Genomic DNA, 56,605 nt, shown 5'->3' with positions numbered 1-56,605 from the left:
TCAAGCCGGACAAGAACAGCCTGGAATACAAGGCCATGGACGCCGCCTGCACCGCGCTGGGAATGACCCCGATGCGGCTGATGGTGGCCGCCGGCGGCGTCGCCAGTGCGCGCGCGCTGCATGAGGCCAAGTTCCTGGCCGAGTGCTTCCCGAAGGGAACGGGCTTTCCGGAAACCGACGTGCCCGAGCCGCCCGCCGACCTGCCGGTGGCCGACGTGGAGGCATTCTCGATCGACGACGTCACCACCACCGAGATCGACGATGCGCTGTCCGTGACCAAGCTGCCCGACGGCAAGCTGCGCATCGGCATCCATATCGCCGCGCCCGCGCTGGGCATCCGCCGCAGCGAACCGCTCGATGCAGTCGCGCGCCAGCGGCTGTCCACGGTCTATTTCCCGGGCGACAAGATCACCATGCTGCCCGACGCCGTGGTGGAGCGCTACACGCTGCAGGAAGGGCGCACGTGCCCGGCGCTGTCGCTGTATGTGACGGTGGACCCGACCGTGTGGCTGATCACCGGCAGCGAGACCCGCGCCGAGATGGTGCCGATCGCCGCCAACCTGCGCCACAACCTGCTCGACGATGTCATCACCGAGGCTGCGCTTGCCGCGGGCACCGGCGACTACCCGTTCCGCGACGCGCTGACGCAGCTGTGGCACTTTGCCGGCTACCTGTACGACGAGCGCCAGAAGGCGCGCCTGGCCAGCGGCCTGCGCCCCGAGACCCACAACCGCGCCGACTTCAATTTCTACCTGGACGACCAGGCCGACGGCAGCCAGCGCGTGCGCATCGAACAGCGCAAGCGCGGCTCGCCGCTGGACAAGATCGTTGCCGAGCTGATGATCCTGGCCAACAGCACCTGGGGCAAGCTGCTGGCCGACAACGGCGTGCCGGGCATCTACCGCACGCAGAAGGCGTGGGGCATGCACCGCACCCGCATGCAGACCTACCCGGCACCGCACGAGGGCCTGGGCGTGGCGCAGTACGCTTGGAGCACCTCGCCGCTGCGCCGCTATGTCGACCTGGTCAACCAGTGGCAGATCCTGGCGGTGGCCCAGCACGGCGTGACCGCCAAGCTGGTGGCGCCGTTCAAGCCCAAGGACGCCGACCTGCTGGCCGCGGTGGCGGACTTCGAAGGCACTTACGCCGCCTACGCCGACCACCAGTCGACCATGGAGCGCTACTGGTGCCTGCGCTGGCTCAAGCAGGAAAAGCGCGAGCGCATGGTGGCCTCGGTGCTCAAGGAAGGCGCGGTGCGCTTTACCGAGATCCCGCTGGTCACGCGCGTGCCCGAACTGGTGCAGGCGCAGCGCGGCACGCAGGTGCTGCTGGAGATCGGCGAGACCGACGAGATCACGCTGGAAGTGTCGTGCCGGGTGCTGGAGATCTTCGCCGGTGAAGGCGAAGTGCCCGAGGAAGAGCTGGAAAGCGACGAGGAAGCCGCAGAGCTGTCCGCCGAAGCCGCTGCCGATGCAGCCGCCGAGGAAGCGGCCGAGCAGGCCGCCGGGGTCTCGGACGAAGCCCCGGCCGAAGCGGGCGGCGACGATGCCGGCGCGGCGTCGGGCGAGCGCGACACCGGCACCCCGGCCGCCGGCTGAAGCCTTCGGAAATCGGCGGCGCTCACTTACAATGCCTGTCTGATCCGGGGCCCGCGGCCCCGGTCTTGCCAGGCCGCCGGCCCGGACCGGTTCGGGCCGCCGCCCGCCCTTCAGCCACCCTCCATCCATCGTGAACGCCACACTCGCCGCTCCCCGCCACTGGTGGCATGCCAGGTGGCACAACAGCAGTACGCTGGCCAAGGCGCTGGCCATTTCCGTGGCCGTGCACGTGCTGCTGCTGATGGTGCGGGTGGCTGCGCCCGAGGTGTTCGAGATCAAGCGCAGCGATGCCGCGCTGGACGTGGTGCTGGTCAATGCCAAGTCGGCGCAGAAGCCGCGCAACCCGACCGCGCTGGCGCAAGCCAACCTGGACGGCGGCGGCGACCATGACCTGCAGCGCGCTACCACGCCGCTGCCCGCGCAGACCCAGACGCAGGAAGGCGACCTGGTGCGCCAGGTGCAGCGCCGCGTCGAGCAGCTGGAACAGGAGCAGCAACGCCTGCTGACCCAGTCGCGCGAGGCCGCGCCGTCGGTGCGCAACCAGCCGCTCAAGCCCGGCGAGAAGCGCCAGGACACCCCGCAGCGCGGCCAGGACGAGCGCACCTCGACCGACGAGATGGCCAGGCTGGAGGCCGAGATCGGCCGCAACCTGGACCACTACGCCAAGCGGCCCAAGCGCTTCCAGCTGACCGCCACCAGCGCCCAGGCGGTCGACTACGCGCAGTACTATGACCGCCTGCGCCACAAGATCGAGGCGCGCGGCACCACTGACTTCCCGCAACGCAACGGCAAGCCGCTGTACGGCCAGCTGATCCTGGTGATCAACGTCAACCGGCTCGGCAAGCTCGGCTACAACCGCGACGGCTACAACGTCGATGCCATCGACGTGGTCAAGAGCTCGGGCGATCCCGCGCTGGACCGCCAGGCCGTGGCGATCGTGCGCGCGGCCGCGCCGTTCGGCCCCTTTACTGCCGAGATGGCGTCGCGCCAGGACATCCTCGAAGTCATTTCCACTTTCAAGTTTTCGCGCAACGGGCTGGAAACCCGCTTGCAGGCACGCTGATGACATCCACTGATTCTTCCCAAGCCACTTCCGACCGCTATGTGGTGATCGGCAACCCGGTTGCGCACAGCCGTTCGCCGGCGATCCACGCGGCCTTTGCGCGCCAGACCGGCGAGGCCGTGCAATACGACCGCCTGGAGGCGCCGCTGGACGGGTTTGCCGATGCCGTGCGCCAGTTCTTTGCCGAGGGCGGCTACGGCTGCAATGTCACCGTGCCGTTCAAGCTCGAAGCCTATGACCTGGCCGACCGCCTGACCGAGCGCGCCGAGGCCGCCGGCGCGGTCAACACGCTGTGGATCGAAGAGGGCATGATCCATGGCGACAACACCGACGGCATCGGCCTGGTGCGCGATATCCAGGACAACCTCGACACCCTGATCGAAGGCAAGCGCGTGCTGCTGCTGGGCGCCGGCGGCGCCGCCATGGGCGCGATGCTGCCGCTGATCGAATGCCGGCCGTCGCGCATCGTGGTGGCCAACCGCACCGCCTCGCGCGCGAGCGACATGCTGGAAGAGTTTGTCGAAGCCGCCGACCAGTACGGCGTGGAGCTGTGGGGCGGCGGGCTCGATGCGCTCGACGGGCTGTCCGAGGACGAAGCCGTGGACGTGGTCATCAATGCTTCGTCCAGCAGCCTGCATGGCGAAGTGCCGCCGGTGCCCGAGTTCCTGCTGGGCGAAGGCGTGCTGGCCTACGACATGATGTACGGCGCCGAGCCCACGGTGTTCCTGCAGTTCGCCGCGCGCTGTGGCGCGCGCACCAGCGACGGCCTGGGCATGCTGGTCGAACAGGCGGCTGAAGCGTTCTACAGCTGGCGCGGCGTGCGCCCCCGCACCGCCCCCGTGCTGGCCGAGCTGCGCGCCGCGCTGCAGGCCGAACGCAAGGGCTGACCGGGGCGCCGCCAGCCGTGGCCAACCGCAACCGCGCAGCCAGCGCCAGCCGCGGCGCAGCCCCCGCACGCACGGTGTTCAACCCGGTCCGCTGGCTCGGCTACCTGCTGGGCTGCGTGGCGGCGGGCGTGGTGGCGATGCAGCTGTACTTCTTCGTGCAGATCGCAAGCTGGCAATACATCAATCCTTCGACGACCACGTTCATGCGCGCCGAGCGCTGGCGCCTGTGCGGCATCAACCTCTGGAACTGCGGCATCGACCGGCAATGGGTACCGTACGACCGCATCTCGCGCAACCTCAAGCGCGCGGTGATCGCCAGCGAGGACGCCGACTTCGTCAACCATCCGGGCTATGAGCTGGATGCCATGCTCGATGCCTGGGAGCGCAACAAGAAGCGCGGGCGCATCGTGCGCGGCGGTTCCACCATCACGCAGCAGCTGGCCAAGAACCTGTTCCTGTCGTCCGAGCAGCAATACCTGCGCAAGGGCCAGGAGCTGGCCATCACGTGGATGCTCGAGTTCTGGCTGGACAAGCAGCGCATCTACGAGATCTACCTGAATTCGGTGGAGTGGGGCGAGGGCGTGTTCGGCGCGCAGGCCGCGGCGCAGCACTACTTCCGCACCAGCGCCGACAAGCTCAGCGTGGGCCAGTCCGCGCGCCTGGCCGCGGCGCTGCCGGCACCCAAGTGCTTCGACAAGAAGGAATACTGCGCCAACGTGCGCGTGAATTTCCGCGCCAAGGCAAGCACCATCGCGCGGCGGATGGGGGCAGCCACGCTGCCCGACTGAGCCCCGCGGGGCTCAGCTCAGCCAGCCCTTCCTGCGGAAATACACCAGCGGGATCGCCGCCGACACCGCCATCAGCGCAATCGCCCACGGATAGCCCGCGCCCCAGTCCAGCTCCGGCATGAACTTGAAGTTCATGCCGTAGATGCTGGCGATCAGCGTGGGCGGCATCAGCGCCACCGACACCACCGAGAACAGTTTGATGATCTTGTTCTGGTTGATGTTGATGAAACCGACGGTCGCGTCCATCAGGAAGTTGATCTTGTCGAACAGGAACGCGGTGTGGTTCTCGATCGAGTCGATGTCGCGCAGGATCTGGCGGGCCTCGTCCTGCTGCTCGGCCGACAGCAGCTGGCTGCGCATCAGGAAGGACACCGCGCGGCGCGTGTCCATCACGTTGCGGCGGATGCGCCCGTTCAAGTCTTCCTCGCGGGCGATGGTTTCCAGCACGTCGGCCGCGGCGGCATCGGTCACGTTCTCGGCCAGCACGCGGCGGCTCGCTTCTTCGAGCCGCTCGTAGATTTCCTCGATCGAGTCGGCGGAATACTCGGCGTCGGTCGCGTACAGGTCCATCAGCACGTCCTTGGCATTGCGCACCGAGCCCGGGCGCATGCGTGCGCGCAGCCGCACCAGCCGGAACACCGGCAGGTCTTCGTCGTGGATGGAGAACAGTACGTCGCGCGTCAGCACGAAAGCCACGCGCACGTTGCGCGACAAGGCCTCTTCCTCGTCCAGCAGGAAGTCGGTGCGGATATGGATATTCTCGTCCTCGCCCTCGAAATATCGCGCGGACGCTTCCAGGTCGCCCAGGTCTTCCAGTTCGGGAAGGGCGACGCCATAGGCTTCCTTGATCCAGTTCAGTTCCTCGTCGTCGGGATTGACGACATCGATCCAGATCGGCTTGTGCTGCAGCAGCTCATTGCGCTCGTCGACCTGCTCCTGGGCAAGCCGGCCTTTCTGCAGGACGAACAGGTTGATCATCCCCGGGATTCCTTATTGCTGATTGCGACGAAAAACAAAGACAAGCGCGAAGACAAGCGCAGGCGGCTCGCCGCATTCCCAGGTAGTCCGTCATGCCCTGCATGGCCTGGCGAGACGCCGGAAGGCGCCCTGCCAGGGCCGGGCCACGGGCAAGCGTGATCGCGCTGTACCGCGGCTGCCGGACGCAACGGACTCGGCGGGCGGTACAAGGCGATGGCGTTTGCCTGGGTTGGCTGGCTAGCCGGGAGAGGGAAAATCCGCACGCGGTGCGGCGCGCATGGATGGCGCCGCCGGTGGCACGGAAAGACACTCGCCCGCAGTGTTCTGCTGCGGGCGAGGCCGACGAGGCGCGGAGCCGGGTGCTCCGGGCGGGTCGTCGTTACGCAGCCCGCAGTGACATGGCATTCGCAGAGGTCGCAGCGCTGCTGCGGCAACTCGAACACCCGATGCTACTGCCCACGTAATTTCTCCGGGATTGTGATGGCCGCGAGTGTAGCCCAACGTAGGGTGGATTGTTAAGTGAAATCTCCGCGCACGCGGCCCGCTGTTGCCCGCTCACGACCGGCGGCGCGCCCACCTGGCGATCAGCCCAGCGCGCCCTGCAGCCGGCGCCACAGCAGCGGCGCCAGCATCACCGAGGACAGCGCCAGGAACATCAGCACGATCGCCGCGTAGTCCTGCCAGTGCGGCTGCTCGCCCAGCATCCACATGCCCGAGAACACGCCGACTACCGGAATGAACATGATCGACAGGCTCGACACCACCGGCGGCAGGCTGCGCGCCAGCCCGAACCAGACCAGGTGGCAGAAGGCGAAGACCACCACCGCGTTGTAGGCGATGGCGCCCCATTCGACGGCGGTGGGCATGCGCCAGCCGTCTTCCAGCAGCAGCGAGCCGACCGCCAGGAAGGGCAGGGTCACGGCCAGCATCCAGAACGTCATGGCGCCGATGGGCACGTCGGTCGGGGTGCGTTTTATCAATTGGGTGCCGAAGCCCCAGCCGGCCGCGGCCAGCAGCATCAGCAGCGTGCCGGCCGGGCTGCCGGTCAGCGCGGCGAGCTCGCCGGAAAGCAGCAGCACCGTTCCGGCCAGCGCGCAGCCGATGCCCAGCCAGGCCCAGGCGCCGATGCGCTCGCGGAAGAACACCAGGCCCCAGACCACTGCCCAGATCGGCATGGTGTAGCCCAGGATGGCGGCCCGGCCCGAGGACAGCATCTTGACCGCGCAGATCGCAAACAGGTGCCAGACCACCATGTTGGGAATGGCCAGGCGGACCACCGTGCCCCATTCGCGCCGCGGCACGGCCAGCGAATCGCCGCGCAGTCGCAACGCCAGCCCCAGCGCCACCAGCCCGCCCGCCATGCACAGCAGGCGGAAGCCCATCGCCGGAAAGTGCGCTACGCCAACCTTCATGATGGGCCAGTTGATGCCCCAGGCAAGGGTGAGCACGACAAGCAGGAAGATACCGCGGCGATCGAGAGACATGACGGGACGCGGCTGTGCGTCATGCCGCGCTTTGTTTTGAGAGGAAGCGCAAAACCATAGCACGCAGCGGGTAAAATTGCCGGAAGCGACATATGCTGCAGGGATGAAAGGTTTTCACGCCGCTGCGGCCAACCGCGCCGGCCGGGCCAATGGGGCGCCGGCGCCACCAGGATATTCCGAGTACCCATGACTTTCACCGAGCAGCTTGCTGCCGCCTGGCAGCGCAACGATTCCCTCCTGTGCGTCGGGCTCGATCCTGACCCGCAGAAGCTGCCGCTGTCCCTGACCGGGGCGGGCGGCGCCATCTTTTCGTTCTGCCGCGAGATCGTTGACGCCACCGCCGACCTGGTCTGCGCCTTCAAGCCGCAGATTGCGTACTTCCACTCGCAGCGCGCGGAAGACCAGCTCGAGCAGCTGATCCACTATATCCACGACGCCCACCCCGGCATCCCGGTGATCCTGGACGCCAAGCGCGGCGACATCGGCTCGACCGCCGAGCACTACGCGCTGGAGGCCTTCGAGCGCTACCGCGCCGACGCGGTCACGGTCAGCCCGTACATGGGCTTCGATTCGATGCAGCCGTACCTGGCTTATCCCGACCGCGGCGTGATCGTGCTGTGCCGCACCTCCAACCCGGGCGGCTCGGACGTGCAGTTCCTGCAGGTCGACGGCAAGCCGCTGTACCAGCTGGTGGCCGAGGCCGCGCGCGAGCGCTGGAACACCACCGGCCAGATGGGCCTGGTGGTCGGCGCGACCTTCCCCAACGAGATCGCGCGGGTGCGCCAGATCGTCGGCGACATGCCACTGCTGATCCCGGGCATCGGCGCCCAGGGTGGCGACATCGAGGCCACGGTCAAGGCGGGGCGCACCGCGGACGGCACCGGCATGATGATCAACTCGTCGCGCGCCATCCTCTACGCCAGCCGCGAGAAGGATTTTGCGGCGGCGGCGCGCAATGTCGCGCTGCAGACGCGGGAGACCATCAATCGCTATCGCCACGGCTGAAACCGGGCGTAGACAATAAAAAACCGCGCCGGAGACGGCGCGGTTTTTTATTGGGCGCAGATTGCCGGGCGCCGGCCTCAGGCCTCGTTCCGGATCAGCTCCAGCAGCCCCCGCATGGCATGCTCGGCCGCCTGCCGGCGGATCTGGCCGCGGTCGCCGCGAAAGCGCTGAGTCTCGGTATTGGTGGTAATGCGGTTGCTCCAGCCGAAGCAGACCATGCCCACCGGCTTTTCCGGGGTGCCGCCGTTGGGCCCGGCCACGCCGGTGATCGATAGCGCCACCTGGGCGCGGCTGTTGAGCAGCGCGCCTTCGGCCATGGCGCGCGCCACTTCCTCGCTGACCGCGCCGTGGTCGCGGATCAGCTTGGCCGGCACGCCCAGCATGGTGGACTTGGCCTCATTGGAATAGGTGACGAAGCCGCGCTCGAACCAGCCGGACGAGCCGGATACGTCGGTAATGGCGGCAGCCACCAGCCCGCCGGTGCAGGATTCGGCAGTGGCCAGCATCAGGGATTTGTCGGCAAGGGCGACGCCGGCCTGGATGGCGAGCTGGTCGAGCAGGCGGCTGACAGACATGGTGGATACAGGTAGTTTTGAGGGGAATCAGCTTGCAATGGCTGGCGATGCGGGGCTCAGAACGAGCGCCACAGCGCAAACACCAGCAGCGTGTAGAAGGCCGCGAAGATGTCGTCGAACATCACGCCAAAGCCGCCGCGCAGGCCCGGACCCTTGAGCGTGCGGTCATAGTGGCCGATCGGCGCCGGCTTGGCGATGTCGAACAGCCGGAACCACAGGAAGGCGGCGAACTGCCCCCAGAAGCCGGTCGGCATGACAAAGGCCAGCACCAGCCAGAAGGCGACGATCTCGTCCCAGACCATGCTGCCATGGTCGTGCACGCCCATGTCGCGCGCGGTGCGCGCGCACGCCCACAGGCCGACCAGGAAGCCGCCGGCGATGATCCACAGCCAGGTGGTGGGCTCGATCCACAGCGAAATCACTACGAACGACAGCCAGGCGTAGAGCGTGCCGACCGTGCCCGGCGCAACGGGCGACAGGCCCGAGCCGAAGCCGAAGGCGATCAGGTGGGCCGGATGGGACAGCATGAAGCGCGCGCTCGGGCGCGTGACCTTGACGGTCTGGCCGGCTTCCAGGGTCAGGGCGGGGTCGCGCGGCGCGGCCCCGGGAGGCAAGGTGGACATCAAAATTGGCTCGTGTGATGCAGATACTGCTTATGGTTATGGCCGGCTTGCGCTGCCATGCTTGCGGGACTCCCGTGCCCGCGCAGCGCGCCGATGCCGGCATCATGACATGCCCGCGACCCGGTGTCAGGGGGCAGCGAAGTGGTCGAAGCTGGCGCCTTGGTACCGGGTCGGGTTGCCGGTACTGTCGACCAGCCGCAGGCCGGGCTCGGGCGTGATCGCGCCGACACGTGCGAGCGGCAGCGCCAGCCGTTCGCTGATCGCCGCAATGGCGTCGCGACTGCCGGCGGGCGCGGTGAAGCACAGTTCGTAGTCGTCGCCGCCGGCCAGCACGCATTCGCGCTGGATGGCATCGGGCTGGCTGGCCAGTACCGCCGAGCGCGGCAGCGCATCGACGTCGACCAGCGCGCCGACCTGCGAGCGTTCCAGGATATGGCCCAGGTCGCCGACCAGTCCGTCGGAAATGTCGAGTGCGGCATGCGCCACACCGCGCAGGGCCTTGCCCAGCGCCACGCGCGGCGTGGGCGTGTCCATGCGCGGGCGCACCTGGCTGAACTCGGGCTCAGGCAGCAGCCATTCGCCGCGGCAGTCGCCCAGCGCCAGGCGGGCGTCGCCAAGCGTGCCGGAAATCCAGATATCGTCGCCGGGCCGCGCGGCGTCGCGGCGCAGCGCGGCGCGCAGCGGCACGTCGCCGAATACCGTCAGCGAAAGCGTCAGCGGGCCGCGCGTGGTGTCGCCGCCGACCAGTTCGCAGCCGTGGGCGTCAGCCAGCGCCAGCATGCCATCGGCCAGCTCGGCCAGCCAGGCGGGGTCGGCCTCGGGCAGGGCCAGTGCCAGGGTGAACGCGCGCGGCTCGGCGCCCATGGCGGCCAGGTCGGACAAGTTCACGGCCAGGGCCTTGTGGCCGAGTGCGCGCGGCGCCACGTCCGGGAAGAAATGCCGGCCGCTCACCAGCATGTCGGTGCTGATGGCCAGGTGGTGGCCGGGGCGGCCCTCGATCAGCGCGCAGTCATCGCCCACGCCGAGCGCGGCCTTGCGCACCGGCCGCGTGAAAAAGCGGCGGATCAGGTCGAACTCGGAAAGCGGGGCTGGCTGGGCGTGGGACATCGTCGTCGGGAAGATTCGCCCGCCGGGTGGGACGGGATCGGGGGCTGCGCGTTGCGCGAAGATGAATGGCGATCCGGTGCAATCCCGCGGCGCCTGCGCAGCGCGTCAGGATGGGGCGCGTCCGGCATTTCAGCAAGATACTGCCGCGCACGACAGCCATGACCATCGCGCGGTACGCCGCTTCTGCCGGCAGGCGCTACGCTTGCTGGTATTGCCCGGGGGGATGGGGCATATTGTACCGAATCGCAAAGGTGCCCCAAGTAAAAGGCTTATTGTGAAATAGTATTTCACAATATAAAATGCTGGGTTCCAAAGGAAGAGAAGGGCGGACACGTGGAGCCGGTCCGCCGATCGTCCCCCGCCTCGTCAATGACGGCTCCACCGATTGGAAGATGCGCCGATGACCAGCCCTCAGCAGTCCCCGTCCCAAGACGATCTGAAACAGCAGCAGCGTGAGGCGCTGCGCAAAGCGGCGCTCGAGTACCACGAGTTTCCCACCCCCGGCAAGATCTCGGTCACGCCGACCAAGCCGCTGTCGAACCAGCGCGACCTGGCCCTGGCCTATTCGCCGGGCGTGGCCGCCGCTTGTGAAGAGATCGTTTCCGATCCGGCCAATTCCTTCCGCTACACCGCCCGCGGCAACCTGGTCGCGGTGATCACCAACGGCACCGCCGTGCTGGGCCTGGGCGACATTGGCGCCGCGGCTTCCAAGCCGGTGATGGAAGGCAAGGCTGGCCTGTTCAAGAAGTTTGCCGGTATCGACGTGTTCGATATCGAAGTCGACGAGAAGGACCCGGAAAAGCTGGTCCAGATCATCGCCGCGCTGGAGCCCACCTTCGGCGGCATCAACCTCGAAGACATCAAGGCACCGGAGTGCTTCTACGTCGAGCGCAAGCTGCGCGAGAAGATGAAGATTCCCGTCTTCCACGATGACCAGCACGGCACCGCCATCGTGGTGTCCGCGGCCATCATCAACGGCCTGAAGGTGGTCGGCAAGGACATCAAGAAGGTCAAGCTGGTGGCCTCGGGCGCCGGCGCGGCCGCGCTGGCCTGCCTGGACCTGCTGGTCGACATCGGCCTGCCGATCGAGAACATCTGGGTGACGGACCTGGCCGGCGTGGTCTACGAAGGCCGTACCGAGCTGATGGACCCGGAAAAGGCGCGCTTCTCGCAAAAGACCGACAAGCGCAAGCTGGCCGAAGTGATCGACGGCGCCGACATCTTCCTGGGCCTGTCAGCCGCGGGCGTGCTCAAGCAGGACATGGTCCAGCGCATGGCCGACAAGCCGCTGGTGCTGGCACTGGCCAACCCCAACCCGGAAATCGCGCCGGAGCTGGTCAAGGAAGTGCGCCCCGACGCCGTGATGGCCACCGGCCGCACCGACTACCCGAACCAGGTCAACAACGTCCTGTGCTTCCCGTTCATCTTCCGCGGGGCGCTGGATTGCGGCGCCACCACCATCACGCGCGAGATGGAAATCGCCGCGGCCAATGCCCTGGCCGAACTGGCACGCCAGGAGCAGAGCGACATCGTCGCCACTGCCTATGGCATCCAGGACCTGTCGTTCGGCCCCGAGTACCTGATTCCGAAGCCGTTCGACCCGCGCCTGATCGTCAAGGTGGCGCCGGCCGTGGCCGAGGCCGCGATGAAATCCGGCGTGGCCGCCCGTCCGATCGAGGACATGGACGCCTACCGCCTGCAGCTGCAGCAGTTCGTGTACCACTCGGGCACGCTGATGAAGCCGATCTACGCCGCCGCGCGCAAGGTCGAGATGGATAAGAAGCGCATCGTCTTCGCCGAAGGCGAGCAAGAGCGCGTGCTGCGTGCGGTGCAGGTGATCGTCGACGAAAAGCTGGCCAACCCGATCCTGATCGGCCGCCCGGCCGTGCTGCAGCACCGCATCGAGCGCTTCGGCCTGCGCCTGCGCGCCGGCGTGGACTTCACCGTGGTCAACCCCGAGCACGATGAGCGTTTCCGCGACTATTCCGACGCCTATTACCGCATGATGGCGCGCGAGGGCATCACGCCCGAGTACGCCAAGCTGGAGCTGCGCCGCCGCACCACGCTGATCGGCGCAATGCTGGTCAAGAAGGGCGAGGCCGACGGCATGATCTGCGGCACCGTCAGCAATACCGCTGCGCACCTGCGCTATATCGACCAGGTGCTGGGCGGCACCAGCAAGGTCTACGCGGCGATGAACGGCCTGGTGCTGCCGGGCCGCCAGATCTTCCTGGTGGATACGCACGTCAACGTCGACCCGAGCGCCGAAGAGCTGGCACAGATCACGCTGATGGCCGCCGAGGAACTGAAGCGCTTTGGCATCGAGCCCAAGATCGCGCTGCTGTCGCATTCGAACTTCGGCTCGTCCGAAGCGCCTTCGGCCCGCAAGATGCGCGAAACCCTCGCCATCCTGCGCGATCGCGCCCCGGACCTGGAGATCGACGGCGAAATGCACGGCGACAGCGCGCTCGACCAGAAGCTACGCGACCAGCTGGTGCCGGACGGCGCGCTCAAGGGCGAAGCCAACCTGCTGGTGTGCCCGAACATCGACGCGGCCAATATCTCGTACAACCTGCTCAAGGTTGCCGCGGGCAACAACGTCGCGATCGGGCCGATCTTGCTGGGCGTGAAGGCGCCGGTGCACATCCTGACGCCGTCGGCCACGGTGCGGCGCATCGTCAACATGACCTCGCTGGTCGTGGTGGACGCCGCTGCCAAGCGCTAAACCGCTGGTAGCGCCGGTTGCATGGCCGGTAACAGGCCAATGCGATGAAAAGCCGGGCTCGCCCGGCTTTTTTTACGTCCATATGTGCATGGTTAGTATGCGCACACATACGCTTAACATATTGAAACAATTGAAGAATTACCGCTGCCGCTGGGCCGGGATTGATTAATTGCGTGCATGCGCGTAACCTTACGCCTTTGATACAGGCGCTCGCCATGAGCGCCCCGGTGCGGCCGGCATCCATCGCGCTCCTCTACGGGTGGCGCAGGGCGCTGGCCAGGGTGGCCCGGACAGATCGTCTACCCAACCAGCGGCAGGCTCGATTTCCGGTTCAACCAAGACAAGCAACGTGGGTTTCCAAGTTTCTCTGATGCGGCACGCAACGCGCATGCTGGCCCGGTCCATGACCGGCGCGGCGCTGGTGCTGGCCCTGGCGCAGCCGACGCTGGCGCGGCAGGCGCAGACCGAAGGGATGGGAACCATTGCAGTGCAGCAGTTGCCCAACGATGCACGGCAGACCTTGGAGCGCATCGAAGCCGGCGGCCCGTTCCTGTATGAAAAGGACGGATCGAGATTCGGCAACTACGAACGCATCCTGCCTCAACGTGAACGCGGGTATTACCGCGAATACACGGTCAAGAGCGCCAGGAGCCGGAACCGGGGAGCCAAGCGGATCGTCTGCGGCGGGGAACAACGCGCTGCCAACGATTGTTACTACACGGAAGATCACTACAACAGCTTCAAACGGATACTCAAATGATGACTGACATTTTCGGATTGGGCGACGCCCTTGCCGCCCGCGAAGAGCGCGGCGCCGGAGATGGCTGGCAGCGGGCTCAGCAGCAGGCCCAGAACCTATACGACAACGTGCTGATGATGCCGAGCCAGGAGCTCATGCAAAAACTCCCGCCCGCGACCGCGCCCGTGGCCATGCCCGCTGGTCCCGGTTGGAACGACGGCACCAGCGAGGGGGCCATGAACCTGTTCAAGACGGTGCGTCCGAACATCGTCCAGTCGATCCGCGCCTTCCGCGTGCCTGAGCTGGCCCAGGCGGCCGCCGATCTCGGGCAGCATTTCCTCTATGCCAATTGCGCCCATTGCGCGAGCAAGGCGGAGGTCCTGGAAACCATCGCCACGTCGTTCACCTTTCCGAAGCACTTCGGCAAGAACTTCGACGCGCTGGCTGACTGCCTGACCGACATGATCTACAAGGCCGGCCCGCAGCCGGGCTTTGTGATCGTGCTGGAAGGACTGCCGATTGCGCAGAAGTTCGACAAGGAAGGGCGCGAGGTGCTGCTCGACGTATTCCGCGACGCCGCCGAGTTCTGGGGCGAGCGCAAGGTGCAGTTCCGGGTGTTTTATTCGTTCGCCTGAGCGCACTGCCTGAGCCCTTGCAAGGCGAATCAAGCAAAAAGCCCGCAATTGCGGGCTTTTTGCTTTCCGGCGAGGTGCTGGTCTTATGCCTGCGCCGGCAGATGGCCATGGGGCGTGAGGCGGTCGATCAGCTCCGGCAGCCCTTCGCTCAGTTGCGCGGCCACGTCGTCCTGCGACATGCCGGTGGTCTGTGCCAGCGATTCGAGCGCGCCGGTGTCGCCCAGCGCGCTGCTCAGCGCCGACGGCGTGACCGGCTGGTTGGCGCCGCTGCCGATCCACGAGTTCACCTGTTCGCCCAGCCCGGCCTGCGCCAGGATCTGCTGCAGCGCGCCGATGCCGCCGGCGGCCGCGCCCAGTGCCTGGCTGTTGGCCGGCGCGCCACCCTGGCCGCCAAGCAGGCCGCCGAGCAGCGAGCCAAGGTCCAGGCCGCCGGTGGCGCCGCCGGGCGCAGCGCCGGCACCGCCGCCGCCGAGCATGCCGCCCAGCAGCCCGCCGAGGCTGCCCAGTCCGCCCAGGCCATCATCGACAGGCGCCGCATCGCCGGCTTGCCCGCGGCCGCGCATGGCCAGCGTTGCCAGCAGACCAAGCGCCATCATCAGCTTGGGGTCGAGCCCTCCGGTACTGCCTGCCTCGCCACGCGCGCCGCCGAGTTGTCCGAGCACACCGCCCAGCACGCTATCGAGTAGTCCCATGGTCGACTCCTTTCAGTCAGGGTTGCAAGGTTGACGCGATGACCGGATGGCCGCCGTCGTCAGAATCCGCCAAGCAAGGCGTTAAGGGTTGCCAGGCATGCCAGCCCGGCGGTTTCAGTGCGCAGGATGCGGGGGCCGAGCGACACGCCGGTGAAACCCGCCTGTCTTGCCGCCTGCTCTTCCTCGGGCGCCAGGCCGCCTTCGGGGCCGATCAGCAGCGTGACGCCGCCGGCCAGCAAGGTTTCGCGCTGTTCGGCGATGAACGCTGGCAGCGAGTGCGTGGCGCGCGGCGATACCAGCAGCCTGGCACCGCCAGCCGCGGACTGCGCCAGCCATGTCTCAAAGTTAGCGACCGGCGCAACCTCCGGCAAGCGATTGCGGCCGCATTGCTCGCAGGCGGCCTGCACCAGCGCCTGCCAGTGCGCGTGGCGCTTGTGCGCGCGCTCGCCCGACAGGCGCACCACCGAGCGGCTGGCCTGCAGCGGCTGGATTGCCGTGACGCCCAGTTCGACTGCCTTTTCGATCAGCCAGTCCATCTTGTCGCCGCCGGCCAGGCCCTGGGCCAGCGTGACACGGAAGGGCGGCTCGGCTTCGGCCGCGTCATGCGCGCCGATGCGCGCCAGCGCGTGGCGCTTGCCCAGCTCGACCAGCGTGGCCGCGTGGCTGCCGCCGCGGCCGTCGAACAGCGTCATGGCGTCGCCCGGCGCCAGGCGCAGCACCTGCGCGTGGCGTACCACCGGCTCGGGCAGCGGGAAATCGGATTCGGCGGCCAGGACGGTATCGGTGCCGCCGACGAAGAAGCGTGGTGCCATCAGCTTGCCTGGCCTGCTGCCTGTTCCAGCGGCTTGCCGAAGCCCCAGCGGTAGCCGTCGGGATCTTCGACCATGCAGTAGCGGTCGCCCCAGAACTGGTCGGCCGGCGCCATCAGGCTGACCGCGCCGGCGTCGACCGCGCGCTGGTGCATGGCGTCGACATCGTCGCAATAGACATAGAAGGTCTGCGGGCACTCGACGCCCAGCGAGCGCGGCGTGCGCGCGGTGCTGCCCCAGGCGCCCTCGGGCGCGAACATCACCACCAGTTGGCCCTGGTAATGCATCTCGGCATGGGTCGGCACGCCGTTTTCGTCGACCACGTTGCCGGCGGTGAAGCCGAAGGCGCGGCTGTAGAAGTCCAGTGCGGCGCGCCCGTTGGCGACGGTCAGGTAGGGGGTGAGCCAGGGGGTGTTGGCCGGTCTGGTCATGATCGTCTCCTGAGTGCGGGAAACCCGGCGCGGCTGGCGTGCCGCGCGGTGCGATAGTGCATCTTACGCGTGCCGCGCTACGCTGTCGAAGTGCGGCGCAGCGGCGAAGCTGGCGCTGTCGGGGTGAAGCATCAGGCATGTCAGGGCCTGGATAGTTCCGGTGCCGGGGGCGGGGCCGTGCCAGGCGGCCTGCGGTGATCGCGCGGACTGCGCCGCGGGGGCTGTCCGGGAGTCCGGAAAACCCCCTAGCTTCTGCTAAAATTGCGGTTTTCCTGCCGTCACCGTCAGGCTCACGCCCGCTCACGTCCAAGACCGCCCGCATGTCCGCCCTTGCCCATCCCGCCACAAGCCCTTTTGCTTCCCAGCCCGCCAAGCTGATGGCCGACGCCATCCGCGTGCTTGCCATGGACGCCGTCCAGCAGGCCAATTCCGGCCACCCCGGTGCACCGATGGGCATGGCAGACATCGCCGTGGCGCTGTGGGGCCGGCACCTGAAGCACAACCCGATCAACCCCCAGTGGGCCGACCGCGACCGCTTTGTGCTGTCCAACGGCCACGGCTCGATGCTGATCTATTCGCTCTTGCACCTGACCGGCTATGAGCTGCCGGTGGAAGAACTGAAGAATTTCCGCCAGCTGCACAGCAAGACCGCCGGCCACCCGGAATACGGCATCACCCCGGGCGTGGAAACCACCACCGGCCCGCTCGGCCAGGGCATCACCAATGCAGTCGGCATGGCGCTGGCCGAACGCCTGCTGGGTGAAGAATTCAACCGCCCCGGCTACGACATCGTCAATCACCACACCTATGTGTTCCTGGGCGATGGCTGCCTGATGGAAGGCATCAGCCACGAGGCCTGCTCGCTGGCCGGCACGCTGAAGCTGAACAAGCTGATCGCACTGTGGGACGACAACGGCATCTCGATTGACGGCGACGTGGTGCACTGGTTCAACGACGATACCCCGAAGCGTTTCGAAGCCTACGGCTGGAACGTGATCCGCGGCATCGACGGCCATGACGTGACCGCCGTCGACATGGCGATCTCGCAGGCCAAGGCCAGCGACAAGCCGACCCTGATCTGCTGCCGCACCAAGATCGGCAAGGGCGCCCCGAACAAGGAAGGCGGCCACGACGTGCACGGCGCCCCGCTGGGCGGCGCCGAAGTGCTGGCCACGCGCGAGGCGCTGGGCTGGGCCCACGCCCCGTTCGAAGTGCCGGCCGAGGTCTACGACGCCTGGGACGCCAAGGCCAACGGCCAGGCGCTGGAGCGTGCCTGGAACGCGCTATTCGATTCGTACGCCGAGCGCCACCCGTATGAGGCCGGCGAGTTCCGCCGCCGCATGAAGGGCGAGCTGCCGGGTTCCTTCGACGCCGCCGTTGAAGCCTTTATCGCCAAGTGCGAGGAAAAGGCAGAGACCATCGCCACCCGCAAGGCCAGCCAGAACACCATCGAGGCCTTCGGCCCGGTGCTGCCCGAGTTCCTCGGCGGCTCGGCCGACCTGACCGGCTCGAACCTGACCAACTGGTCGGGCAGCCAGGCCGTGCGCGTGGATGCCTGGGGCAACCATATCAACTACGGCGTGCGCGAGTTCGGCATGAGCGCCGTCATGAACGGCATCACGCTGCATGGCGGCTACATCCCCTACGGCGCCACCTTCCTGACCTTCTCGGACTACAGCCGCAATGCGCTGCGCATGGCGGCGCTGATGAAGATCCGCTCGCTGTTCGTGTTCACCCATGACTCGATCGGCCTGGGCGAAGACGGCCCGACCCACCAGTCGATCGAGCACGTCGCCAGCCTGCGCCTGATCCCGAACATGGATGTCTGGCGCACCGCCGACACCACCGAGACCGCCGTGGCCTGGGCCGAGTCGATCCGCCGCGAGAACGGCCCGAGCTGCCTGATCTTCAGCCGCCAGAACCTGCCGTTCCAGCGCCGCGACGACGTCACCCGTGCCAATATCGCGCGCGGCGGCTACGTGCTGCGCGACAGCGTCAACCCGAAGACCAACCGTCCGGACGCCGTGATCCTGGCTACCGGCTCGGAAGTCGGCCTGGCCGTCGGCGCCGCCGATGCACTGGCCGCCGAAGGCGTGCACGTGCGCGTGGTCTCGATCCCTGCGACCACCGTGTTCGACAAGCAGGACACCGCCTACAAGGCCAGCGTGCTGCCGGCCGGCGTGCCGCGCGTGGCGGTCGAGGCGGGTGTGACGGACTTCTGGTGGAAGTACCAGGTCCAGGCGGTGGTGGGCATCGACACCTTCGGTGAATCGGCCCCGGCCGGCGTGCTGTTCAAGCACTTCGGCTTTACCGTCGACAACGTTGTCCGAACGGTAAAGGACACCCTTATCTAAGCATCCGGGCGCTGGAGCCGCGTGGTGCGCCGCGCGGCCGGTGCGGCGCCCACCGGTTTCAATCGATCCTCAGGAGAGACAGTCATGACCATCAAGATCGGCATCAACGGCTTCGGCCGCATCGGACGCATGGTGTTCCGCGCCGCAGTCGCCAACTTCAAGGACATCGAAGTCGTTGGCATCAACGACCTGCTGGAGCCCGACTACCTGGCGTACATGCTGAAGTACGACTCGGTGCATGGCCGCTTCGACGGCGAAGTGTCGGTCGACGGCAACACCCTGGTCGTCAACGGCAAGAAGATCCGCCTGACCGCGGTCAAGGATCCGGCCGAGCTGAAGTGGGGCGAGATCGGCGCCGACGTGGTGGTCGAGTCGACCGGCATCTTCCTGACCAAGGAAGGCGCGCAGAAGCACCTCGACGCGGGCGCGAAGAAGGTGATCATGTCGGCTCCGTCCAAGGACGACACCCCGATGTTCGTGTACGGCGTGAACCACGAATCGTACAAGGGCGAGGCGATCATCTCCAACGCCAGCTGCACCACCAACTGCCTGGCACCGGTGGCCAAGGTGCTGAACGACAAGTGGGGCATCAAGCGCGGCCTGATGACCACCGTGCACGCTGCCACCGCCACCCAGAAGACCGTTGACGGGCCGTCCAACAAGGACTGGCGCGGCGGCCGCGGCATCCTGGAAAACATCATCCCGTCGTCGACCGGCGCCGCCAAGGCCGTGGGCGTGGTGATTCCGCAGCTGAACAAGAAGCTGACCGGCATGTCGTTCCGCGTGCCGACCTCGGACGTGTCCGTGGTCGACCTGACCGTCGAACTGGAAAAGCCGGCGACGTACGAAGAAATCTGCGCCGAGATGAAGGCCCAGAGCCAGGGTGCGCTCAAGGGCGTGCTGGGCTACACCGAAGACAAGGTCGTCGCCACCGACTTCCGCGGCGACGCCCGCACCTCGATCTTCGACGCCGAAGCCGGCATCGCGCTGGACGGCACCTTCATCAAGGTCGTGAGCTGGTACGACAACGAGTGGGGCTACTCGAACAAGGTGCTGGAAATGGTCCGCGTCGCGGCCAAGTAATCCGGCAGCTTCCGCGGTAATGAAAAACGCGCCTTCGGGCGCGTTTTTCATTTTCCGGCGCTGTGATATTCAGCCAGCCGGGCGGGGCGCCAGCGGGCGCGCGTCGATTGCGTCGCCGTCCACCAGGAAATGGCCGCCAGCCACGTGGTGGATGGTGCGCAGCGCATCATGGCCGTTGAAATGCCAGCGCCCGTTGCTGAACACGCGCGAGTCCGCCTGCGCGGCCACGACTTCGCCAAGGAACAGGTCGTAGGTCTGCTGCGTGGCCGGCTCCGGCAGCAGCCGGCATTCCAGCCAGGCCGCGCAGCCCTCCAGCAGCGGCGCGCCCACTGCCGTGCCGGCAAAGGTGTCGAGGCCGTAGGCGTCGAACTTGTCGGTGCCTTCCTGCTCCATCAGTGCCAGGCCCGAGCTCGAGCCCAGCGCCTCGGTCAGGTCGACCTGGCTGACGGTAGGGACCTGCAGTACGAACTCGCCGCTGTCTTCCAGCAGGCGCCGGGTCCAGGTGCTCTTGTCCAGCACCACTGCCACCTTGGGCGGAGCGAAGTCGAGCGGCATGGCCCAGGCGGCGGCCATGATATTGCGCTTGCCGCCGGCGGCGGCGCTGACCAGCACGGTGGGGCCGTGGTTCAGCAAGCGGTAGGCTTTCGGGAGTGGTACGGGCAGGCGGAAATGTTCAGGCATGATGGCCGGGATCGAGCCGTCAGAAAAGAATGATAAAAATGGGAACGGCGGATCCACTATACCCCGATGCACGAGTGCATGTTGCGGCGCGGGAAATGTTCACATATGCGGTCAATAGTGGAAAAAGAGCGCAATTTTTCAGAAATATGGCGTAGACGGCCATTTCAGAAATGCCGAATTTGCTTTCCGAGCTTGTTTTTTCCTCTTACACTATTAAGACGCCGTTGAAATCTGATGTGCAGCCAGTGCAAGTGGTGGGGCCATCTAGCTAAGAATAATCCGACCGAGGCCTGATCATGGTGAACGTAGACACGAAGCTTTTAGTGATCTTCACCGAACTACTGAGCAAGCGAAACGCAACTTATGTAGCGGAAAAGATGCATATGACCGCACCGGCCGTATCGCACTCGCTGGGCAGGCTGCGTGAAATCTTTGACGATCCGCTCTTCATTCGCGTCCCGCATGGCCTGACGCCAACGCCGCGTGCGCTGGAACTGGGGCCGAAGATCCGCGACATGCTGGACTTGTGGTCGTCGATCAACGAGGGCGATGCCGACAATTTTGATCCGGCCACTGCCACCGGCACGCTGAGCATCGGCTTTGCCGCCGAGCTGGGCGACACGGTATTCAACCGTTTTGTGCTGCGTATCAAGCAGCTGGCGCCGGACCTGCATATCAAGCTGGTCGAATCCCATTCATGGGAAACGGACGTCGCCTCGATGCGCGCCAACGAACTTGACCTGGCCTTTTCGCCGTTCCCGACCCGCCACCCGGAAATCGTCGAGGAAATGGTGACGTCTCTGAACCTGTGGGTTTGCGCGCGCAAGAGCCATCCGGTGCTCAAGAACCACTGCTCGCTGGAGCAATACCTGGATTGCGGCCATATTTTCATGGCGCATTCCGGCGGCTCCGGCCGCCCGGCGCCGTCGCTGATTCCGCTCGACTACGCGCTGCAGCAGCGCGGGCTCAAGCGCAATGCGACGCTGACGGTACATTCATGGCGTGCCCAGGCCGAACTGGCCTCGCAGACCGACATGATCTTCACCGTCAATGCGCTGACCAAGGACATGGCCTGCGAGACCTATGGCCTGAAGGCCTTCCCGCTGCCGTCGGAACTGAACACCACGCTCGGCCTGAACATGTTCTGGCACCGCAGCCGCAACACCCATCCGATGCTGGTGTGGGCGCGCAACCTGTTCCGCCAGGTAGTGGGCGAGTTTGTCGGACTGCCGCCGGCACGCCCGGCACGGGTGGTCACCGAACAGGACCTGCAGGACCTGCAGGCGCCCTGAGCAGCATCCTGCGGCGAGCAGTCGAAACAAAAAACCGGCGCCTGGCGCCGGTTTTTTGTTGCCCGTCTGCGCTCCGCGCTGGAGCGTGCAGGCTTATCGTTTGGGTCTGTGGGGACAGTCTGTTTTGGTGCAGTTGCCGTACAGCGACAGTGCATGTTCCTGCAGCGTAAAGCCGCGCTCGCGCGCAATGCTTTGCTGGCGGTGCTCGATTTCAGAGTCGAAGAACTCCTCGACGCGGCCGCAGTCGAGGCACACCAGGTGGTCATGGTGCTTGCCTTCGTTGAGTTCGAAAATCGCCTTGCCGGATTCAAAGTTGTTGCGCGAGAGCAGGCCTGCCTGCTCGAACTGGGTCAGCACGCGGTAGACGGTGGCCAGGCCGATATCCATATGCTCGTTCAGCAGGATACGGTAGACGTCTTCCGCGCTCAGGTGCCGCTGTTCACTGGTCTGAAAAATTTCAAGAATCTTCAGCCTGGGCACGGTCGCCTTCAGGCCGATGTTCTTGAGGTCCGCCGGACTCGGCATGTGGGTGACTCCCTAGAGTACAATGACTGGATAGTTGAATCATAAGGGTTTTGGCAGCAAAAGTCGCTCGCGGTAGTGATGTCCCAGGTCGACGTCACGCGCCCGGCACGGTTGCCGTCCCATGTGGTTGTCGCGGCAGGCGCAACAGGCGTGTGTGGTGCAATCGGCGCATATTGCGCCGTTTTTGTGCCCGCTTTGCAGTACCTTGCCGCGGTACTTTTCTTTCCCTCCCGGAAGCGAGATACATGCGTTCTATCCGTTCGTCCGCCATGCGCCCGACGCTGGTTGTCTCCCTGCTGGCCGCGGCCCTGCTGGCCGGCGCCTGCTCAGCCTACGATTCCACCTCGCGCAAGGTAGCCAACGCCATCACGCCGTACCGGATCAACATCGTGCAGGGCAATTTCGTCTCGCGCGAGGCCGTATCGCAACTGCGCGAAGGCATGACGCGCGACCAGGTCAAGTTCCTGCTCGGCACGCCGCTGCTGAATGACGTGTTCCACGCCGACCGCTGGGACTATGTGTTCTCGTTCCGCCGCGGCAACACCCCCGTGGTGCAGCAGCGCCGCTATACGGTGTTTTTCGAAGGCGACCGGCTGGTCAAGTTCGGCGGCGATGAACTGCCGTCCGAGTATGAGCTGATTGCCGAGATCGACGGCATGAAAAAGGCGCTGAAGGACCAGACGCCGGGCAAGATCTCCACCGGCGCGGCAGCCGCCGCGGCCGCCCCGGCCGAAGCGCAGACCACGGTAGAGAACTTTGTGCCGCGGCAGGCGCAGCAGCCGGAAGCGGCACCCGCCGCTGCGGCATCGCCGGCCGCTCCCGCCGAGGCAGCGGCGCCGGCCCAGGCCCCCGCGCCGGCCGAAGCCCCCAAACCGGCCGCCAACTGATCGGCCGCACGGCGCGCCGGCGGCGGCGCGCCATCAGTTTTCCGGGCCGGTCAGGCATGGCCGGCTCGATCACTTTCCGCGCATTGCGCATATTCCGCTGAGCCAGACACCATGAACATCGCCACTGCAGGCGCATCGGGCCGCATGGGCCGCATGCTGATCGAACAAGTGCTGAACACCGAGGGCGTGAGCCTGGCGGGCGCGCTCGACGTGCCGGGCTCGCCGGCGCTAGGACAGGATGCGGGCCTGCTGCTGGGCCGGCAGACCGGCGTGGCGATCAGTTCCGATGTGGAAGCGGTGCTGGCCGGCGCGGACTGCCTGATCGACTTCACCCGCCCCGAAGGCACGCTGGCCCACGTGGCCGCGGCGAAGAAGCTGGGCGTGAAAATGGTGATCGGCACCACCGGCTTCGACGAGGCCGGCAAGGCCGCGCTGGCCGAGGCCGCCAGGTCGATCGGCATCGTCTTCGCCGCCAACTTCAGCGTCGGCGTCAACGCCACCTTCAAGCTGCTGGAAGTGGCCGCCAGGCTGCTGTCGACCGGCTATGACATCGAAGTGATCGAGGCGCACCACCGCTTCAAGGTCGACGCCCCGTCGGGCACCGCGCTGAAGATGGGTGAAGTGATTGCCGATGCGCTTGGCCGCGACCTCAAGACCTGTGCCGTCTATGCCCGCGAAGGCCACACCGGCGAGCGCGATCCCAACTCGATCGGTTTTGCCACCGTGCGCGGCGGCGATATCGTCGGCGACCACACCGTGATGTTCGCCGGCATCGGCGAGCGCATCGAGATCAGCCACAAGTCGTCCAGCCGCCAGTCGTATGCCGACGGTGCCGTGCGCGCCGCCCGTTTCCTCGCCGACAAGCCCAACGGCCTGTTCGACATGCAGGACGTGCTGGGCCTGAAGTAAGGCGCCGCGGGGCGCGCAGGGCCGAAACTGGCCTGCCGCCACGGTTATAATCGTCTTCTTTCGCATTGCACGCCCGGCGGGCGCCGCGCAAGCGGCGCGCCCGCTGCTCTCATTCCAACGATTCCCCCGGATGCCGGCAGGCCAGTTGCCGCGCAAACGTTGTCCTGACTGCTGTCCCGACCATGCAAGACAAATACCTTCCTTCCGCCGTTGAACAAGCCGCCCAGCAGCACTGGCAAGCCATCGACGCCTATCGCGTGTCGGAGCATGCGGCCGGGGCCGACGGCAAGGAAAAGCCCAAGTTCTACGCCTGCTCGATGCTGCCGTATCCGTCGGGCAAGCTGCACATGGGCCACGTGCGCAACTACACCATCAACGACGTGATGGCGCGCTACCTGCGCATGAACGGCAACAACGTGCTGATGCCGATGGGCTGGGACGCCTTCGGCATGCCGGCCGAGAACGCCGCGCTGAACAACGGCGTGGCGCCGGCGGCCTGGACCTACGACAACATCGCTTACATGAAGAAGCAGATGCAGTCGATGGGCCTGGCGATCGACTGGTCGCGCGAAGTCGCCACCTGCAGCCCGGACTACTACCGCTGGAACCAGTGGCTGTTCCTGAAGATGCTGGAAAAGGGCATCGCCTACCGCAAGACCGGCACCGTCAACTGGGACCCGGTCGACCAGACCGTGCTGGCCAACGAGCAGGTCATCGACGGCCGCGGCTGGCGCTCCGGCGCGGTGGTGGAAAAGCGCGAGATCCCGATGTACTACCTGCGCATCACCGAATATGCGGAGGAACTGCTGGGCGACCTGGACCAGCTGGGCTGGCCCGAGCGCGTCAAGGTGATGCAGCAGAACTGGATCGGCAAGAGCGTGGGCGTGCGCTTTGCGTTCCCGCACGACATCCCGGGCGAGGACGGCAAGCCGATCAATGACGGCAAGCTGTACGTGTTCACCACGCGCGCCGACACCATCATGGGCGTGACCTTCTGCGCGGTCGCCGCCGAGCACCCGCTGGCCACCCACGCCGCGCTGAACAACCCCGAACTGGCTGCCTTCATCGACGAATGCAAGCACGGCTCGGTCATGGAAGCCGACATGGCGACCATGGAGAAGAAGGGCATGCCGACCGGCCTGCAAGTGGTGCACCCGCTGACCGGCGAGAAGGTCGACGTGTGGGTCGGCAACTACGTGCTGATGAGCTACGGCGACGGCGCCGTGATGGGCGTGCCCGCGCACGACGAGCGCGACTTCGCCTTCGCGCTCAAGTACAAGCTGCCGATCAAGCAAGTCATCGACGTGAAGGGCCAGCCGTACTCGACCGAAGCCTGGCAGGAATGGTACGGCGACAAGGAAAACGGCACCTGCATCCACAGCGGCAAGTACGACGGCCTCGGCTACCCGGCCGCGGTCGAAGCCATTGCCGCCGACCTGGGCGCCAAGGGCCTGGGTGAGAAGAAGGTGACCTGGCGCCTGCGCGACTGGGGCATCTCGCGCCAGCGCTACTGGGGTACGCCGATCCCGCTGATCCACTGCGACAGCTGCGGCGTGGTGCCGGTCCCTGAGAAAGACCTGCCGGTGGTGCTGCCCGAAGACCTGGTTCCGGACGGCACCGGCAACCCGCTGGCCAAGGATGCGCGCTTCCTGCAGTGCACCTGCCCGTCGTGCGGCAAGCCGGCGCGCCGCGAGACCGACACGATGGATACCTTCATCGACTCGTGCTGGTACTACATGCGCTATACCTGCCCGGATGCGGCCACCATGGTCGATGCGCGCAACGATTACTGGATGCCGATGGACCAGTACATCGGCGGCATCGAGCACGCGATCCTGCACCTGCTGTACGCACGCTTCTGGACCAAGGTCATGCGCGACCTGGGCCTGGTCAAGTTCGACGAGCCCTTCACCAACCTGCTGACGCAGGGCATGGTGCTCAACGAGACCTACTACCGTGAAGACGCGTCGGGCAAGAAGCACTGGTACAACCCGGCCGAGGTCGACCTGCGCACCGACGAGCGCGGCCGCCCGGTGGGCGCCACGCTGATCGCCGACGGCCAGCCGGTGGTGATCGGCGGCGTCGAGAAGATGTCGAAGTCCAAGAACAACGGCATCGATCCGCAGGCGCTGATCGACCAGTACGGCGCCGACACCGCGCGCCTGTTCGTGATGTTCGCCGCGCCGCCGGAGCAGCAGCTGGAATGGAGCGGCTCGGGCGTCGAGGGCGCCTCGCGCTTCCTGCGCCGCGTGTGGAACTACGGCTATGCCAATGCCGCGGCCATCCGCGACGGCGCCGGCGGCAAGCCGACTGCCGATGACGCCGACCTGCGCCGCGAGATCCACGGCGTGCTCAAGCAGGCCAACTACGACTACCAGCGCATTCAGTACAACACCGTGGTGTCCGCCACGATGAAGATGCTGAACGCGCTGGACGACGCCAAGACCGCTTCGCCGGCTGCGCGCCGCGAGTGCTTCGGCATCCTGCTGCGCGTGCTGTACCCGGTGGTGCCGCACGTCACCCACGGCCTGTGGGACCAGCTGGGCTACGCCGCCGAAGCCGGCGACCTGCTCGACGCGCCGTGGCCGCAGGTCGATGAAGCCGCGCTGGTGCGCAGCGAGATCGAACTGGTGCTGCAGATCAACGGCAAGGTGCGCGGCAGCATCACCGTGCCCGCCGAAGCCGACCGCGCCGCGATCGAGGCAACCGCCGCCGCCAGCGAGACCGTGGCCAAGTTTGCCGAGGGCAAGGCGCCGAAGAAGATCGTGGTGGTCCCCGGCCGCCTGGTCAACGTGGTGTTGTAAGCTGGCCCCGGAACCTGACAAGGAATCGCCAAGAATGAAGCGACTGAACATGGGGCGCCGCAAGGTGCTCGCGGCAATGCTGGCAGTGCCGGCAACGGGCCTGCTGGCCGGTTGCGGCTTCCACATGCGCGGCAACGCGGATTTCGCCTTCAAGCGGCTCTATATCGGGATTCCGGCCAATTCGCTGATGGGCGCGGACCTGCGCCGCGCCATCCGCGGCGGCTCCGACACCCAGGTCGTCGCCGACCAGAAAGAGGCCGACGCCCTGCTGGACGTGCTGCAGGACACCCGCACCAAGTCGATCCTGTCGATCACGACCGAGGGCGTGGTGCGTGAATACCGCCTGACGCAGCGCTTCACCTTCCGCCTGCGCGACCCCGCCGGCAAGGAACTGATCGCGCCGTCGCAGCTGGTGCTGACGCGCGACCTGACCTACAACGAAGCCAACACGCTGGCCAAGGACTACGAAGAGCAGCAGCTGTACCGCGACATGCAGCGCGATATCGTGCAGCAGCTGATGCGCCGGCTGGCCGCCGTCAAGGCCATCTGATCACGGCATGCAGCTCAAGCTCGACGGGCTCGACGCGCACCTGAGGCAGGCCAAGGCCAAGGGCCTGGCACCGCTGTACGTGGTGCACGGCGACGAACACCTGCTGGTGCTGGAAACCGTCGACCGCCTGCGCGCCGCGGCGCGCGAAGCCGGCTTCTCCGAGCGCGACGTGCTGGTGGCCGAGCGCGGCTTCCACTGGGGCCAGCTGGTCGAGGCGCAGCAGTCGATGTCGCTCTTTGGCGACCGCAAGATCGTTGAACTCCGCATCCCGTCGGGCAAGCCCGGCAAGGACGGCGGCGAGGCGCTGCGCGCCGTGGCCGCCCAGCCGTCGCCCGACGTGGTGCTGCTGGTGACGCTGCCGCGGCTGGATTTTGCCGCGTCCAAGTCGGCCTGGTTCCAGGCGCTGGAAGGCGCCGGCGTGTCGATCAAGGTCGACACCGTGGACCGCACCCGGCTGCCGGCCTGGGTCGGCGAGCGGCTGTCGCTGCAGCAGCAGCGCGTCGAAGGCGGCGAGCCGGGCCGGCGTGCGCTGCAGTTCATCGCCGACAAGGTCGAGGGCAACCTGCTGGCGGCGCACCAGGAAATCCAGAAGCTGGGGCTGCTGTACCCGCCCGGCGAACTCACCTTCGACCAGGTGCACGATGCGGTGCTGAATGTGGCCCGCTATGACGTGTTCAAGCTGTCTGAATCGATGCTCTCTGGCGACGTGCCGCGGCTGGTGCGCATGCTCGAAGGGCTGCGCGGCGAGGGCGAGGCCACGGTGCTGGTGCTGTGGGCGCTGACCGAGGAAATTCGCGTATTATCCAAGGTCCGGCAAGGGCTGGCGGCCGGCAAGCCGGCGGGTGTGCTGATGCGCGAGCTGCGCGTCTGGGGCCCGCGCGAGCGGCTGGTGCCGCAGGCCGCGCAGCGCCTGGCGCAGCCAAGGCTGGAAGCGGCGCTGGCGCTGGCGGCGCGGCTGGACCGCCAGGTCAAGGGCCTGTCGGACCTGCCGCCACCGGGCGGCAGCCCGCTGCCGGCGGAACCATGGGACGGGCTGCAGCAGCTTGCCCTGATGATCGCGCGCTGAACGCGCAACTCTACAGGTTTGCTTCCCCCGCCGCGTGCGGCGGGGGGACGGAAAACACACTGACGGCCACCACCCCAGGGCCACTGACATGAACGAGCTCGACCTCAACCAATACATGGACCGCGTCGGCCGCCAGGCCCGCGCCGCGTCGCGCGCCATGGCGCGTGCCTCCACGGCCGACAAGAACCGTGCGCTGCTGACCATTGCCGCGGCCATCCGCCGCGATGCGGACAAGCTCAAGGCGGTCAACGCGCGTGACCTTGAACGCGCCCGCGCCAACGGCCAGGACGCCGCCTTCATCGACCGCCTGACGCTGTCGGACAAGGCCATCTCCACCATGGCCGCGGGCCTGGAGCAGATCGCCGCGCTGGCCGACCCGATCGGCGAGATCTCGAACATGAAGTTCCGCCCGACCGGCATCCAGGTCGGCCAGATGCGGGTGCCGCTGGGCGTGATCGGCATCATCTACGAGTCGCGCCCCAACGTGACCATCGACGCCGCGGCGCTGTGCCTGAAGTCGGGCAACGCCACCATCCTGCGCGGCGGTTCCGAGGCGATCGAATCGAACACTGCGCTGGCCGCGCTGGTGGCCGAAGGCCTGGCCGAAGCCGGCCTGCCGTCCGAGGCCGTGCAGGTGATCGAGACTACCGATCGCGCCGCCGTGGGCCGTCTCATCACCATGACCGAATACGTCGACGTGATCGTGCCGCGCGGCGGCAAGAGCCTGATCACGCGGCTGATGGAAGAAGCGCGCGTGCCGATGATCAAGCACCTGGACGGCATCTGCCACGTCTATATCGACGCCGATGCCGACCTGGACAAGGCCGTGCGCGTCTGCGACAACGCCAAGACGCAGCGCTATGCGCCGTGCAACACCATGGAGACGCTGCTGGTGTCGCAGGACATCGCCGCCGCCGCGCTGCCGCCGCTGTGCCGCATCTACCAGGAGAAGGGCGTCGAGCTGCGCGTGTGCCCGGCCACCCGCGCCACGCTGGAAGCCGCCGGCTTCGCCGGCCTGGTCGATGCCGCCGAGGAGGACTGGCGCCTGGAATACCTGGCGCCGATCCTCGCCATCAAGACCGTGGCCGGACTCGACGAGGCCGTCGCCCATATCAACGAATACGGTTCGCACCATACCGATTCGATCATCACCGAGAACTACTCGGCGGGCATGCGCTTTATCCGCGAGGTCGATTCGGCCAGCGTGATGATCAATGCCTCGACCCGCTTTGCCGATGGCTTCGAGTATGGCCTGGGCGCGGAGATCGGCATCTCCAACGACAAGCTGCATGCACGCGGCCCGGTCGGGCTGGAAGGGCTGACCTCGCTGAAGTACGTGGTCTTTGGGCACGGCGAGATCCGCACCTGACGCTCGCGCGCCAACAACAATAACAATCGTTCTCGAACGTCTCTCTGCCGATGCTCTGGGTCAAAGCGCTGCATATCGTCTTCGTGGTCTCGTGGTTCGCCGGCCTGTTCTACCTGCCGCGCATCTTCGTCAATCTGGCGCTGGAAACCGACGCCGCCAGCACGCAGCGCCTGTTGCTGATGGCGCGCAAGCTGTTCCGCTTCATGACCATGCTGGCGGTGCCGGCGGTGGTGTTCGGGCTGTGGCTGTACCTGGGCTACGGCATCGGCCGCGGCGCGGGGCAGGGCTGGATGCACGCCAAGCTGGCGCTGGTGCTGGTGCTGATCGGCTACCACCACGGCTGCGGCGTGCTGCTGCGCAGGTTCGAGGCGGGGCGCAATACGCGCGCGCACAAGTTTTATCGCTGGTTCAATGAGCTGCCGGTGCTGGTGCTGCTGGCGGTGGTGATCCTGGTGGTCGTCAAGCCGTTCTGAGCCTGGCGCCCGGTCTGTTGTTGCCAATCCTGTTGCGGAACCGAAATGAGCAAGCTGGTTGACTATTACCTGACGCCGCAGTCGCCGTACGTCTACCTGGGCCATGCGCGCTTTGCCGCCATCGCCGAGCGCCATGGCGCACAGGTGAACCTGAAGCCGTGCGACCTGGGCAAGGTGTTTTCCGTCTCCGGCGGGCTGCCGCTGTCGCAGCGCCCGCCCCAGCGCCAGGCCTACCGCCTGGTGGAGCTGGCGCGCTGGAGCGAATTCCTGGGCCTGCCGCTGCATCCGCAGCCGACGTTCTTCCCGGTATCGGGCGACGCGGCCAGCAAGCTGATCATCGCGGCGCAGCTGGCGCACGGCACCGCCCGCGCGATGCAGCTGACCGGCGCCATCGGCGCGGCAGTGTGGGCGCAGCAGCGCAATATCGCCGATGCCGCCACGCTGGCGCAGATCGCCGACGAGGCCGGCCTGGACGGCGCCAGCCTGCTCAAGGCCAGCGAGGCGCAGTCGGTGCAGGCCGCCTATGCGCAGAACACCCAGGACGCGATTTCGGCCGGCGTGTTCGGCGCGCCGTGGTACGTCCATGACGGCCAGCCCTTCTGGGGCCAGGACCGGCTGGATTTCCTCGAGCGCGCCCTGGCGGCGGCTTGAGCTAAGCTTCGGATAGATCCCCGTCCGCTACGGCGGACGTTTTTGTTTGCAGGAAACCCAACACATGACCCAAGCCTTCTTTGCCCCTTGCCCGCGCGGCCTGGAGAGCGCGCTCGCCGAAGAACTGCGCGAGATCGCCGCGATGCCGGGCATGGCCGCGCTGGCGCCGTTCACGGTGCACCAGGAGGTGCCGGGCGGCGTCAATTTCTCGGGCGAGATGGCCGCCGCCTATGCGGTCAACCTGCATTCGCGCATTGCCAGCCGGGTGCTGATGCGCGTGGCCGCGCGCGGCTACCGGCATGAGGACGACATCTATACGCTGGCACGCGGCGTGCGCTGGGAGCAGTGGTTTTCGCCCGATGAATCGCTGCGCGTGGACATCACCTCGCACAAGTCGCCGCTGCGCAGCCTGAATTTCACCGCGCTGCGCGTCAAGGACGGGGTCTGCGATGCCCTGCGCGAGCGCGTGGGTGCGCGCCCGAGCGTCGATACCGCCAGCCCGGATGTGCGTATCTATGCCCACCTGACCGAGCGTGACTGCACGCTGTACCTCGACACCACCGGCGAGCCCCTGTTCAAGCGCGGCTGGCGCACCGAGAAGGGCGAGGCGCCGCTGAAGGAAAACCTGGCCGCCGGCATTCTGCGCCTGGCGGGCTGGGTGCCGGGCCAGACCTTCCGGCCCTTCTACGACCCGATGTGCGGCAGCGGCACCTTCCTGATCGAGGCCGCGCAGGTAGCGCTGGGCATCGCGCCGGGCGGCAGCCGCAGCTTTGCCTTCGAATGGCTCAAGGGCATGGACACCAAGGCCTGGCAGAAGCTGAAGTCGGACGCGCAGCGCGCCCGCATGCTGGCCTCGGCCGATGAGCTGCAGGTGGTGGGTTCGGACATCTCCACCGACATGCTGGCCATCACGCGCGCCAACTGGGAGCGTGCCGGCCTGCCGGGCGAGGCGCGCACCAAGCAGGTGGATGCGCGCTTCGTGCAGCCGCCTTTTGATGAGCCGGGTTTGCTGTTGATGAATCCCCCGTACGGCGAGCGCATCGCGGTGCGCGGCCAGCGCCGCCTGCCAGAGGAAGAGATGCCGCGCGACGAGGTGGAGGAGGCCGCCGCCAACCAGTTCGCCAGTGCCTTCGCCGCCACGCTCAAGCAGCATTTCGCGGGCTGGCAGGCGTGGGTGTTTACCGGCGACATGGGCTTCCCGCGCCGGCTGCGGCTCAAGGAGTCGCGCCGCACGCCGCTCTACAACGGCAATATCGAGTGCCGGCTGTTCCGCTTCGACATGGTGCGCGGCGCCAACCGGGCGCCGCAGGCTGACTGACGGCGCCGGGCCGCCGGGTCAGGGGCGCTTGCGCCCCGTCAGTGCGTCAGGATTGCGGCTGAAGTCCGCCAGGAAGCCCTGCAGGCTGACCACCGGCTCCTGCAGCAGGTGGCGCGGCAGGTCGAACAGCGCGTAGATGAATTCTTCATTGCCTTCGCAGCGCTCGGCCGGCAGGCAGTATTGTTCCCAATCCACGCACGCCGGCGTGTACATGCCGTTGCCGGGCCAGAAGAACGGCACCAGCCGGCCTTCGCGCAGGCCTTCGATCAGTGCCGCCGGGGCGTCGTAGGCCTCGGCCGATTCCACCTGGCTCATCAGCCCGGCGCGGGTCTCGATCACCATCAGCGTGGCGTGGCCCTGCGCGGTCAGCAGCAGGATGCCGGCCGGGTTGGGGTACAGGTAGTACTCGACAAAACCATAGCGCGCGATCAGCTGGCGCACGCGCTCGGTGATGGCCGGATCGGACAGGAACGAGAACGAATGCCGCGTCAGCAGCTCGCGCAGCGTGCGCGACAGCGTGGCGAAGTACGCCTGCTGCATGGCCTCGATTTCCTGGTCCAGCCGCTCGACCATATTGCTTTCATGCTTCTTCACGTAGCGGTCGATCAGCCCGTGGTTGAAGCCCTGCACGGCGATGCTCTCGTCGGCGGTGCCGGTCAGCAGGATGGTCTTGCAGGGCAGGTCCTGCAGCGCCTGGCAGAATTCCAGCCCGTCCATCTGCGGCATCGAATAGTCGACCACCACCACGCCCGGCTGCAGGAAGCGCTTGAAGTCGTGGATCTGGCGGTAGATGCGGTCGATGTCGAGCTGCACGGTGCGCCGCTCGGTCAGGAAGGTCAGGTCGTCGTGCGTCACGCGCACCGGCAGGAAGCCCGGGAAGCGGGTGGCATAGGCCTCGCGGATCCATTGCAGCGCTTCACGCGGGTCGGTGAAGGTGATCACCGCGCGCGAGGCATCCATCTGGAACGCCAGGCTGTCGATGAACGACTTGCTGTCATCGACCAGGACGGTCAGGACCGGGTGATGGAAGACCGACAGGTTCCTGTCGTGCGGGTTGAAGGTCATGGAGCGGCGGGCAGGGGTTCGGCGCAGTGGTTCGGCACGGGCGTGGCGCAAGCGGCAAGCCAGTGTGCGCATTCGCAGGCCAGTATAGCGCGCCACGGCTGCCTTGCAAGGCACGCCTTGCAGCCAGGGCCGGCGGCGGGAGGCGCCCGGCGGGCGCCGGGCTGGGGAAGCGCCCGCGGCAGGACCCGGGATGGCCCGGGCCTGCGCGCGGCGCGCTGACGGCCTTAGTCGACCGCCTTGAACATGTCCTCGACCACCTTCTTGGCGTCGCCGAACACCATCATGGTCTTGTCCATGTAGAACAGCTCGTTGTCCAGCCCGGCGTAGCCGGCCGCCATGGAGCGCTTGTTGACGATGATGGTCTTGGCCTTGTAAGCCTCCAGGATCGGCATGCCGGCAATCGGCGACTGGGGGTCGTTCTTGGCCGCCGGGTTGACCACGTCGTTGGCGCCCAGCACCAGCACCACGTCGGCCTGGCCGAACTCGCTGTTGATGTCTTCCATCTCGAAGACCTGGTCGTACGGCACTTCGGCCTCGGCCAGCAGCACGTTCATATGGCCCGGCATGCGGCCCGCCACCGGGTGGATCGCGTACTTCACGGTCACGCCCTTCTCGGCCAGCTTCTCGGTCAGTTCCTTGAGCGCGTGTTGGGCGCGCGCCACGGCCAGGCCATAGCCCGGCACGATGATCACGGTCTCGGCGTTGCCCATCAGGAACGCGGCATCGTCGGCGGAACCCGACTTGACCGGGCGCTGCTGCTGGTCGCCCGTTGCCGCCGCCGCGGTCGCGCCGCCGAAACCGCCCAGCAGCACGTTGAAGAACGACCGGTTCATCGCCTTGCACATGATGTACGACAGGATCGCACCGGAGGAGCCCACCAGCGAGCCCGCGATGATCAGCATCGGGTTGTTCAGCGAGAAGCCGATGCCCGCCGCTGCCCAGCCCGAGTACGAGTTCAGCATCGACACCACCACCGGCATGTCGGCGCCGCCGATCGGGATGATGATCAGCACGCCCAGCACGAAGGCGATCGCCAGCATGATCAGGAACGGCAGCCAGTCCTGCGACAGGAAGAAGATGACGCCGAAGCCCACCATTGCCACCGCCAGCAGCAGGTTCAGCCAGTGCTGGCCGGCAAACACCACCGGCGCGCCCTGGAACAGGCGGAACTTGTAGCGCCCGGCCAGCTTGCCGAAGGCGATCACCGAGCCCGAGAACGTAATCGCGCCGACGAAGCAGCCGATGAAGAGCTCGATGCGGTTGCCCAGCGGGATCAGGTGCGAGCCTGCCGGGCTGATGCCGAATGCCGCCGGCTCGGCCACCGCCGCCACCGCAATGAAGACCGCGGCCAGGCCGATCAGCGAGTGCATCGCCGCGACCAGCTCGGGCATCTTGGTCATCTGCACTTTCTTCGCCACGTAGGCGCCGATGCCGCCGCCGACCACGAGCGCGGCGAAGATCAGCGCCAGGCCCGTGCCCACCGACGACTGGGCCGTGCCCGCCGCGAGGAATTCATTCTTCAGCTTGATGATCAGGACCAGCGTGGTCACCACGGCAATGGCCATGCCGATCATGCCGAAGGCATTGCCCTTGCGCGCCGAGGCCGGGTGCGACAGGCCCTTGAGCGCCTGGATAAAGCAGACCGAGGCCACCAGGTAGAGCAGGGTGACGAGGTTCATGCTGACAAGACCAGTCATCACGCACCCTCCCTGGCCAGCGCCGGCTTGGCCTCAGACGCCTTGGCCTTCGGTTCCTTCTTCTTGAACATCTCCAGCATGCGCTGGGTGACCAGGAAGCCGCCGAACACATTGACCGCGGCCAACGCCACCGCCAGCGTGCCCATCACGCGCCCGACCCCGCCTTCGGTCAGGCCCGCGGCGAGCATGGCGCCGACGATGATGATCGCCGAGATCGCATTGGTCACCGCCATCAGGGGCGTATGCAGGGCTGGCGTTACCGTCCAGACCACGTGGTAACCCACGTAGATTGCCAGCACGAAGATGATCAGGTTGATCACCGTGTGGTTCACCATCTCCATCGACTTCTCCTCCGTTGCTTTGAATCCGGGATGCCGCTTGTCTTTTGCTGTATTGCGAACGACCGGGATGCTGCCGCGCAGGCAGGCCGACAGACCTCTGTGCGGGTCATGGCTCTAGGCGACCAGCTGCGCGACCCCTCTCCCGCCTGCGGCAGAGGGGTGGGGAGCAAACCCTCAGAACTTCTTGATTTCCTTGATGCCGTTCTTCTCGTTCACCAGGATGACCTTGGGCTTGTAGGCGGCGATTTCCTCGTCGCTCATCGGCGCGTAGGTGCAGATGATCAGCTGGTCGCCCAGGTGCGCGCGGCGGGCCGCGGCGCCGTTCAGCGAGATCTCGCCGCTGCCGCGCTCGCCCTTGATGATGTAGGTGGAGAAGCGCTCGCCGTTGTTCACGTTGTACAGCTCGATCTTCTCGAACTCCTTCATGTCGGCAGCGTCCAGCAGGTCCTGGTCGATGCCGCACGAACCCTCGTAGTTGAGGTCCGCCTGCGTCACGGTGACGCGGTGGAGCTTGGCGCGGAGCATGATGCGTTGCATGGGTGATACGTCCTTATATTTGATGCAAAAGCAGTGGGCGCAAGGCGCCCGTGGAAATTACGCCGCCTCTCGCACGACCTTGCCGTCCCTGCACATCAGGCAGGCCGCGACGATGTCGTCTTCAAGGTTCAGCGTGAACTGGCCGTCCTTGTCGACGACCAGCTTGAGGAAGTCCAGCACGTTGCGGGCATAGAGCGCCGAGGCGTCGGCCGCGACCATGCTGGCCAGGTTGGTGTGGCCGATGATGATGACGCCGTTGTGGTTGACCACTTCGTCGGCCACTGTCAGCGGGCAGTTGCCGCCCTGTGCCGCAGCCAGGTCCACCACCACCGAGCCGGGTTTCATCTGCGCCACGGTGGTTTCCTGCAGCAGCACCGGCGCCTTGCGGCCCGGGATCAGTGCGGTGGTGATGACGATGTCGGCCTGGACCGCGCGCTGGTGCACCAGCTCGGCCTGGCGCTTCATCCAGTCCGGCGGCATCGGGCGGGCATAGCCGCCCACGCCCTGGGCGATCTCGCGCTCTTCATCGGTGAGGAAGGGCACGTCGAGGAACTTGGCGCCGAGCGATTCGATCTGCTCCTTGACCGCGGGGCGCACATCGGAGGCCTCGATCACCGCGCCCAGCCGCTTGGCCGTGGCGATGGCCTGCAGGCCGGCGACGCCCGCGCCCAAAATCAGCACGCGCGCGGCCTTGACGGTGCCGGCGGCGGTCATCAGCATCGGCATGAAGCGCTGGTAGTGGTGCGCGGCCACCAGCACGGCCTTGTAGCCGGCGATGTTGGCCTGCGACGACAGCACGTCCATGCTCTGCGCGCGCGTGGTGCGCGGCGCGGCTTCCAGGGCAAAGGCGGTGATGTTCGCGGCGGACATGCGCGCGTTGTTCTCGGCGTCGAAGGGATTGAGCATGCCGATCAGCACGGCGCCCGGCTTCATCTGCGCCAGTTCGGCGGCGTCCGGTGCGCGCACCTTGAGCACCAGCTGGGCGCCCAGAGCTTCGGCGGCGGTACCGATGGTGGCGCCGACCGCCTCATACGCGCCGTCGGGCTGGCTGGCGCTTACGCCGGCGCCGGCCTGCACGACCACCTTGTGGCCCTGGGCGACGTACTTCTTGACTGTCTCCGGGGTGGCGGCGACGCGAGTCTCGCCGGCCCGCGTCTCCTGCGGGATGCCGATGTACATCGTCAATTTCTCCTTTAGCTGGCGTCTTGTGTGGTTGGGCGGACCGACGTCTGGCCCGTGCGCGCCGCAGGCTTAAGCCGCAGCGCAACAATTTTTTCGCAGCTTACAGGAATCTGACGTTCAATGGTGACCGGCCGGTCGGCTTTTGCGGCGACCGCCAAAGAGGGCGTTGCAGCCGCCATTCCAGCACCAGCCGAGCTCACCGGCCGGGGGCCGTGGTGGGCCGGCAGCGCTGCACGATGGGCCCGCAACCGGTAGAATGCGGGATTGCCTAAAAATTGAGCATCATGTCAAGTGACTGGAATGCCAGCGTGACCGTTGCCGCCGTGATCGAGCGCGGCGGACGCTTCCTGCTGGTCGAAGAGGAAACCGCCGACGGGCTGCGCCTGAACCAGCCCGCCGGGCACCTGGACCCGGGCGAGAGCCTGATCCGCGCCGTGATCCGCGAAACCCTGGAAGAGACCGCGCACACCTTTGAGCCGCGCGCGCTGCTGGGTTGCTACATGGGCCGTTCGCTGTCGTCGCGCACCGGCACCGATGTGACCTATGTGCGCTTCGCTTTTACCGGCGACCTGGGCTCGCTCGATGCGGGCCGCCAGCTCGACACCGGCATCGTGCGCACGGTCTGGATGAGCGCGGAAGAACTGCGCGCCTGCACGGAGCGTCACCGTACGCCGCTGGTGATGGCCTGTGTCAACGACTACCTGGCCGGCAAGCGCTTTGCGCTGGACGCCTTGTACACGCACCCGTCGGCGCTGGCCGCGGCCGTCCCGCTGGGAGCGCAGCCGTGAGTGGTGCCGGAAAACGTGTCGTGGTGGGCATGTCGGGCGGGGTCGATTCGTCGGTCACCGCGTGGCTGCTCAAGCAGCAGGGCTACGAGGTCATCGGCCTGTTCATGAAGAACTGGGAGGACGATGACGACAGCGAGTACTGCTCAACGCGCCAGGACTGGCTGGACGTGGTCTCGGTGGCCGACCTGATCGGCGTCGACGTGGAGGCGGTCAACTTTGCCGCCGAGTACAAGGACCGGGTCTTTGCCGACTTCCTGCGCGAATACTCCGCCGGGCGCACGCCCAACCCCGACGTGTTGTGCAATGCCGAGATCAAGTTCAAGGCCTTCCTCGACCATGCCATGTCGCTGGGCGCGGAAACCATCGCCACCGGCCACTATGCGCGTGTGCGGCAGAACGCGGCCGGCCGGTTCGAGCTGCTCAAGGCGCTCGACCATACCAAGGACCAGAGCTACTTCCTGCACCGGCTGAACCAGGCGCAGCTGTCGCGCACGCTGTTCCCGCTGGGCGAGATCCCCAAGACGCGCGTGCGCGAGATCGCCGCCGAGATCGGTCTGCCGAACGCGAAGAAGAAGGACTCCACCGGCATCTGCTTTATCGGCGAGCGCCCGTTCCGTGATTTCCTGAACCGCTACCTGCCGACCAAGCCGGGCCCGATGAAGACGCCCGAGGGCAAGGTCGTGGGCGAGCATATCGGCCTGGCCTTCTACACGCTGGGCCAGCGCAAGGGCATCGGCCTGGGCGGCAGCCGCGACGGCAACGGCGACGCCTGGTACGTGGCGCGCAAGGATATGGCGAACAATACGCTTTACGTGGTGCAGGGCCACGACCACCCGTGGCTGCTGACGCCGGTGCTGACCGCGTCGGACCTGTCCTGGGTGGCCGGCGAGCCGCCCGCCGCGGGCGCGGCGATGGCGGCCAAGACGCGCTACCGCCAGAGCGATGCGGCCTGCACGGTGCAGGCAGTGGCCGGCGACGCGCTGACGCTCCGGTTTGCCGAGGCGCAATGGGCGGTCACGCCCGGGCAGTCGGCGGTGCTGTATGACGGTGACATCTGCCTGGGCGGCGGCATCATCCAGTAAGCGCTGCCGCTGCACGAAAAAACACCCGCTCGAGGCGGGTGTTTTCTTGTCGGCCGCCGTGGATCAGCCGCGCGGCGGTTCCGTATCGATAAACGACTGGCGCTTGGACAGCTTTTCCTCCAGCGCCGCCAGGTTGGGATGGCGCTCGCGCCAGGCGATCTCGGGGAAGCGGAAGTCCAGGTAGGACAGCGCGCAGCCCACCGCCACGTCGGCCAGCGAGTAGTGCGTGCCGGTGCAGAAGGGGCGGTCGGCCAGGCCGTGCGCCATGGCCACCAGCGCCGCGTCGATCTTGCCGCGCTGGCGCTGCACCCAGCGCTCGCTGCGCTCATGCGGCTCGCGCTGGGTTGCCTCCAGGCGCACCAGCAGCGCTGCGTCGAGCAGGCCGTCGGCCAGCGCCTCCCAGCAACGGACTTCCAGGCGCTCGCGCCCGCCCTGCGGGATCAAACGGCTGACCGGCGTCAAGGTGTCGACATATTCGACGATCACGCGCGAATCGAAGATTGCGCCGCCGTCTTCCATGACCAGGCAAGGCACTTTGCCGAGCGGGTTGAACTGGCCGATCCTGGTCTCGGGCGACCAGACATCCTCTTCGATGAGCTGGCACTCGATCTTTTTCTCCGCCATCACCACACGCACCTTGCGCGCGTAGGGACTGGTCCGGGATGCATACAGCTTCATATTCTCCCCTTGAGCTTGTTATGAAGTGCATCGTCGCTCTGTGGCAGCGGCGGTGGGGCGCGCGGCTTGCCCGATGCACTTCATAACAGGCTACTGGAACGGCGTGCGCGAGTATACCCGTGGTGCATGGCGAATGCGGGCTTGCGCACCGATGCCCCGCGGCGGCGCTTTACCGCTGCCCGGAGCCGGGGCAGGGGTGGTAAAATCCCGCGTTGCGCAGCGCCGGCGGGCCTGCCGGCGCGGCGTTTTGGACGCATCCGGCCGCATAAGGTCGCTTTTCCGGTCCTCCCGCCGCCAACGCTGACAGCGCCAGCCCCCGCGGCGCTTCTTGTTCGTCGCCTTCTTCCATTGCCTCCCTTTTTCCCGGTTTCCAGCATGACCTCCTCTTCGCTTTCGCCGCTCACCGCCCTGTCCCCGATCGATGGCCGTTACGCCGCCAAGGCCGATGCGCTGCGCGAATGGCTGTCCGAGGCCGCGTTCATGCGCAACCGCGTCAAGGTCGAGGTGCACTGGCTGATCGCGCTGGCGCAGGCCGGCCTGCCCGACATGCCCAAGTTCTCGGCCGCCTCCGAGGCCGCGCTGCTGGGGCTGGTGGACAAGTTCAGCGAGGCCGACGCCGCCCGCATCAAGGAAATCGAAGCCGTCACCAACCATGACGTCAAGGCGGTCGAGTACTGGCTCAAGGAACAGGTCAAGGGCAACGCCGAGCTGGAAGCCGCCAGCGAGTTCATCCACTTCGCCTGCACCTCGGAAGACATCAATAACACCTCGCACGGCATGATGCTCAAGGGCGCCCGCGAAGGCGTGGTGGTGCCGGCGCTCAAGCGCGTGCACGCCCGCCTGGTCGAGCTGGCCAAGCTCAATGCCGCGCAGCCGATGCTGTCGCGCACCCACGGCCAGCCGGCCAGCCCGACCACGCTGGGCAAGGAAATGGCCAACGTGGCCGCGCGCCTGGCGCGCGCGATCCAGCGCATCGAGCAGGTCGAACTGCTGGGCAAGATGAACGGCGCGGTGGGCAACTACAACGCGCACCTGTCGGCCTACCCGAGCTTCGACTGGGAAGCCTTCTCGAAGCAGGTGATCGAGACCCGCCTGGGCCTGGTCTTCAACCCCTACACCATCCAGATCGAGCCGCACGACTACATGGCCGAGCTGTTCGACGCGATTGCCCGCGCCAACACCATCCTGCTCGACCTGAACCGCGACGTCTGGGGCTATATCTCGCTGGGCTATTTCAAGCAGAAGACCAAGGCCGGCGAAATCGGCTCGTCGACCATGCCGCACAAGGTCAACCCGATCGACTTCGAGAACTCCGAAGGCAACCTGGGCCTGGCCAACGCCGTGCTGCGCCACTTGTCCGAGAAGCTGCCGCTGTCGCGCTGGCAGCGCGACCTGACCGATTCGACCGTGCTGCGCAATATCGGCGTGGCCTTCGGCTACAGCCTGCTGGCCTATGAGGCCTGCCTGCGCGGCCTGGGCAAGCTGGAAACCAACCCCGAGCGCCTGGACGAAGACCTGGACAACTGCTGGGAGGTGCTGGCCGAGCCGGTGCAGACCGTGATGCGCCGCTTCGGCGTGCCCAACCCGTACGAGCAGCTCAAGGAGCTGACCCGCGGCAAGGGCATCTCGCGCGAGGCGCTGCAGACCTTCATCAACGGCCTGGCGATCCCCGACGACGCCAAGAAGCTGCTGCTGGACATGACGCCCGCCAGCTACATCGGCAAGGCCGTGGTGCTGGCCGAGCGCATCTGACGCCACATTTCGCCCCTGAACCGGGGCGACGTGCTGCAAAAGCCATCCGCGAGGATGGCTTTTTGCTTTTCTGGCGCAGCGCGGCGGGCAAGTCACTGCGGCTTTGTGCCGCTTGCGACAGAATGTCACTTCAAAGCATTTGAATAACTTAATGAAGGACTGTCCTTCACCGGCGCACAGCCCGCCGCAATAATGCGAGAATCGTAAGCGCACGGGCGGGCCAGCCCCCGCCGGTGCCTTCCCCAAAATTGTGAAACGCTCCTGCACGGGGCGAGAGGAATCCGATGCGTTCTACCGCCAACGCCCCCACCGGCTACGGTGCCACCGCGATCGCCTTGCACTGGGTCATTGCGCTGGCGATCTTCGCCGCGTTCGGGCTCGGCCTGTACATGACCGGCATTCCGGGGCTGACGCCGACCAAGCTCAAGCTCTACTCCTGGCACAAGTGGCTGGGCGTGACGATCTTCGCGGTTGCCGTGCTGCGCGTGCTGTGGCGTGCAACCCATGCGGCACCGCCGGTGGCGCCCGGCACCCCGGCCTGGCAGGCTAAGGCTGCGGCCGGCGCCCATCACCTGCTGTACCTGCTGATCGTGATCGTTCCTATCAGCGGCTACCTGTACAGCTCGGCCGCGGGCGTGCCGGTGGTCTACCTGGGCCTGTGGAAGATGCCGGCGCTGCTGGAGAAGAACGACGAACTGAAAGAAGTACTCAAGTTTGTCCATATCTGGCTGAACTACCTGATGGCGGCGGTGGTCGTTGTCCATGCGGCGGCGGCGGTCAAGCATCAGTTCGTCGACCGCGACGGCACGCTGGGCCGGATGCTGCCGTTCCTGCGCTGAGGCGCCGCCCCGGCCAACTTTTTCCGTACCGCGGCGCGTTGCGCCGACCCTGACAGGAGTTTTTTGAGATGAAACGCAATTCCCGCCGCGGCTCGCTCGTCATCGCCGCCGTCCTGGCCGCCTCCGGCATCGCCGCCAACCTGGCCTGGGCGCAGGTTGACGCCGCCAAGAGCTCGGTGACCGCGGTCGCGCGCCAGATCGGCGTGCCGATGGAAGGCAAGTTCAGGAAGTTCGATGCCGCGGTCAGCTTCGACCCGGCCAAGCTGGCGACCTCGTCGGCCAAGGTCGAGATCGATGTGTCCAGCTTCGAGATCGGCGACGCCGAGACCACCAAGGAAGTGAAGGGCAAGGACTGGTTCGACGCCGCCAAGTACCCCAAGGCCGTGTTCCAGTCCACCAGCATCAAGAACGGCACGCCGGGCAAGTACGACGTGGCCGGCAAGCTGACCATCAAGGGCAAGACCGTTGACGTGGTGGTGCCCGCCACCTACCGCCAGGAAGGCGCCGTGCAGGTGTTCGAGGGCGCGCTGCCGATCAAGCGCACGGTCTTCAATATCGGCGACGGCGAGTGGAAGGACACTTCCGTGGTGGCCGACGACGTGCAGATCAAATTCCGTATCGTGCTGGCCAAGAAGTAAGAAGCTAGGCCGGCATTCCGCTGACGTACCCAACAGGCGTTCCTGAGAACGTTCCGCCCCAACCTGATTTGTCGGGAGATTCCATGAAACTGCGTTCCCTCGTTGCCGCCGTCGCGGCCATTTCCGCAACCGCCGCCTTCGGCGTGGCTTCGGCCAATACCGTGACGTACAACCTCGATCCGACCCACACCTACCCGAGCTTCGAGGCCGACCACCTGGGCGGCCTGTCGACCTGGCGTGGCAAGTTCGACAAGTCCAGCGGCGTGGTCACGCTGGACCGTGCCGCCAAGGCGGGCTCGGTCGAGGTCAAGATCGACCCGGCTTCGATCGATTTCGGCAATGCCAAGCTGAACCAGCACGCCAAGGGCCCGGACATGTTCGACGTGGAAGCCTTCCCCGAGGCCGTCTACAAGGGCAAGTTCTCCAAGTTCAAGGGCGACGTGCCGACCGAGGTTGACGGCGTGCTGACGCTGCGCGGCGTGTCCAAGCCGGTCAAGCTGGAAATCCGCGACTTCAAGTGCATCCAGCACCCGATGCTCAAGCGCGAAGCCTGCGGCGCCGACGCCGTGGGCCATTTCAACCGTGCCGACTTCGGCCTGGACTACGGCGTGAAGATGGGCTTCAAGCCCGAGGTCAAGCTTGCCATCCAGGTGGAAGGCGTGCGCGCGGACTGAGCGTGCCAGCCCGCTGCGCCGGGCTTGCAGGCAGTCAGGGCCGGCAATGCCGGCCTTTTTTATTGTCCGGTATGATTCAGGCGCCTGCCAGGGCACTTGGTTGTACGACCCCCGACGGGCACAGTACAATGGCCCGCGGCAATCCCTCCTTGATCGTGGCATTGCTACTCCTGCCAAGGCGGGGGCAGCCATGCCCGCAACCGGCTAAAGCGCATCACTATGAGCATTCGCTGCATGTCCCGATACCGGTAGCCACCCCGCGACCTCCTCGCCCCTCATGCTGTACCCGGCCGTTCTGCCCTGGCTGTATGGCCCGCAGCGTTTCTCGGTTTTCCCTGGCGCAATACCGTGTATTCCAAAACGCAAATCGATCCGGTAGTTAGTTTCCGCAACTCGCAGGGCGAGCAGGTGCGGGGCACGATTGTCAATCTCCAGAGAAAGTCCCTGGTGATGGAGATCTACAACCCGTATTCGATCGTGCAGGTCAGCGAGGTGCTGAGCGAACTCAGCGTCCGCATGGGCTCGAAGAATGCCTACCTCGGCAAGGCCGTGGTCATGAGCCTGGTGAACACCGGCCTGACCGCGGTGGTGTCGCTGACGCTGATCGACGAGTGGCTGGAACTGAGCAACCTGGACAACGAGCCCAAATCGGTCGCGCGCGAGTCGCAGCGGTTCGTGCAGGACTGGAATGAGCGCTTCAATATCCGGCCCGACTACCAGATCGTGGTCAATGAAATGCGCGCGTTCCTGTCCGAGGTGTCGCGCTGGGTGGAGCAGGTCGACATGACCAGCACGCTGCCCAAGGAAGGCGATACGCTGCGCATGGACGTGTTCGAGGAGCTGGCCACCCCGATCGCACTGAAGATCCGCGAATATTCCGCGCGGCTCGACGGCGAAGCCGCGCACGTGCCGGAAGAAGACACCGTGATGCACCGCACCTTCACGCAGGCGGCGCTGCATCCCTTGCTGCTGCGCTCACCATTTGTGTTCCGGACCTATACCAAGCCGCTCGGCTATGCCGGCGACTACGAAATGGTCAACCAGATCCTGTCGGATCCGCGCCAGGGCCCCAGCACCTACTTCCAGATCGTCAACGCAACCTTCCTGCAGTCGTCCGTGGCCGCTGCCCACCGCAACCGCATCGACCTGCTGGTCGATTTCCTGGTGCGCATGGCCGAGCAGGCCCGGGCCGCGGGCAAGCCGTTCCGGCTGCTCAACGTTGGCTGCGGCCCGGCGGTCGAGATCAACCGCTTCATTACCGAATACCCCGAGCCGCACTGGCTGTCGTTCCAGCTGCTCGACTTCAGCCAGGAAACGCTGGACTACGCGCGCGAGCGCATCGAAGAGAGCTGCCGCAAGGCCAATGCGAAGGTCGAGGTGGAATATGTCCACCACTCGGTGCATGAACTGCTCAAGCGCCGCATCGACCACGATCCGTCGCTGCGCGAGTTCGACGGGGTCTACTGCGCCGGCCTGTTCGACTACCTGTCCGACCGCGTCTGCGCGCGCCTGCTGAGCTATTTCTCCACGCGCACCCATCCCGAGGGGCGCATCCTGGCCACCAACGTCCACGTCGACAACCCGGAACGGTACAGCATGGAACATATGCTGGAGTGGTACCTGATCTATCGCGATGAGGCCGGCATGCAGTCGTTGCTGCCGGCCAATACGCGCGACGGCCGCACCTACGTCGACCCGACCGGGGTCAACGTGTTTGTGGAAGCGATCGTGACTGATCCGGCCAAGGCCTGACCACCATGCTGAAACGGACTGCGAGCAGGTATTCCCCGTACGAGGCTGACCTGCGCGAGTTTCGCCTGGTCTCGAGCCGGGCCGGCGCGCTGACGGCCATCGTGCTGGTGATGGCCGGCGTCGGGCTCGACTACGGGATCTATCCCAGCCACCAGCTGCAGTTCTTTGTCGCCCGCCTGGTGGTCTCGGTCCTGATCGGGCTGATCTTCCTGCTGCTGGCCAACCAGGCCGGCCGGCGCTTCGTGCAGCCGCTCACGCTGGCCTGGCTGCTGCTGCCGCAGATGATGATCACATGGATGATCGCCACCACCGACGGCGCCTCGTCCATCTACTATGCCGGGCTGAACCTGGTCATCTTCGCGGTCGGCATCGCCATGCCCATGGGCCTGTGGCAGACCATCGGCTTTGGCGTGGTCACTTACCTGCTCTACCTCGGCGCCTGCCTGATCCACCCCGATGGCCTGGCGCAGCGCGCGCACTTCACCGTCAATTCGCTGTTCATCATGTTTTCGATCGTGGCCAGCGCGGTCTACACGTTCATGAACGAGCGCGGCCACTTCCACCTGATCCGGCTCAAGGAAGAGCTGGCGCACAAGAACGACGAGCTTGCCGACATCAACCGCCGGCTGGCCGACATCAAGGGCCAGATGCTGCAGCAGGAGAAGATGGCCGCCATCGGTACGCTGGCGGCCGGGCTGCTGCACGAGGTGAACAACCCGGTCAACTTCTGCCTGATGGCGATCGAAGTGGCGATGGAAGAGCCACAGGCCAAGGAGAACCCTTCGCTGGAAGAGTGCCTGGTCGACGCCAAGCAGGGGATGCAGCGCATCCAGCATATCGTCTCCGACCTCAAGACCTTTGCCTACCGCAAGCCGGGCGCCGAGGTGGAAGGCACGCCGTTCCTGTTCGAGAAGGCGCTCGATTCGTCGATCCGCCTGACCGCGCATGAGCTGCGCGGGGTCAGCCTCAGCCGCGAACTGCCTGCCGACACCCTGGTGCTGGGCGACGAGGCGGCCATCATCGGCGTGCTGATCAACCTGTTCTCGAATGCCGCGCTGGCCATGCGCAAGGCGGGCACGGCCGCGCCGGCGATCCATACCACGGCCCGCTGGGACAACCACCGCCTGCACGTCATGGTGCGCGACAACGGCCCTGGCATCCCCCAGGAAAACCTGGCGCGCGTGTTCGAGCCGTTCTTCACCACGCGCGAGGTGGGGCAGGGGCTTGGCCTGGGCCTGTCGATCAGCTACGCGGTGGTGGAACGCCACGGCGGGCAGCTGTATGCCGAGAGCGAACTGGGCCAGTGGACCGCGTTCAGCTTCGACCTGCCGCGTGCGGAGTAACCAGCCATGAGCGAAGCGAAGCAGGCACGGCTTGCCGTCCTCTATGTCGACGACGAGGAGATGGCGCGCAAGTATTTCGCCCGGGCCGCCGGCGGCGACTATGAGGTGCTGGTGGCAGACGGCGCCGACGAGGCCCTGGCGGTGCTGCGCGCGGACCCCGCCCGCGTGGCGGTGCTGGTGACCGACTTCCGCATGCCCGGGCGCGACGGTGGCCAGCTGCTGCGCCAGGTGGCGCAGGAATACCCGCAGATCGTGCGCATCCTGGTCACGGCCTATGCCGACAAGGATGTGCTGCTGGAAACGGTCAACAGCGGCGAAGTCTTCCGCATCCTGGAAAAGCCGCTGAGCGTGGCCGACCTGCGCGAGGTGCTGGCACGCGCCGCCGAGCGCCACCGCGAGCGCACCCTGCGCCAGCACCGGCTGATGGCGATCGACGAGACCCTGGCCTTCCTGGCGCACGAGCTGAACACCCCGCTGGCGGCCATCGCCAACTTTGCCCACGGCATCCGCGGGCGTGTCGCCGGCGAATACAGTGCGCAGCGCCAGGCCGAGATCGGCCAGGCGGCCAGCGCCATGTACGACAACGCCCAGTATTGCCTGGCGGTGCTGTCGTCGTTCCTGCAGTCGGTGCGCAACAGTGCCGGCAGCACGCCGGCGAGGCCCGATGCCGGCACCGAGGTCAGCGCCGGCACGCTGGTCACTTCGCTGCTGGACAGCTACCCGTTCGCAGGCGACCAGCGCAACTGGGTGCAGGTGGAGATGCACGGCGATTTCCCGGTGCAGACGCTGCCCAACTGCGTGGCGCTGGTGCTTTCCTCGGTGATGAGCAACGCGCTGCGGGCGCTGGGCAGCGTCGGCACGCCGGCCTTGCGCTTTGTGGTGGTGGCGCAGCCGCGCCCGGAAATCCGCATCTGCGACAACGGGCCGGGGATTCCGCCGGAAGTGATGGAGCGGTTGCTGGTCGACCCTGTCACCACCCACGCCAGTGCCGGCGGCAGCGGCCTGGGCATGATTTTCTGCAACCGCGTCATGCAGTCGTTTGGCGGCGGCATCCGGATCGAATCCGCATCCGGTGCCGGCACGACGGTGACGCTGGACTTTCCAAGTTTCAAGAGTCGAAAGCATAGGAGTGACCGATGACCGAACCGAATGCCACGCAGGCACCACCCCCGGCGATTCTGTTCGTCGATGACGAAGCGACTGCAGTCAAGTATTTCCAGCGTGCCATCGGGGCGCTGGCGCCGGTGGCCACCGGCGGCTCCGTAGAAGAGGGCAAGGCCTTGCTCGACGCCCACGCGGACAGCCTGGCGGTGCTGGTGTCGGACCAGCGCATGCCGGGCGAATATGGCAACGAACTGCTGCGCTACGCGCGCGAGCGCTACCCGCATATCGTGCGCATCCTGACCACCGCGTATTCGGAGCTCGACCAGACCGTCGAGGCGGTCAACCAGGGGCAGATCCACCGCTACATCAAGAAGCCGTGGGACATCACCGCGCTGCGCATGGAGCTGAAGCAGGCGCTGGAACTGGCCGGCCTGCGCAAGGAACGCGACCAGCTGCTGCGCGAAAAGCTGTCCGTGCTGCAGACCCAGACCGTGGCCTCGCGCATCGGCATGGTGCATGCGCTGTGTGCCAGCCTGATCGGGCCGGGCCGTTTCCAGCCGGTGGAGACCTACCTCGCGGCGGTCGACCTGGCCGGCGCGGGCAGCGTCGAGCCGGACTGGCAGCGCATGGACTACGCCGACCTGGTGCGCGCGGAGGCCGAGCGCAGCGGCAGCTTCGGCCATGCCGTCGGCACGCGCCTGGCGCAGCTGCGCGGCACCCATGCCGGCAAGGGCGCTGCCGATGCCGCGGCGGTGATCGCCGACACGCTCGGCAGCGAAGTGGTGCGCCGCGACGGCGATACCCTGGTGTGGACCGCGCCGGCGACGCTGGCCGAGTTCCTGGCACAGCCGGTGGGTTCGCCCGTGTCGGCGTCGCACGCCGCCTGGCTGGCGAGCCTGCTGTGGCTGGAAGAGGCCGGCGGCGCAATGAAGTTTGCGCGCGACGGCGAGGCCGTGGTGTGCCGCGTGGGCCCGCGCAGCGAGAGCTTCGCGGCCGACCGGCTGGCGGCGTGGATCGAGCGCTTCTCGATGCCGGCCTGAATTTCCCAGGTCTTGCTGCCATGAAAAACGGCGCCCCGCGGGGCGCCGTTCTGTTTTGCCGGCAGGGCAGGGTCAGGCCTGCGCGCCGTAGTTGGGGTCGTTGCGGTCGGTCGAGTCGGACTTCTTCTCGCCCTTGACCAGGTCCTCGCGCTTGACGCCCAGCCACATCGCCAGCGCCGCTGCCACGAACACCGACGAGTAGATGCCGAACAAGATGCCGACCGTCAGTGCCAGGGCAAAGTAGTGCAGCGTGGGGCCGCCGAAGAAGAACATCGACAGCACCATCATCTGGGTCGAGCCGTGGGTGATGATGGTGCGCGAGATGGTGCTGGTGATCGCGTTGTCGATGATCTCGTGCGTGGTCATCTTGCGGAACTTGCGGAAGTTCTCGCGGATCCGGTCGAAGATCACCACCGATTCGTTGACCGAATAGCCCAGCACCGCCAGGATCGCCGCCAGCACCGACAGCGAGAATTCCCACTGGAAGTAGGCGAAGAAGCCCAGGATGATGACCACGTCGTGCAGGTTGGCGATGATGCCCGCCACCGCGAACTTCCATTCGAAGCGGAACGACAGGTAGATCACGATGCCGGCCACCACGCACAGCAGCGCCAGCAGGCCGTCGGTGGCCAGTTCCTTGCCCACCTGCGGGCCGACGAACTCCACCCGTTGCAGCTTCACGTCAGGCGAGGCCGCCTGCAGCGAGGCCATCACCTGCTCGCTCTGCTGGGCCGAGGTGACGGGCTTGCCGTCCGCGCCCTTCTGCAGCGGCAGGCGGATCATCACGTCGCGCGAGGTGCCGAAGTTCTGCACCTGCACGTCGGTATAGCCCAGCTTGCCCACCTGGCCGCGGATCTTTTCCAGGTCGGCGGCCTGCTGGTAGCTGACTTCCATCACCGTGCCGCCGGTGAATTCGATCGACAGGTGCAGGCCCTTGTGCCAGAGGAAGAACACGGCTGCGGCAAACGTCAGGAAGGAAATCACGTTGAAGACCAACGCGTGCTTCATGAACGGAATGTCGCGCCGGATGCGGAAGAATTCCATGTTGAATCCTGTTCTGTACTGCTAGTTGTTGCTGCTCGCCTTACTTGGCGACCGGCGTGTCGGTGGTGTTGCCCGGCTTCCAGATCTGGCCGATGGCCACGCTCTGCAGCTTCTTCTTGCGGCCGTACCAGAGGTTGACCAGGCCGCGATTGAAGAACACCGCCGAGAACATCGAGGTCAGGATGCCCAGGCAGTGCACCACGGCAAAGCCGCGCACCGGGCCCGAACCAAAGGCCAGCAGTGCCAGGCCGGCGATCAGCGTGGTCACGTTGGAGTCCAGGATGGTGGCCCAGGCGCGGTCGAAGCCGACCGCGATCGCCATCTGCGGCGACGCGCCCGCGCGCAGTTCCTCGCGGATGCGCTCGTTGATCAGCACGTTGGCGTCGATGGCCATGCCCAGCACCAGCGCGATGGCGGCAATGCCCGGCAGCGTCAGCGTGGCCTGCAGCATCGACAGCACCGCCACCAGCAGCAGCAGGTTCACGCCCAGCGCCACCACCGAGAACACGCCGAACAGCATGTAGTACAGGATCATGAACACGCCGATGGCGGCAAAGCCGTAAGCGACCGAGTCAAAACCCTTCTGGATGTTGTCCGCGCCCAGCGACGGGCCGATGGTGCGCTCTTCGATGATTTCCATCGGCGCGGCCAGCGAGCCGGCGCGCAGCAGCAGCGCCAGGTCGTTGGCGGCTTCGGTGGAGTAGGAGCCAGTGATCTGGAAGCTGGAGCCCAGTTCGGACTGGATCGTCGCCACCGTCAGCACTTCGCCCTTGCCCTTTTCGAACAGCACGATCGCCATCGGCTTCTTCAGGTTCTCGCGCGAGACGTCGCGCAGCACGCGGCCGCCCTGGGCGTCGAGCTTGATGTTGACCGAAGGCTGCTGGTTCTGGTCGAAGCCGGCCGAGGCGCTTTCAATGCGGTCGCCGGTGAAGATGACCTGCTTCTTCAGCACCACCGGGGCGCCGTTGCCTTGCGTGAAGAGCTCGCTGCCGAACGGGATCGGGTCGCCCGGGCGCGGGCTGCGCGGCGCGTCGTTGTCGACCAGGCGGGCTTCCAGCGTGGCGGTGCGGCCGATGATGTCCTTGGCCTTGGCGGTGTCCTGCACGCCGGGCAGCTGCACCACGATGCGGTCGGCGCCTTGCTGCTGGATCACCGGCTCGGCCACGCCAAGCTCGTTGACGCGGTTGTGCAGCGTGGTGATGTTCTGCTTGACCGCGGCATCCTGCACGGCCTTGCGGGCGGCTTCGGTGAAGGTGCCGACGATATTGTTGCCGTCCATGGCGAAGGCGACTTCGCGCAGGTTGTCGGCCAGCAGCGGACGCGCGCGGTTGGCGTCGTCGGCGTTGTTGAAGCGCACCGTCAGGCGCTCGCCGTCGCGGTCGATGCCGCCGTGGCGGATGCTCTTGTCGCGCAGCAGGGTGCGCGCGTCGCCGCCAAGGCTGTCGAGCTTCTTGTCGACCGCGCCCTTCATGTCGACCTGCAGCAGGAAGTGCACGCCGCCGCGCAGGTCCAGGCCCAGGTACATCGGCAGCGCGTGCATGGCGGTCAGCCAGCGCGGCGAGCCCGACAGCAGGTTCAGCGCGACCACATAGGTGGGGTCGGCCGCGTCGGGGTTGAGCGTGCGCGACAGGATGTCCTTGGCCTTGAGCTGCTCGTCGGTGGTGCGGAAGCGCGCCTTGACCGAGCCGGACTGGCCGGAAATATCAAAGAAGACGCCGTCGGGCTGCAGCTGGTTCTGTGCCAGGATCTCTTCGACCTGCTTCTGCATCGACAGGTCGACCTTGACCGTGGCCTTGCCCGAGGACACCTGCACCGCAGGCGCCTCGCCGAAGAAATTCGGCAAGGTATAGATGATGCCGATGGCCAGGGCCACCAGGATCACGAGGTATTTCCAAAGCGGATAACGATTCATCTCTGGCCAGTCATTCAGCGGTTGGCGGGGCCGGCGCTGGCGTGGCGCACCACGTCGGCGGGGCCGAACCGGTTTGGCAAACAGCCGCCTGGCAACCACGGATCGAAGCCACCGGGGCTTCGTCGGGCTGGATCAGGCGGCTGCCGGGGCATGCGCGAACGGGCATGCCGGAAAAGACAAAGGCGGGAGTCGCGCGCGCGATCGGTGGATCAGAGCGCCTTCAGCGAGCCCTTCGGCAGCACCGTCGTCACGGCGTTCTTCTGCACGGTGATTTCCGTGCCTTCGGCGATTTCCAGGCTGACGTACTGGTCGGTGACCTTGGTCACCTTGCCCAGGATGCCGCCGGCGGTCACGACTTCGTCGTTCTTGGCCAGCGCTTCGAGCATTGCCTTGGCTTCCTTCTGACGCTTCATCTGCGGGCGGATCATGATGAACCACAGCACGCCAAACATCAGGATGATGGGCAGGAAGCTCATCAGGCCGCCAGCCGCGCCGCCGGTACCGGTGGTCTGGGCAAATGCGTTAGAAATCAGCACGTTGATTCTCCGTCACAAAATTAGTCAAATAATCGATCATTCTACCATTCGCATTCCGCCCACCCTTGGCATTCTAGGGCGGAATACGGGTTTGTTCGGGTGCGCCCGGGACAACTTGCGGCAGGGGTCGGCAAGGCCGGGCGCTCCGGATCGCGGCTCGCCCCCGGATGACCCGGCTATTCGACCGCCGGCAGCGCAAAAGTTCGCGCCAGCCGGCGTTGTCACTGCGTGCCGCGGGCGCGGTCGGCGGCGAACTGGCGGCGGAAGTCGGCAAAGCGGTGATGCTCGATGGCTTCGCGCATCTCGCGCATCAGCTGCAGGTAGTAGTGCAGGTTGTGGATGGTATTGAGGCGCGCGCCCAGGATCTCGCCTACGCGGTGCAGGTGGTGCAGGTAGGCGCGCGAGAAGTTGCGGCAGGTGTAGCAGGCGCAGCTTTCATCGAGCGGACGCGGATCGTTGCGGTGCGCCGCGTTCTTGATCTTGACGTCGCCGAAGCGGGTGAAGAGCCAGCCGTTGCGCGCGTTGCGGGTGGGCATCACGCAGTCGAACATGTCCACCCCGGCGGCGACGCCGGCGACCAGGTCCTCGGGCGTGCCCACGCCCATCAGGTAGTGCGGCTTGTCGGCCGGCAGGCGCGGCGCCACGTGCTCGAGCACGCGCATCATGTCTTCCTTGGGCTCGCCCACCGACAGCCCGCCGATGGCAAAGCCGTGGAAGTCCAGCTCGGACAGGCCCGCCAGCGATTCGTCGCGCAGGTCTTCGTACATGCCGCCCTGGACGATGCCGAACAGCGCGTTGGGGTTGGCCAGGCGCTCGAACTCGTCGCGCGAGCGCTTGGCCCAGCGCAGGCTCATGCGCATCGACTTGGCCGCTTCCTCGTGCGTGGCGGCGCGGCCGTCGATCTCGTACGGCGTGCACTCATCGAACTGCATCACGATGTCGGAGTTCAGCGTGCGCTGGATCTGCATCGAGATCTCGGGCGACAGGAAAAGCTTGTCGCCATTGACCGGAGATGCGAACGTGACGCCATCTTCGGTGATCTTGCGCAGATCGCCGAGCGAAAACACCTGGAAGCCACCGGAATCGGTCAGGATCGGCTTGTCCCAGCCGATAAACTTGTGCAGGCCCTCGTGGGCATTGACCACGTCCAGCCCGGGGCGCAGCCACAGGTGGAAGGTATTGCCCAGGATGATGTGCGCGCCAATCTCGTTCAGTTCCAGCGGCGACATCGCCTTGACCGAGCCGTAGGTGCCGACCGGCATGAAGATCGGCGTCTCGACCACACCGTGGTTCAGCGTGACGCGGCCGCGGCGGGCGTTGCCGTCGGTGGTGATGAGTTCGAAGTTGAGCATGGCTTGTGATTCTGGATTCAGGCGCCGGGCTGGCGGGTCAGCAGCATGGCGTCGCCGTAGCTGAAGAAACGGTAGCGCTGCTCGACCGCATGGCGGTAGGCGGCGCGGATGGCTTCCACGCCGGCCAGTGCCGACACCAGCATCAGCAGCGTCGACTTGGGCAGGTGGAAATTGGTGATCAGGGCATCGACCAGCCGGAAATGGTAGCCGGGCGTGATGAAGATATCGGTGTCGCCACTGCCGGCGGCGAGCGTGCCGTCGGCCTGCGCGGCCGATTCCAGCGCGCGCAGCGAGGTGGTGCCGACCGCGATCACGCGGCCGCCGCGCGCGCGGGTGTCGCGCACGGCCTGGGCCAGGTCTGCGGAGACGGCGTACCACTCCGAGTGCATCTTGTGCTCGGCCAGGTTCTCGGTGCGCACCGGCTGGAAGGTGCCGGCGCCCACGTGCAGCGTCAGGAAGGCGCGCCGCACGCCGGCGGCATCGAGCCGCGCGAACAGCGCATCGTCGAAATGCAGGCCCGCGGTGGGCGCGGCCACCGCGCCGGGGCTGCGCGCGTAGACGGTCTGGTAGCGGGTCTCGTCATAGGCGTCTGGGTCGTGCGTGATATACGGCGGCAGCGGCAGGCGGCCGTAGCGCTCGATCAGGTCCAGCGCCGGCTCGGGGAAGCGCAGCGTGAAGAACTGGTCCACGCGCGGGCCAACGGTGACGGCGAAGGCATCGTCGGCCAGGTGCAGCGTGCTGCCCTCGGCCGGGGTCTTGGAGGCGCGCACCTGGGCCAGCACGGTGTGGCTGTCGACCACGCGCTCGACCAGCACCTCGATCTTGCCGCCGCTGGGCTTGTGGCCGAAGAAGCGCGCCTTGATCACGCGGGTGTCGTTGAAGACCAGCAGGTCGTCGGGACGCAGGTAGTCGATGATCTCGCTGAAGGCGCGGTCGACCATGCGCACCGCGTCGGCGGTGTCGGCCGGGGCCAGCCGTTCGACCACCAGCAGCCGGCTCGCGCTGCGGTCGGGCAGCGCGCTCTGGGCAATCAGTTCTGGCGGCAGCGGGAAATCGAAATCGGAAAGCGTCAACATCGTGGGAGCGGCGGGCTGCGCGATCCCATGCAGGCCGGAGCGGGGCACAAAACGGCACTCCGCTGCCCGTGGTGGCAGCCGGCATGGGTACAATCGGCGAATCCGATATTGTAAGGCCACGGGCGCGCTTGCCGCCGGGCCGGGCGTGATACCGGCTATTCGCCGGCGCCGCGCCAGCCAACCCCGCAGCACGAGAGCGACCGCTGCCAACTTTTTCGCCGATGCCCGGAACCGCCGCTGAACCGATCCACGACCCCGCCGACGCCGCCAAGGAAACGGCGGCGCCCGCGCGCGGCAAGGCCGGCGAAGCCAGGGGCAAGGCCGCCGCCTCCGGCACGTCCTCCGCGGCCGCGCGCCTGGCCAAGCTCGGCCTGCGCCGTCCCGTCGACCTGGTGCTGCACCTGCCGATGCGCTATGAGGACGAGACCACGCTGGCGCCGATCGCCGAGGCCATCCACCGCGCCGGGCTCGGGCTGCCGGCGCAGGTGGAGGGCGAGGTCATCTCCAACGAAGTCACGTTCCGGCCGCGCCGCCAGCTGGTGGTCAAGATCGCCGACGACAGCGGCGAGCTGACGCTGCGCTTCCTGAACTTCTACGGCAGCCAGACCAAGCAGATGGCCGAAGGCGTGCGCCTGCGCGTGCGCGGCGAGGTGCGCGGCGGCTTCTTCGGCGCCGAGATGGTCCACCCCACGGTGCGTCCGGTGGTGCCCGGCGAAGCGCTGCCTGACCGCCTGACGCCGGTGTATCCGTCCACCGCCGGCATCCCGCAGGCCTATCTGCGCAAGGCCATCGGCGGCACGCTGTCGCGCACGCCCATGCCCGAGACGCTGCCGCGGGCGGTGCTGGAGGGGCCGCTGGCACGCCTGCACCTGCGCCCGCTGGCTGACTGCCTGCGGTTGCTGCACGCGCCGCCGCCGCAGGAGAGCGAGGCCGCGCTGGCCGACCGCTCGCATCCGGCCTGGCAGCGCATCAAGTTCGATGAGCTGCTGGCGCAGCAGATCTCGCTGCGGCGCGCGCACGCGGCGCGCCGCGAAAAGACCGCGCCGACCATGCCGCGCCGCGAGGGCGGCCTGCTGACGCGCTTCCTGGCCGCGTTGCCGTTCCGGCTGACCGGGGCGCAGCAGCGCGTGGTCGAAGAAATCGCTGCCGACATGACGCGCCCGCACCCGATGCACCGGCTGCTGCAGGGCGACGTGGGCAGCGGCAAGACCATCGTCGCCGCGCTGGCAGCCTGCCAGGCGATCGATGCCGGCTACCAGGCCGCGCTGATGGCGCCCACCGAAATCCTGGCCGAGCAGCACTACCGCAAGCTGTCCGCATGGCTGGAGCCGCTGGGCGTGCCGGTGGCGTGGCTGGCCGGCAGCCAGAAGGCGCGCGACAAGCGCGAGGCCGTGGCGCGCGTGGAATCGGGCGAGGCGCAGCTGGTGATCGGCACCCACGCGCTGATCCAGGACACCGTGCGCTTTGCCAGGCTGGGGCTGTCGGTGGTCGACGAGCAGCACCGCTTCGGCGTGGCGCAGCGGCTGGCGCTGCGCGGCAAGGCCGGTGCCGCCGACGCCCCCGATTCAGCGGCAACCGCGGCCGAGACCGTGCCGCACCAGCTGATGATGTCGGCCACGCCGATCCCGCGCACGCTGGCCATGACGTATTACGCCGACCTCGATGTCTCGGTGATCGACGAGCTGCCGCCCGGGCGCACCCCCATCGTCACGCGCCTGGTCAACGATGCGCGCCGCGACGAGGTGATCGCGCGCGTGCACCATGCCGCCGCCGAGGGGCGCCAGGTCTACTGGGTCTGTCCGCTGATCGAGGAAAGCGAGGCGCTGCAGCTGCAGACCGCGGTGGAGACCTATGAAACGCTGGTGGCCGCGCTGCCCGACCTGCGTGTGGGCCTGGTGCACGGGCGCCTGCCGCCGGCCGAGAAGGCCGCGGTGATGGACGACTTCAGCGCCAACCGCATGCAGGTGCTGGTGGCCACCACCGTGATCGAGGTGGGCGTGGACGTGCCCAATGCCTCGCTGATGGTGATCGAGCATGCCGAGCGCTTCGGCCTGGCGCAGCTGCACCAGCTG

General features: G+C 66.7%; 52 protein-coding genes (1 of these 52 cut by a window edge). 31 read left to right on the top strand and 21 right to left on the bottom strand.

Translation table 11 applies throughout. The features are described from left to right. The 4 genes from AC3WON_RS04480 to mtgA all read left to right on the top strand — a co-directional run. Positions 1-1,598: the 3' portion of a ribonuclease catalytic domain-containing protein gene (locus AC3WON_RS04480; protein ID WP_492351215.1), read on the top strand. It extends 505 nt beyond the left edge of the window; 1,598 of the gene's 2,103 nt are visible here — the last part of the coding sequence; the start codon falls outside the window, past its left edge; the stop codon is at positions 1,596-1,598. A 130-nt stretch (positions 1,599-1,728) separates the two neighbouring features. After that, positions 1,729-2,661 carry an energy transducer TonB family protein gene (locus tag AC3WON_RS04475; protein WP_492320294.1) on the top strand — a complete coding sequence of 311 codons (933 nt, stop codon included), beginning with the start codon at positions 1,729-1,731 and terminating at the stop codon, positions 2,659-2,661. Continuing rightward, a complete protein-coding gene (gene aroE / locus AC3WON_RS04470) occupies positions 2,661-3,548 on the top strand; it encodes a shikimate dehydrogenase (RefSeq protein ID WP_492351214.1) in 888 nt (295 codons plus the stop codon). Before AC3WON_RS04475 ends, aroE begins: the two co-directional genes overlap by 1 nt. 137 nt (positions 3,549-3,685) lie before the next feature. Further along, positions 3,686-4,336, top strand: a complete 651-nt coding sequence (gene mtgA, locus AC3WON_RS04465; RefSeq protein ID WP_492320377.1) for a monofunctional biosynthetic peptidoglycan transglycosylase — start codon at positions 3,686-3,688, stop codon at positions 4,334-4,336. Positions 4,337-4,348: 12 nt separating this feature from the next. Here the strand turns inward: mtgA and corA are convergent, their stop codons facing one another. Next, a complete protein-coding gene (gene corA / locus AC3WON_RS04460) occupies positions 4,349-5,314 on the bottom strand; it encodes a magnesium/cobalt transporter CorA (RefSeq protein WP_010813196.1) in 966 nt (321 codons plus the stop codon). 584 nt (positions 5,315-5,898) lie between these two features. After that, positions 5,899-6,798, bottom strand: a complete 900-nt coding sequence (locus AC3WON_RS04455; RefSeq protein WP_492320292.1) for a DMT family transporter — start codon at positions 6,796-6,798, stop codon at positions 5,899-5,901. A gap of 186 nt (positions 6,799-6,984) precedes the next feature. Between AC3WON_RS04455 and pyrF the strand changes: the two genes are divergently transcribed. Next, positions 6,985-7,803, top strand: a complete 819-nt coding sequence (gene pyrF, locus AC3WON_RS04450) for an orotidine-5'-phosphate decarboxylase (protein WP_018312125.1) — start codon at positions 6,985-6,987, stop codon at positions 7,801-7,803. A gap of 77 nt (positions 7,804-7,880) precedes the next feature. Here pyrF and AC3WON_RS04445 read toward each other — a convergent pair whose 3' ends face one another. From AC3WON_RS04445 to thiL, 3 genes are all read right to left on the bottom strand, one after another. Continuing rightward, a complete protein-coding gene (locus tag AC3WON_RS04445; RefSeq protein WP_492320291.1) occupies positions 7,881-8,378 on the bottom strand; it encodes a CinA family protein in 498 nt (165 codons plus the stop codon). Positions 8,379-8,434: 56 nt separating this feature from the next. Beyond that, positions 8,435-9,001 (bottom strand): phosphatidylglycerophosphatase A family protein, encoded by a 567-nt coding sequence (locus AC3WON_RS04440; RefSeq protein ID WP_492320290.1) that lies wholly within the window; start codon positions 8,999-9,001, stop codon positions 8,435-8,437. Positions 9,002-9,127: 126 nt separating this feature from the next. Next, positions 9,128-10,108: a thiamine-phosphate kinase gene (gene thiL, locus AC3WON_RS04435; RefSeq protein ID WP_492351213.1), complete on the bottom strand. Its 981-nt coding sequence runs from the start codon at positions 10,106-10,108 to the stop codon at positions 9,128-9,130. A 400-nt stretch (positions 10,109-10,508) separates the two neighbouring features. Here thiL and AC3WON_RS04430 point away from each other — a divergent pair, with 400 nt between their 5' ends. The 3 genes from AC3WON_RS04430 (at position 10,509) to AC3WON_RS04420 (ending at position 14,207) form a co-directional block, all read left to right on the top strand. Next, positions 10,509-12,833 (top strand): NADP-dependent malic enzyme, encoded by a 2,325-nt coding sequence (locus tag AC3WON_RS04430; RefSeq protein ID WP_492351212.1) that lies wholly within the window; start codon positions 10,509-10,511, stop codon positions 12,831-12,833. A gap of 388 nt (positions 12,834-13,221) precedes the next feature. After that, positions 13,222-13,593 carry a guanyl-specific ribonuclease gene (locus AC3WON_RS04425; protein WP_492320287.1) on the top strand — a complete coding sequence of 124 codons (372 nt, stop codon included), beginning with the start codon at positions 13,222-13,224 and terminating at the stop codon, positions 13,591-13,593. Beyond that, positions 13,590-14,207 carry a barstar family protein gene (locus AC3WON_RS04420; protein ID WP_010813204.1) on the top strand — a complete coding sequence of 206 codons (618 nt, stop codon included), beginning with the start codon at positions 13,590-13,592 and terminating at the stop codon, positions 14,205-14,207. Before AC3WON_RS04425 ends, AC3WON_RS04420 begins: the two co-directional genes overlap by 4 nt. 83 nt (positions 14,208-14,290) lie before the next feature. Here AC3WON_RS04420 and AC3WON_RS04415 read toward each other — a convergent pair whose 3' ends face one another. The 3 genes from AC3WON_RS04415 to AC3WON_RS04405 are packed head-to-tail and all read right to left on the bottom strand — an operon-like array spanning position 14,291 to position 16,139. After that, a complete protein-coding gene (locus AC3WON_RS04415) occupies positions 14,291-14,899 on the bottom strand; it encodes a YidB family protein (RefSeq protein WP_492320286.1) in 609 nt (202 codons plus the stop codon). A gap of 59 nt (positions 14,900-14,958) precedes the next feature. After that, complete coding sequence (locus tag AC3WON_RS04410) at positions 14,959-15,711, bottom strand: 16S rRNA (uracil(1498)-N(3))-methyltransferase (protein WP_492320285.1); 753 nt, start codon at positions 15,709-15,711, stop codon at positions 14,959-14,961. Further along, a complete protein-coding gene (locus AC3WON_RS04405) occupies positions 15,711-16,139 on the bottom strand; it encodes a VOC family protein (RefSeq protein ID WP_010813207.1) in 429 nt (142 codons plus the stop codon). The genes AC3WON_RS04410 and AC3WON_RS04405 overlap by 1 nt, the downstream gene beginning before the upstream one ends. A 320-nt stretch (positions 16,140-16,459) precedes the next feature. On the opposite strand from AC3WON_RS04405, the gene tkt reads away from it, so the two are divergent. Then, positions 16,460-18,493 carry a transketolase gene (tkt, locus tag AC3WON_RS04400; protein WP_492351211.1) on the top strand — a complete coding sequence of 678 codons (2,034 nt, stop codon included), beginning with the start codon at positions 16,460-16,462 and terminating at the stop codon, positions 18,491-18,493. 84 nt (positions 18,494-18,577) lie between these two features. Beyond that, a complete protein-coding gene (gene gap, locus AC3WON_RS04395; RefSeq protein ID WP_492320283.1) occupies positions 18,578-19,576 on the top strand; it encodes a type I glyceraldehyde-3-phosphate dehydrogenase in 999 nt (332 codons plus the stop codon). Between the two features lie 69 nt (positions 19,577-19,645). On the opposite strand, the gene AC3WON_RS04390 is transcribed toward gap, so the two are convergent. Then, a complete protein-coding gene (locus AC3WON_RS04390; RefSeq protein ID WP_492320282.1) occupies positions 19,646-20,257 on the bottom strand; it encodes a flavin reductase family protein in 612 nt (203 codons plus the stop codon). Positions 20,258-20,553: 296 nt separating this feature from the next. Between AC3WON_RS04390 and AC3WON_RS04385 the strand changes: the two genes are divergently transcribed. Beyond that, complete coding sequence (locus AC3WON_RS04385; protein ID WP_492320281.1) at positions 20,554-21,549, top strand: LysR family transcriptional regulator; 996 nt, start codon at positions 20,554-20,556, stop codon at positions 21,547-21,549. A 93-nt stretch (positions 21,550-21,642) separates the two neighbouring features. Here AC3WON_RS04385 and fur read toward each other — a convergent pair whose 3' ends face one another. Then, positions 21,643-22,074, bottom strand: a complete 432-nt coding sequence (fur, locus tag AC3WON_RS04380; protein ID WP_010813212.1) for a ferric iron uptake transcriptional regulator — start codon at positions 22,072-22,074, stop codon at positions 21,643-21,645. A gap of 245 nt (positions 22,075-22,319) precedes the next feature. Between fur and AC3WON_RS04375 the strand changes: the two genes are divergently transcribed. The 9 genes from AC3WON_RS04375 (at position 22,320) to AC3WON_RS04335 (ending at position 32,101) form a co-directional block, all read left to right on the top strand. After that, a complete protein-coding gene (locus AC3WON_RS04375) occupies positions 22,320-22,961 on the top strand; it encodes an outer membrane protein assembly factor BamE (protein ID WP_492320280.1) in 642 nt (213 codons plus the stop codon). 111 nt (positions 22,962-23,072) lie between these two features. Continuing rightward, on the top strand, positions 23,073-23,870 hold the full coding sequence (gene dapB, locus AC3WON_RS04370; protein ID WP_492351210.1) for a 4-hydroxy-tetrahydrodipicolinate reductase: 798 nt from the start codon (positions 23,073-23,075) through the stop codon (positions 23,868-23,870). 182 nt (positions 23,871-24,052) lie between these two features. Beyond that, complete coding sequence (gene leuS, locus AC3WON_RS04365) at positions 24,053-26,674, top strand: leucine--tRNA ligase (RefSeq protein ID WP_492351209.1); 2,622 nt, start codon at positions 24,053-24,055, stop codon at positions 26,672-26,674. 34 nt (positions 26,675-26,708) lie between these two features. Continuing rightward, a complete protein-coding gene (locus AC3WON_RS04360; RefSeq protein ID WP_340522111.1) occupies positions 26,709-27,224 on the top strand; it encodes an LPS-assembly lipoprotein LptE in 516 nt (171 codons plus the stop codon). A 7-nt stretch (positions 27,225-27,231) separates the two neighbouring features. After that, complete coding sequence (gene holA / locus AC3WON_RS04355) at positions 27,232-28,290, top strand: DNA polymerase III subunit delta (RefSeq protein ID WP_492351208.1); 1,059 nt, start codon at positions 27,232-27,234, stop codon at positions 28,288-28,290. 88 nt (positions 28,291-28,378) lie between these two features. Then, positions 28,379-29,659, top strand: a complete 1,281-nt coding sequence (locus AC3WON_RS04350) for a glutamate-5-semialdehyde dehydrogenase (protein ID WP_492351207.1) — start codon at positions 28,379-28,381, stop codon at positions 29,657-29,659. 50 nt (positions 29,660-29,709) lie between these two features. Next, complete coding sequence (locus tag AC3WON_RS04345; RefSeq protein WP_492351206.1) at positions 29,710-30,132, top strand: CopD family protein; 423 nt, start codon at positions 29,710-29,712, stop codon at positions 30,130-30,132. Positions 30,133-30,177: 45 nt separating this feature from the next. After that, on the top strand, positions 30,178-30,783 hold the full coding sequence (locus tag AC3WON_RS04340; RefSeq protein WP_492320276.1) for a 2-hydroxychromene-2-carboxylate isomerase: 606 nt from the start codon (positions 30,178-30,180) through the stop codon (positions 30,781-30,783). Between the two features lie 64 nt (positions 30,784-30,847). Beyond that, positions 30,848-32,101, top strand: coding sequence for a THUMP domain-containing class I SAM-dependent RNA methyltransferase (locus AC3WON_RS04335; protein ID WP_492320275.1), 1,254 nt, complete (start codon positions 30,848-30,850; stop codon positions 32,099-32,101). A gap of 18 nt (positions 32,102-32,119) precedes the next feature. On the opposite strand, the gene AC3WON_RS04330 is transcribed toward AC3WON_RS04335, so the two are convergent. The 5 genes from AC3WON_RS04330 to AC3WON_RS04310 form a co-directional block, all read right to left on the bottom strand. Beyond that, positions 32,120-33,166, bottom strand: a complete 1,047-nt coding sequence (locus AC3WON_RS04330; RefSeq protein ID WP_010813222.1) for a response regulator — start codon at positions 33,164-33,166, stop codon at positions 32,120-32,122. Positions 33,167-33,390: 224 nt separating this feature from the next. Continuing rightward, positions 33,391-34,863: an NAD(P)(+) transhydrogenase (Re/Si-specific) subunit beta gene (locus tag AC3WON_RS04325; protein WP_010813223.1), complete on the bottom strand. Its 1,473-nt coding sequence runs from the start codon at positions 34,861-34,863 to the stop codon at positions 33,391-33,393. Then, on the bottom strand, positions 34,863-35,204 hold the full coding sequence (locus AC3WON_RS04320; protein WP_492320274.1) for an NAD(P) transhydrogenase subunit alpha part 2: 342 nt from the start codon (positions 35,202-35,204) through the stop codon (positions 34,863-34,865). Before AC3WON_RS04320 ends, AC3WON_RS04325 begins: the two co-directional genes overlap by 1 nt. Positions 35,205-35,378: 174 nt before the next feature. Beyond that, on the bottom strand, positions 35,379-35,741 hold the full coding sequence (gene panD / locus AC3WON_RS04315; RefSeq protein WP_010815077.1) for an aspartate 1-decarboxylase: 363 nt from the start codon (positions 35,739-35,741) through the stop codon (positions 35,379-35,381). 57 nt (positions 35,742-35,798) lie between these two features. Continuing rightward, positions 35,799-36,920 carry a Re/Si-specific NAD(P)(+) transhydrogenase subunit alpha gene (locus tag AC3WON_RS04310; protein ID WP_492320273.1) on the bottom strand — a complete coding sequence of 374 codons (1,122 nt, stop codon included), beginning with the start codon at positions 36,918-36,920 and terminating at the stop codon, positions 35,799-35,801. 287 nt (positions 36,921-37,207) lie between these two features. Between AC3WON_RS04310 and AC3WON_RS04305 the strand changes: the two genes are divergently transcribed. Both AC3WON_RS04305 and mnmA read left to right on the top strand, forming a co-directional pair. Next, entirely contained in the window at positions 37,208-37,711 is a 504-nt protein-coding gene (locus tag AC3WON_RS04305) for an NUDIX hydrolase (RefSeq protein WP_037023515.1), read from the top strand. Next, positions 37,708-38,793 (top strand): tRNA 2-thiouridine(34) synthase MnmA, encoded by a 1,086-nt coding sequence (gene mnmA, locus AC3WON_RS04300; RefSeq protein ID WP_492351205.1) that lies wholly within the window; start codon positions 37,708-37,710, stop codon positions 38,791-38,793. The genes AC3WON_RS04305 and mnmA overlap by 4 nt, the downstream gene beginning before the upstream one ends. Positions 38,794-38,856: 63 nt before the next feature. Here the strand turns inward: mnmA and AC3WON_RS04295 are convergent, their stop codons facing one another. Then, positions 38,857-39,471, bottom strand: coding sequence for a glutathione S-transferase C-terminal domain-containing protein (locus AC3WON_RS04295; protein ID WP_010815073.1), 615 nt, complete (start codon positions 39,469-39,471; stop codon positions 38,857-38,859). A gap of 375 nt (positions 39,472-39,846) precedes the next feature. Here AC3WON_RS04295 and purB point away from each other — a divergent pair, with 375 nt between their 5' ends. The 8 genes from purB (at position 39,847) to AC3WON_RS04255 (ending at position 48,613) form a co-directional block, all read left to right on the top strand. After that, complete coding sequence (purB, locus tag AC3WON_RS04290; RefSeq protein WP_492320271.1) at positions 39,847-41,223, top strand: adenylosuccinate lyase; 1,377 nt, start codon at positions 39,847-39,849, stop codon at positions 41,221-41,223. Positions 41,224-41,507: 284 nt separating this feature from the next. Beyond that, the gene (locus AC3WON_RS04285; protein WP_035817219.1) at positions 41,508-42,062 is read left to right on the top strand and encodes a cytochrome b; all 555 of its coding nucleotides are present in this window, start codon (positions 41,508-41,510) and stop codon (positions 42,060-42,062) included. Between the two features lie 68 nt (positions 42,063-42,130). Beyond that, a complete protein-coding gene (locus tag AC3WON_RS04280) occupies positions 42,131-42,700 on the top strand; it encodes a YceI family protein (RefSeq protein ID WP_010815070.1) in 570 nt (189 codons plus the stop codon). An 83-nt stretch (positions 42,701-42,783) separates the two neighbouring features. After that, positions 42,784-43,374 carry a YceI family protein gene (locus tag AC3WON_RS04275; protein WP_492320270.1) on the top strand — a complete coding sequence of 197 codons (591 nt, stop codon included), beginning with the start codon at positions 42,784-42,786 and terminating at the stop codon, positions 43,372-43,374. Between the two features lie 348 nt (positions 43,375-43,722). Further along, on the top strand, positions 43,723-45,126 hold the full coding sequence (locus tag AC3WON_RS04270) for a class I SAM-dependent methyltransferase (RefSeq protein WP_492320269.1): 1,404 nt from the start codon (positions 43,723-43,725) through the stop codon (positions 45,124-45,126). A gap of 5 nt (positions 45,127-45,131) precedes the next feature. Next, the gene (locus AC3WON_RS04265; RefSeq protein ID WP_035817222.1) at positions 45,132-46,469 is read left to right on the top strand and encodes a sensor histidine kinase; all 1,338 of its coding nucleotides are present in this window, start codon (positions 45,132-45,134) and stop codon (positions 46,467-46,469) included. A gap of 6 nt (positions 46,470-46,475) precedes the next feature. After that, positions 46,476-47,609: an ATP-binding protein gene (locus AC3WON_RS04260; protein ID WP_492320268.1), complete on the top strand. Its 1,134-nt coding sequence runs from the start codon at positions 46,476-46,478 to the stop codon at positions 47,607-47,609. Then, positions 47,606-48,613, top strand: a complete 1,008-nt coding sequence (locus tag AC3WON_RS04255) for a response regulator (protein WP_492320267.1) — start codon at positions 47,606-47,608, stop codon at positions 48,611-48,613. Before AC3WON_RS04260 ends, AC3WON_RS04255 begins: the two co-directional genes overlap by 4 nt. A gap of 72 nt (positions 48,614-48,685) precedes the next feature. Here the strand turns inward: AC3WON_RS04255 and secF are convergent, their stop codons facing one another. The 5 genes from secF to queA form a co-directional block, all read right to left on the bottom strand. Beyond that, positions 48,686-49,657, bottom strand: a complete 972-nt coding sequence (secF, locus tag AC3WON_RS04250; protein ID WP_492319614.1) for a protein translocase subunit SecF — start codon at positions 49,655-49,657, stop codon at positions 48,686-48,688. A gap of 40 nt (positions 49,658-49,697) precedes the next feature. Further along, positions 49,698-51,569, bottom strand: coding sequence for a protein translocase subunit SecD (secD, locus tag AC3WON_RS04245; protein WP_492319615.1), 1,872 nt, complete (start codon positions 51,567-51,569; stop codon positions 49,698-49,700). A gap of 209 nt (positions 51,570-51,778) precedes the next feature. After that, positions 51,779-52,105, bottom strand: coding sequence for a preprotein translocase subunit YajC (gene yajC, locus AC3WON_RS04240; protein ID WP_010815061.1), 327 nt, complete (start codon positions 52,103-52,105; stop codon positions 51,779-51,781). A 221-nt stretch (positions 52,106-52,326) separates the two neighbouring features. Next, positions 52,327-53,457, bottom strand: coding sequence for a tRNA guanosine(34) transglycosylase Tgt (gene tgt / locus AC3WON_RS04235; protein ID WP_492319616.1), 1,131 nt, complete (start codon positions 53,455-53,457; stop codon positions 52,327-52,329). A gap of 17 nt (positions 53,458-53,474) precedes the next feature. Further along, positions 53,475-54,533: a tRNA preQ1(34) S-adenosylmethionine ribosyltransferase-isomerase QueA gene (queA, locus tag AC3WON_RS04230; protein WP_492319617.1), complete on the bottom strand. Its 1,059-nt coding sequence runs from the start codon at positions 54,531-54,533 to the stop codon at positions 53,475-53,477. A 221-nt stretch (positions 54,534-54,754) separates the two neighbouring features. Between queA and recG the strand changes: the two genes are divergently transcribed. Continuing rightward, a partial coding sequence (recG, locus tag AC3WON_RS04225; protein WP_492351204.1) for an ATP-dependent DNA helicase RecG occupies positions 54,755-56,605 on the top strand: 1,851 nt, incomplete at its 3' end.

The sequence above is a fragment of the Cupriavidus sp. FW305-46 genome (genome assembly GCF_058787075.1).
Note: the sequence above shows the minus strand (reverse complement) of the source record. Positions and strands in the feature narration are given on the sequence as shown.

Coding starts and splice junctions, on each gene's coding strand:
- AC3WON_RS04265 (WP_035817222.1), top strand. CDS start 45,132: ATGCTGAAACGGACTGCGAGCAGGTATTCCCCGTACGAGGCTGACCTG.
- AC3WON_RS04415 (WP_492320286.1), bottom strand. CDS start 14,899: ATGGGACTACTCGATAGCGTGCTGGGCGGTGTGCTCGGACAACTCGGC.
- pyrF (WP_018312125.1), top strand. CDS start 6,985: ATGACTTTCACCGAGCAGCTTGCTGCCGCCTGGCAGCGCAACGATTCC.
- leuS (WP_492351209.1), top strand. CDS start 24,053: ATGCAAGACAAATACCTTCCTTCCGCCGTTGAACAAGCCGCCCAGCAG.
- AC3WON_RS04325 (WP_010813223.1), bottom strand. CDS start 34,863: ATGACTGGTCTTGTCAGCATGAACCTCGTCACCCTGCTCTACCTGGTG.
- AC3WON_RS04410 (WP_492320285.1), bottom strand. CDS start 15,711: ATGGCACCACGCTTCTTCGTCGGCGGCACCGATACCGTCCTGGCCGCC.
- AC3WON_RS04255 (WP_492320267.1), top strand. CDS start 47,606: ATGACCGAACCGAATGCCACGCAGGCACCACCCCCGGCGATTCTGTTC.
- AC3WON_RS04390 (WP_492320282.1), bottom strand. CDS start 20,257: ATGCCTGAACATTTCCGCCTGCCCGTACCACTCCCGAAAGCCTACCGC.
- fur (WP_010813212.1), bottom strand. CDS start 22,074: ATGCCGAGTCCGGCGGACCTCAAGAACATCGGCCTGAAGGCGACCGTG.
- AC3WON_RS04260 (WP_492320268.1), top strand. CDS start 46,476: ATGAGCGAAGCGAAGCAGGCACGGCTTGCCGTCCTCTATGTCGACGAC.
- purB (WP_492320271.1), top strand. CDS start 39,847: ATGACCTCCTCTTCGCTTTCGCCGCTCACCGCCCTGTCCCCGATCGAT.
- AC3WON_RS04305 (WP_037023515.1), top strand. CDS start 37,208: ATGTCAAGTGACTGGAATGCCAGCGTGACCGTTGCCGCCGTGATCGAG.
- secF (WP_492319614.1), bottom strand. CDS start 49,657: ATGGAATTCTTCCGCATCCGGCGCGACATTCCGTTCATGAAGCACGCG.
- AC3WON_RS04330 (WP_010813222.1), bottom strand. CDS start 33,166: ATGACCTTCAACCCGCACGACAGGAACCTGTCGGTCTTCCATCACCCG.
- AC3WON_RS04385 (WP_492320281.1), top strand. CDS start 20,554: ATGGTGAACGTAGACACGAAGCTTTTAGTGATCTTCACCGAACTACTG.
- queA (WP_492319617.1), bottom strand. CDS start 54,533: ATGTTGACGCTTTCCGATTTCGATTTCCCGCTGCCGCCAGAACTGATT.
- AC3WON_RS04430 (WP_492351212.1), top strand. CDS start 10,509: ATGACCAGCCCTCAGCAGTCCCCGTCCCAAGACGATCTGAAACAGCAG.
- thiL (WP_492351213.1), bottom strand. CDS start 10,108: ATGTCCCACGCCCAGCCAGCCCCGCTTTCCGAGTTCGACCTGATCCGC.
- AC3WON_RS04420 (WP_010813204.1), top strand. CDS start 13,590: ATGATGACTGACATTTTCGGATTGGGCGACGCCCTTGCCGCCCGCGAA.
- AC3WON_RS04440 (WP_492320290.1), bottom strand. CDS start 9,001: ATGTCCACCTTGCCTCCCGGGGCCGCGCCGCGCGACCCCGCCCTGACC.
- AC3WON_RS04345 (WP_492351206.1), top strand. CDS start 29,710: ATGCTCTGGGTCAAAGCGCTGCATATCGTCTTCGTGGTCTCGTGGTTC.
- gap (WP_492320283.1), top strand. CDS start 18,578: ATGACCATCAAGATCGGCATCAACGGCTTCGGCCGCATCGGACGCATG.
- AC3WON_RS04360 (WP_340522111.1), top strand. CDS start 26,709: ATGAAGCGACTGAACATGGGGCGCCGCAAGGTGCTCGCGGCAATGCTG.
- AC3WON_RS04280 (WP_010815070.1), top strand. CDS start 42,131: ATGAAACGCAATTCCCGCCGCGGCTCGCTCGTCATCGCCGCCGTCCTG.
- AC3WON_RS04335 (WP_492320275.1), top strand. CDS start 30,848: ATGACCCAAGCCTTCTTTGCCCCTTGCCCGCGCGGCCTGGAGAGCGCG.
- tgt (WP_492319616.1), bottom strand. CDS start 53,457: ATGCTCAACTTCGAACTCATCACCACCGACGGCAACGCCCGCCGCGGC.
- holA (WP_492351208.1), top strand. CDS start 27,232: ATGCAGCTCAAGCTCGACGGGCTCGACGCGCACCTGAGGCAGGCCAAG.
- AC3WON_RS04375 (WP_492320280.1), top strand. CDS start 22,320: ATGCGTTCTATCCGTTCGTCCGCCATGCGCCCGACGCTGGTTGTCTCC.
- AC3WON_RS04405 (WP_010813207.1), bottom strand. CDS start 16,139: ATGACCAGACCGGCCAACACCCCCTGGCTCACCCCCTACCTGACCGTC.
- panD (WP_010815077.1), bottom strand. CDS start 35,741: ATGCAACGCATCATGCTCCGCGCCAAGCTCCACCGCGTCACCGTGACG.
- AC3WON_RS04340 (WP_492320276.1), top strand. CDS start 30,178: ATGAGCAAGCTGGTTGACTATTACCTGACGCCGCAGTCGCCGTACGTC.
- AC3WON_RS04320 (WP_492320274.1), bottom strand. CDS start 35,204: ATGGAGATGGTGAACCACACGGTGATCAACCTGATCATCTTCGTGCTG.
- aroE (WP_492351214.1), top strand. CDS start 2,661: ATGACATCCACTGATTCTTCCCAAGCCACTTCCGACCGCTATGTGGTG.
- corA (WP_010813196.1), bottom strand. CDS start 5,314: ATGATCAACCTGTTCGTCCTGCAGAAAGGCCGGCTTGCCCAGGAGCAG.
- dapB (WP_492351210.1), top strand. CDS start 23,073: ATGAACATCGCCACTGCAGGCGCATCGGGCCGCATGGGCCGCATGCTG.
- AC3WON_RS04285 (WP_035817219.1), top strand. CDS start 41,508: ATGCGTTCTACCGCCAACGCCCCCACCGGCTACGGTGCCACCGCGATC.
- AC3WON_RS04295 (WP_010815073.1), bottom strand. CDS start 39,471: ATGAAGCTGTATGCATCCCGGACCAGTCCCTACGCGCGCAAGGTGCGT.
- AC3WON_RS04445 (WP_492320291.1), bottom strand. CDS start 8,378: ATGTCTGTCAGCCGCCTGCTCGACCAGCTCGCCATCCAGGCCGGCGTC.
- AC3WON_RS04310 (WP_492320273.1), bottom strand. CDS start 36,920: ATGTACATCGGCATCCCGCAGGAGACGCGGGCCGGCGAGACTCGCGTC.
- AC3WON_RS04455 (WP_492320292.1), bottom strand. CDS start 6,798: ATGTCTCTCGATCGCCGCGGTATCTTCCTGCTTGTCGTGCTCACCCTT.
- AC3WON_RS04275 (WP_492320270.1), top strand. CDS start 42,784: ATGAAACTGCGTTCCCTCGTTGCCGCCGTCGCGGCCATTTCCGCAACC.
- AC3WON_RS04425 (WP_492320287.1), top strand. CDS start 13,222: ATGCTGGCCCGGTCCATGACCGGCGCGGCGCTGGTGCTGGCCCTGGCG.
- tkt (WP_492351211.1), top strand. CDS start 16,460: ATGTCCGCCCTTGCCCATCCCGCCACAAGCCCTTTTGCTTCCCAGCCC.
- AC3WON_RS04350 (WP_492351207.1), top strand. CDS start 28,379: ATGAACGAGCTCGACCTCAACCAATACATGGACCGCGTCGGCCGCCAG.
- secD (WP_492319615.1), bottom strand. CDS start 51,569: ATGAATCGTTATCCGCTTTGGAAATACCTCGTGATCCTGGTGGCCCTG.
- mtgA (WP_492320377.1), top strand. CDS start 3,686: ATGCAGCTGTACTTCTTCGTGCAGATCGCAAGCTGGCAATACATCAAT.